Raw genomic sequence first — 46,406 nt, 5'->3', positions numbered from 1 at the left:
CCAACGCCAAAGCCCTTGGGTGTGACGTTGGTAAACCACCCACAGGATGACCAGCAGCGCGATATGCAACGACGGCGCCTGGTTGAACGGCTTGTCAAAACCCGCCAGCACCGCAAACAGCCAGCCAAATACGCCGTCCAGCTCGGGCCGCTCGAAAGTGAAACGCAGCGGCCAGATCAGGAAACAGCTCACGGCGATTAGTTGAGCGCTCAGCAGGCGCAGCGCGTGTTGTTTCAGCGCATGGCGGCTGTTGGGCAGCAGCAGGGAGAAGCCGTAGAGCAAATCGATGGACCAGTAGGGCACGATGGTCCAGGCCAGGAACGGCATATGGCTTTCCCAGCCGAACACCAGCGCACCCACGTCGCTGCGCTGGCTGGTCACCCAAGTGGCAAACCCATAGGTGCTGAAAAACAGCGGCGCCAATAGCAGCAGCCACAGGACAACGGGTTTTAATAAACCGGGTTCGCGCATGCTCAGATCTTCTGTGCCAGGGACACAGTGAAAATGCCCCACTCATCCACGCGCTGGGTGATCTTGCGAAAGCCTGCGGCTTCGACCAGTTGATCCATTTCCGCCTGGCTGCGACGGCGCATCACCCAGGCTTGGCCCTGACGATGGCTGGTCAACGCACGGGCGATCAATTCCAACTGGGGGTGCCACGGCTGGCCGGTGTAGACCAGGTAACCGCCGGGCTCCACTGCGTCAGCCAAGCCGGCCAGGGAGCCGCCAACCATGCCGTTATCGGCGAACAATTCATACAGCCCGGACACCACCGCCAGGCTCGGTTTGGGGTTGAGTGCCGCCAGGTCCGCGCGATCAAACGCGTCGCCTTTGGAGAACTCTGCGACGTCCCCCAGGCCTTTCTCGCGGATCAGCGCGCTGCCATCGCGTACGTTGATGTCGCTGTAGTCGCGCAGCAGGATCGATTCCGGCAGCGGCGACACGCCCTGCAACGCTTCAAGAATGTAGCGCCCGTGGCCCGCGGCGATATCCAAAATGCGCACGTCGCGGTCGTCCGCGCGCAACCGCGTCATGGCCAGGCGCAGCAGTTCTTCGACGTTCAGCTTGCGCTGGCGGATGCCACGCCAGCCGATGGAATTGAGGTAGTTGGCGTCGATCATTCGCCCCAGCCCGCCCTTGCCGGTGGGTATGTTGCGGTACACGTAATCGAGGGTGCTGCCGGAGTCGAAGCCGGTGTCGAAGCCCAGCTTCACCCCGGCCGAGAGGCTTTTGCCCAGGCCCATGCTGGCGCGGGTCATACGCCAGTACAGGTCGCGCAGCGAATTGCGCGGCAGCGGCGCGGCCAGTGATTCTGACTCGGCGCAGGTGGCGCCCAATTTGTCGGCGTCGAGCAACGAGGCGCGGTCCAGCGGCTGTGCGAAGTTTTGCAGGATAAAACGCCTGGCGCTGGTCACGGCCACCGCGCGGTCGCGTTCGCCGAGGGTGTCGTGGAAGAACCCCGGCAGGATGTGCAGCTCTTTTTTCAGGCTGCCGAGGCGGTCGAAAAACTGCTGTTGGGGTTTGCGGTGCACCACAAAGTCGGAGCCGGAGACCAGCAGTTGCGTTGGCACCTGAATCGCCTGCGCGTCGGCTACCACCCGATCGGCCGCTTCGTACAAGCCGAGCAGCACATTCACCGAGATGGCTTTGGTTATCAGCGGGTCGTTGTCGTAGGACGCCACGCGCTGCGGGTCATGGCTGAGGAACTTGGCCTTGACGTAACTGTTGACGAAAAAATTGCCGCGAAACCTGCGCATCAGCGCCAGGCCAGGGCGGGCGAACGGCACGTAAAGTTTGACCTTGAACGCGGGGGAGGCGAGCACCAGCGCGCGAATTTTCGGTGCGTAGTCGTGCACCCAGGTGGCCGCGATGACCGCGCCGACGCTTTGGGCGATGACGGCGCAATTGGCTTCTTCGATGCCGTAGGCGGCGCCGATGTGATCGCGAAAGGTTTGCACGTCACGCACGCTGGTGGCGAAGCTTGGGCTGTCACCGCGCGCGCCGGGGGATTGGCCGTGGCCACGCGCGTCCCAGGCGAAGAAGTCGAATTGCGCAAGGTCGAGTTCATCGACCATGTGAGCAATGCGGCCTGAGTGTTCGTGACCTCGATGGAACAGCAGGATCGCCTTGCGCGGCGCATCGCCAAGTGCAGCGGTGGCCGGCCAGTGCCGGTAGAAAAGCTCGACGCCATCATGGGTACTGAAGGTGTGCTCTTGCTGTTCGCGCATCGCAAAGTCCTTATGCAGAAGGGGAGGTTTTTTGTTCTTCTTTGAGGCCTTGGCGCACGCGATTGACCACGGTGTAGGCGAGCAGGGCGGCGACCAGCCACATCACCGTGTCCACCCAAACCGCGCCGAGCCAGCCCAGCGCCACGCCGGTGGCCAGCACGCCGAATACAAACGCGCGATCACTTTTGCCCATCGGCCCGTCATAGCGGCGTGACGCGCCAACCATCGGCCCAAGCACGCCGGCGTATTCACTGAATACGGCGAGCAGCGTCACCAGCAGCACCGGCGCCAGGCTCACGCCGGGGATGAATGCAAACGGCAGGATCAGCGCGCTGTCGGCGATCACGTCACACAGTTCATTCAGGTAGGCGCCCAGACGCGACTGTTGGCCGAACTCGCGCGCGAGCATGCCGTCGACGGCGTTGAGGGCCATGCGCAGGACCATCCACAGCGGGATTAGCGCGAACAGCCAGAGGTGTTGGGCAAAGCTGGCTATCAGCAGGCCGACCAGCAGCGAAATAACCCCGGCCAGCACGGTGATCTGGTTGGCGGTGGTGCCGTTTTCGTAGAGGCGCTGCACGAGCGGGCGCAGCAGGTTTTGAAAGCGTGGTTTGAGTTGATAGATCGAAATCATGGGAGGTGACGCTTCCTTGTCCGTGGACCCGCGAAATACTCCTCGGAGTGTGCCGACTAATCCGTGCCTGCACCAGTGATGGCTCGTGTTTCTGGGGGTGTCGTCACGCTCATGGAAGCGCAGCCGATTAAATGCGGGCGATCTGTGCAGTACTCAAACGGTTGCTATCGAACAAAAATTTCACGCTGCGTGTTATATCGTAACCAATTGTTTGCAAGCGGGCGTTGAGTGGATGCAAGTGGATTTAGAAGCTGACGGCGCCTCAATTGAAGGCCTGCCGCGTTTTCAGCAAGGAGTGTTCCATGCCCGTCGATTGCGGCAAGCCGGCATCAGCCTGACTGCCCTGGCCGTTAGCGGCTGGGTGTTGGCCTTGTTTGTCGCGCTGTTTGCGCCATTGTCGATCTGGCCGGTGGTGCTGATCAATTGTGCCTCGGCCTTGTTGGTGTTGGTGGCCGGGTTGCAGTCCGCGTGGTGGGTCGCCGATTGGCGCGCTCAGGCGCTGGAAGGGCCTGCGCCTGAATTGATCGAACAGCCACTTGAAGACACGGGCGGTTACGCGCGTTTTGCCGGACGTTTCGGCAGCCGTGTGTTGGCACAGATTGGCGCGCCGGTGCTGTGGCTCGGCGGTTGGTCGTTGCTCGCGTTGGTCAGCATTATCGAGTTCTGGAACCTGGCCTTGCCGGCGGCGGCGGTTGGCCAGTCTGCAAGCATCGGCGCCGCGCTGGCCCTGGCCTTGGCGTTTGGCTTGCTGGTATTTGAGCGCCGTCTGGCTCAGGAAACCGCCGCCCAATGGCCGGAAGCCTCGCCGTTGGCGCAACTGAGCCGAGTGGCGATTGTGTGCCTGGTGGTCAGCGCGGTCTGCTTGCTGTTTGCCGGTGAGCAATCCGTTTGGCCGCTGCGCTTGGCAACACTGATCGGGTTATTGCCCGCGCTGGTGGCGCTGGAGTTCCTGTTAAGGGCCGCGCTGTCACTGTTCAGCCCGCGCCAGCCGCGCCTTGAACCACGCTTGATGGCGCAAAGCTTTATCGCCGGGCTGCTGCGCTGGCCGCCACAACCGTTGCTGGCGCTGCAGCATGAATTGCATAACCGCTTCGGCATCGATTTGCGGCAGATATGGGCGTTCACCTACATGCGCCGGGCATTCCTGCCGGTGCTGTTGGTGGTGCTGGCCGTAGGCTGGGCGCTGACCGGCGTGCACGAAGTGCCCCTGCAAGGCCGTGGGATTTATGAGCGTTTTGGCAAGCCGGTGGAAGTCTTCGGCCCTGGCCTGCATGCCGGGCTGCCATGGCCTTTGGGTCGCGTGTTAAACGTGGAAAACGGCGTGGTGCATGAACTCGCTACCAGTGTCAGCGAGGCTGCCGCGACGGAGCTGGCGACTGCTGAAGGCCCGGCGCCGCTGATCGCCAATCGGTTGTGGGACGCCAGCCATGTGAACGAAAAATCCCAAGTAATTGCCAGTAGCAGTGGCGACAAGCAGAGCTTCCAAATCGTCAATATGGACGTGCGTTTCGTCTACCGCATCGGCCTCACCGACCAGGCCGCGCTCGCCGCCACGTACAACAGCGCGGATGTACCGACGCTGATTCGCAGCACCGCCAGCCGCATTCTGGTGCACGACTTTGCGTCGCGCACCCTTGACCAATTGCTCGGCGAACAACGCACGCGCTTGGCTGACGAGGTTGGCCGAGCGGTGCAGGCGGACCTGCAAAAACTCGACAGCGGTGTAGAAATTCTGGCCACGGTGGTGGAAGCCATTCACCCACCGGCCGGCGCCGCCAACGCTTATCACGCCGTGCAGGCTGCGCAGATTGGCGCCCAGGCGCTGATCTCGCGTGAGCGCGGTGCCGCCAGTGAGCAAACCAACCAAGCCTTATTGCAAGCCAGCACCGCGCGCGACCAGGCGCTGGCCGGCGCACGCGAAGTGAATGCTGGCGCGCAAGCGGCTGACCTGCGTTTTAGCGCCGAACAAAAGGCCTACGCCGCGGCTGGCCAAGCCTTTTTGCTGGAACAGTATTTCGGCCAACTGAGCCAAGGCTTGGCCCACGCCAAACTGCTTATTCTGGATCACCGTTTGGGCGCCGATGGCGCGCCGACGATTGATCTGCGTTCTTTTACCTTGCCGGCCGATCCCATGGCGCCGCCTAAAGCCGTTCAATAAGGAGTCTGTCTGTTGAGCGCTCATTCTCACGACCATCATCACGCGCATCACCATCATCACGGCCACCACCACCCTGGTGATGAGCACGTCGCCGCTCCATTCCCTTGGCGGCGCATGGCCTGGGCGCTGTTGCTGGTGCTGTTTGCAGTGGCGGCGGCGAGCTTGGTGCAGGTACGTTCCGGTGAGGCCACGGTGATTACCCGCTTCGGCAACCCGTCGCGGGTGCTGCTGGCGCCAGGCCTGGGCTGGCGTTGGCCGGCGCCGTTCGAAGCGGCGATCCCGGTGGACCTGCGCCTGCGCACCACGTCCAGCGGCTTGCAGGATGTGGGCACACGTGACGGCCTGCGGATCATCGTGCAGGCCTACGTGGCGTGGCAGGTGCAGGGCGACGCCGACAATGTGCAGCGTTTTATGCGCGCGGTGCAGAACCAGCCGGATGAAGCTGCGCGGCAGATTCGCACCTTCGTTGGCTCGGCGCTGGAAACCACAGCCGCCAGCTTCGACCTGTCCAGCCTGATCAACACCGACGCCAGCCAAGTGCGCATCGCCGATTTTGAGGCGCAGTTGCGTCAGCAAATTGATCAACAATTGCTCACCACCTATGGCGTACGTGTGGCGCAAGTGGGCGTTGAGCGGCTGACCTTGCCGTCGGTGACCCTCACCGCCACCGTCGACCGCATGCGTGCCGAGCGCGAAACCATCGCCACCGAACGCACTGCCGTGGGCAAGCGCGAAGCGGCGCAGATCCGCTCGGCCGCCGAGCGGGATGCGCGCATTGTGCAAGCCGATGCCACGGTGAAAGCCGCCGCAATCGAAGCGCAATCGCGGGTTGAAGCGGCGCAAATTTATGGGCGCGCCTACGCGGGCAATCCTCAGCTGTACAACCTGCTGCGCTCGCTCGACACCTTGGGCACGGTGGTCACGCCGGGGACCAAGATCATCCTGCGCACTGACGCCGCGCCATTTCGCGCGTTGGTGGACGGGCCGAAGGACGTTCAGCCATGACCACGCGTGACGACCCGGACAGCCCATGGATTCAGGCCGGGCGCCTGACCTTCCTGGCGCTGTATGCGGTGACGGTGTTGGCGGCCTTGGCTTGGGCGTTTTCCAATGTGCGCCAGATCGACCCGCAAAACCGCGCGGTGGTGTTGCATTTCGGGGCCTTGGACCGCATTCAAAACGCCGGGTTGTTGCTGGCGTGGCCGCAGCCGTTCGAGCAAGTCGTGCTGTTGCCGGCGGCGGACCGCGTGATCGAGCGCCGGGTGCAGAACCTGCTGCGTTCCGACGCGGCGACGCAGGCCGACCGTGTCGCCAGTTTTGCCGCGCCATTGAGCGATGCGCTGGCCGGTTCCGGTTACCTGCTGACGGGCGATGCCGGTGTGGTGCAACTGGATGTGCGGGTGTTCTATAAGGTCACCGAGCCCTACGCATTTGTGCTGCAGGGCGAGCATGTACTGCCGGCGTTGGACCGACTGGTGACGCGCAGTGCCGTGGCCCTCACGCAGCGCGGGACCTGGACACGATTCTGGTGGCGCGCCCGGAATTGATCGGTACTGACAACCGCGCCGCCGAGCGCCGTGAGCGTTTGCGCGGTGATCTGGTGCAAGGCATTAACAAGCGCCTGGCCGAGTTGGCCTCCAGCGGTTTGGGGCTGGGCATCGAAGTCGACCGTGTCGACGTGCAATCGAGCCTGCCGGGCCCGGCGGTGAATGCCTTCAACGCCGTGCTGACCGCCAGCCAGCAAGCCGATAAAGCGGTGGCGAATGCTCGTACCGAAGCAGAAAAACTCACTCAAACCGCGAACCAGCAGGCCGACCGCCTGGTGCAAGTCGCCCACGCCCAGGCCAGCGAACGTCTGGCCAATGCCCAAGCGCAAACCGCCACGGTTGCCAGCCTGGCGCAGGTCAAAGACCCGGGTTTGCTGCAACGTCTGTACCGCGAGCGCTTGCCGAAAATTCTCGGCCAGGCCGGTTCCGTTACCACGTCGACCCTAAAGACGACTCCCGCTTGATCATTCAGGGAGCCGAACAATGAGCGCGCCCATGCTGACATCAGCCGAACAGCGCAGTGCTGCCCGGCAATTGACCTTGGCCATGCTGGCCTTGGGTTTATTGGTATTGGGCCTGGTGTGGCGCTGGCTGGCGCCGGACCAGAGCGGGGTCAGCCAGTTGCTGCTGGGCGTGGCGTCGTTGCTGGTGGCGGTGCCGGTGATGCGCTCGGCCTGGTACAGCCTGCGCTACCCGAGCCTGCACGGCATCACCGACCAATTGATCGCCCTGGCGATGATTGGCGCGTGGGCCACGGGCGACCTGCTGACCGCCGCGTTGCTGCCGATCATCATGATTTTTGGCCACGTGCTGGAAGAGCGCAGCGTGATCGGCTCGCAGGAAGCGATCCATGCACTCGGCAAGCTGACACGCAGCCATGCGCGGCGGGTGCAGGCTGATGGCAGCATTGTGGAAGTGGATAACGGCACGCTGAGCACCGGCGACATCGTCGAAGTGCGTGCCGGTGACCGCGTGCCCGCCGATGGCGTGGTGCTGTCGGGCCAGGCCAGCCTGGACACGGCGCCGATTACCGGCGAGTCGGTGCCGCTGGAAGCCAGTGTGGGTGTGCAGGTATTCGGCGGGGCGATTAACCTCGACGGTGTGCTGCGCCTGCAGGTGACGCGCACGGGTGATGAGTCGACGCTGGGCAAAGTCATCGCGTTGATGCAGAACGCCGAACGCTCCAAGCCGCCCATCACGCGGCTGCTGGAGCGCTATGCCGGCAGCTATATGGTGCTGGTGTTGTTTCTGGCGGCGGTGACCTGGTTTGTGACCAATGACGCGCAGGCGATGCTCGCCGTGCTGGTGGCGGCGTGCCCGTGTGCATTGGTGCTGTCGGCACCGGCCACGGCGATTGCCGGGATTGCAGTGGCGGCGCGGCACGGGATTTTGATTCGCAGCTCGGCGTTTCTGGAGGAGCTGGCGGACCTGACGTCATTGGTGGTCGACAAGACCGGCACGCTGACGTTTGGCACCCTGCGTTTGCAGTCCATCGAAACCGCTTTGCCAGACCAACAGGCGTTGTTGAACCTGGCGGCAAGCCTTGGTTCGGCCAGCAGCCACCCGGTCAGCCGCGCACTGGCGGGCTTGGCGACGCAAGAACAACTGCTCGAGCTGACCGACATTCGCGAGCGCCAAGGCCTTGGCGTGGTGGCGCAGACCGAACAGGGCGAGGCAGCGCTGGGGCGCCCGGAGTTGTTCGAGCAGTTAGGCATCGTCAGCAGCGCTGTGCCTGAACACGACGGCCCGATTGCCGGGCTGGCGTTGAATGGGCAATTCCTTGCGTGGCTGTTGCTGGCTGACAGCGTCAAGCCGGAAGCGCGGCAGGCACTGCAAGAGCTGCGGGACTTGGGCCTGGGCCGGCAAGTGCTGCTCACCGGCGACCGCCAAAGTGTGGCCGACAGCCTGGCGCTGGACGTGGGCATCAGCGACGTCCAGGCGCAGGCCTTGCCGGAAGACAAGCTCAACCGCGTGCTGGGGGAAATCGGCAGCGGCTTCCGGCCGATGGTGGTGGGTGATGGCATCAACGACTCGCTGGCGCTCAAGGCGGGCGTGGTTGGCGTGGCGATGGGCGCGGGCGGTGCCGACATCGCGTTGGCCTCGGCGGACGTGGTGTTGATCGGCAGCGATTTGCGCCGCTTGGGCACGTGTGTGCGCTTGAGTCGCCAGTGCCGCCACACGTTGCAGGTCAATGTGATCATTGGTCTGGGCTGGACGTTGGCGATCGTCGTGTTTGCAGCGTTTGGCTGGTTGGGGGCGGCAGGTGCAATGATTGCGGCGGTACTGCATAACCTCAGCACCTTGTTGGTACTGGGTAATGCCGGGCGTTTGCTGCGCTTTCAGGAACCTCTTTTCAAGCTGGAGGAATAATTTTCATAAATAACCGCGCACGGCTGTAACGCCAATCGGGGGCCTCACTCTAGTGGTGTGTCGAGACTGAACAATCCGTTCATACCGGCTCCACTACTGATCATGAGGAATACAAAAATGACGATTAAATCCGCTGCTGCTGGTGCTGCTCTCGCAATGGCCGCCGCGACTATGTTTGCCGGTGTTGCCACCCAGGCTCAAGCAGCTGATACCGCTGTGCACTGTTATGGCATCACCGCGTGCAAAGGCCAGAACGACTGCAAAACCAAAGACCATGCGTGCAAAGGTCTGGGTGCTTGCAAAGGCCAGGGCTTCAAAATCCAGGCCAGTGCGGATGCCTGCACCAAGGCGGGCGGTACCGTCGGCGAGTAACCGGCAACCGAGTGCAACCGCAGCGGATGCCCCGCCGCTGCGGACACTTTGCCCTGGAGTGTCTGATGTCCGCTTGCCTTCCAAGTCTGGGTTACGGCCTGGGTTTACGCAGTGAGTATTACCCGCAGATCCTTGAACAATCGCCGGCCGTGGATTGGTTCGAAGTGATCTCCGAAAATTATCTGGTCCAAGGCGGCAAAGCCTTGTACTACCTGGACGCGATAGCCGAGCGTTATCCCTTGGTGATGCACGGCGTGTCCCTGTCTATCGGTGGGCCGCACGCCCTCGATACCGACTACCTTAAACACATCAAACAGCTCGCTGAACGCATTAAGCCCGCGTGGATTTCCGACCACCTGTGCTGGAGCCGTGGCAGTGCGCACCAGTTGCATGACTTGTTGCCGCTGCCTTACACCCAAGAGAGCCTCTACCACGTGGCCGCCCGCGTGCTTGAAGTACAGGACGTGTTGCAGCGCCCGTTGGTGCTCGAAAATGTCTCCAGCTATGTGCGCGCCAAGGCTGACGAGTTCACCGAGTGGGAATTCCTCAATGCGCTGGTCCACCTCACCGGGTGCCAGTTGTTGCTGGACGTTAACAACGTGTATGTCAGCGCGCGTAATCATGGCTTTGACGCCTGGACGTTCATTCGCAGCCTGCCGCGCGAAAGCATTCGCCAGCTGCATTTGGCCGGGCATATGGACTACGGCGATTACGTGGTCGACACGCATGACCACCCGGTGTGCGACCCGGTGTGGGCGCTTTATCAACAAACGCTTGAGCATGTGGGGCCGGTGTCGACGCTGCTGGAGCGTGACGACCGTTTTCCGCCGTTCGAAGAGCTGCTTGGCGAACTGGGCAAAGCCCGTGAGTTGGGTGCCACTGCGTTGGCCAGGCGTTCGTTATGCGCCTGACCGATTGGCAGTTGGCCTTTGAACAGCATGTGTTATCTGAACCCTCGGTGGTGAACAGCAGCTTTGCTGCCACTTTGCTGGGCGGCCCTACGTTGGATGTGGCCGCGGGGCTGGCGATTTATCACAACGCCTATGTATCGCGGCTGCGGGAAGTGCTGCAGCATGACTTCGGCGCCATTGTGTACTGGTTGGGCGACGATGAGTTCGCGTTACTGGCAGCAGCCTATGTGCGCCGCTACCCGTCTGCCCATTACAGCCTGCGTTGGTTCGGTGAGCAGTTCCCGGCGTTTATCGTTGAGCATTTGGTCGCAGAACAGAGCGCGCCGTTGGCCGAGTTGGCGCGGTTGGAGTGGGCGTTTACCCTGGCGTTCGATGCGCCGCAGGGGCAGCCTTTGAGTTTGGATGACATGGCGCAACTGCCGCCTGAAGACTGGCCGGGCCTGCAGGTCACGCTGGCGCCCTCGGTGCAGCAGACGCGTTGCCAGTTCAACAGCGTGGCGATCTGGCGCGCGAGCAAGGACGAGTCGGACTTCCCAAACAGCCATGCGCTGGAGCAGGCGCAAATCTGCCTGGTTTGGCGCCACCAGAACGTGTGCCACTACCGCAGCCTGGAACCGTTGGAAGCCTGCGCGCTTGCGGGAATGGTGACCACCGGCTGGACTTTTTCAGAACTGTGCGCGCAGTTGCTAGTCACTTATGGAGAGGGTGCACCGCTGCAAGCGGTTACATGGCTGAAACAGTGGGTGCAGGACGGTTTGCTCGAGCGCCGAGCCGTGTAGCGTAGCGCTATCAAAAATAGATAGCTTCCTACTTTGTCTATGGTCTACCCTCATTCCAGACGTCTGAAACAAGGGGGGATTACTCATGCTCGCGCAACTTCCACCGGCCTTACAGAATCTTCAGCTACCGCTGCGTCTGCGACTCTGGGACGGCCATGAATTCAACTTGGGCCCCGAGCCCAGTGTGACCATCGTGGTGAAGGACCCCACGGTTGTTTCCCAGCTGACCCATCCAACGCTCAACGCTTTGGGCGAAGCCTTTGTCGAGGGCAAACTGGAGCTGGAAGGCTCCATCACTGAGGTCATACGGGTGTGTGACGAGCTGAGTCATGCCCTGATTGACGATGACGACGATAATCTTCCGGTGCGCTCGATCCACGACAAAGCCACTGACGCAGCGGCCATTTCCTACCATTACGACCTGTCCAATGAGTTCTACCAGCTGTGGCTGGATCAGGACATGGCGTACTCCTGTGGGTATTTCGAAACCGGCAGCGAGTCCATCGACCAGGCTCAACAAGACAAATTTCGCCACCTGTGCCGCAAACTGCGCTTGCAGCCGGGCGAGTATCTGCTCGATGTAGGCTGTGGCTGGGGCGGGCTGGCGCGTTTTGCGGCGCGCGAGTTTGGGGTCAGGGTTTTTGGCATCACCTTGAGCAAAGAGCAACTGGCACTGGCGCGCGAACGGGTGAAAGCTGAAGGCCTGGAAGGCCAGGTGGACCTGCAATTGCTCGATTATCGCGACCTGCCGCAAGACGGCCGCTTCGACAAAGTGGTCAGCGTGGGTATGTTTGAACACGTCGGCCACGCCAACTTGGCGCAGTACTGTAAAACGCTGTTCGGTGCGGTGCGTGAAGGCGGCCTGGTGATGAACCATGGCATTACCGCCAAGCATACTGACGGTCGCCCTGTAGGCCGTGGCGCCGGGGAGTTTATCGAGCGTTATGTGTTCCCCAATGGCGAACTGCCGCACTTGGCGATGATGACCGCCGAGGTCAGTGAAGTGGGGCTTGAAGTGGTCGATGTCGAAAGCCTGCGCCTGCACTACGCACGCACCCTGGACCATTGGAGCGAGCGCCTGGAAGACAACCTGGAAGCGGCCGCGAAAATGGTGCCCGAGCAGGCGTTACGTATTTGGCGCCTGTACCTGGCGGGTTGCGCCTATGCGTTTGCACGCGGCTGGATCAACCTGCACCAGATACTCGCGGTAAAACCGCACGCCGATGGCAGCCATGAACTGCCGTGGACGCGGGAAGATATTTACCGTTGAGCCTCACAGTTTATTAGAGGATCGGTGAAATAAGCCGCGCGACGCGCATGCCCAGTTGTTGAAGGCGGCGGGTTTCGCGGCTTTCTTCTTGGCTGACTTCATGGGCCAGCGCGAAGTCGTCCAGCAGCATCCGCTCGACTTGGCCTGCAAACGCCTCATCCACCGTCAGCAACATCACTTCGAAATTCAGCCGGAATGATCGGTTGTCCATGTTCGCGCTGCCGATTGCGCTGATTTCACTGTCCACCAGCACCACTTTTTGATGCAGAAAACCCGGCGTATAGCGGAACACCCGCACGCCTGCGCGCACCGCTTCAATCGCGTACAGGCTGGAGGCGGCGTAGACGATGCGGTGGTCGGGGCGTGATGGCAGCAACAGGCGCACGTCGACGCCGCGCAACACGGCCAGGCGCAGGGCTGCGAACACGGCTTCATCGGGGACAAAATACGGGCTGGTGATCCACACGCGTTCGGTGGCTGCGTGTATCGCCTCGACAAAAAACAGCGAGCAGGTTTCGTACGGGTCGGCCGGGCCGCTGGCGAGCAATTGGCAGAGCACGCCGTGTTCGGGGTAGGCGTCGGGCAGGATCAGCGGCGGCAGTTCACGCGCGGCCCAGAACCAGTCTTCGGCAAACGATTCCTGCAGGCACGCCACCACCGGGCCGGTGACCTGCACGTGGGTGTCGCGCCACGGCGCCAATGGCGGTTTTTTGCCGAGGTACTCATCGCCGACGTTATGCCCGCCGACAAACCCGGTAATGCCGTCGACCACCACGATTTTGCGGTGGTTGCGAAAGTTGACCTGGAAACGGTTGAGCCAGCCGCTGCGGGTGGCGAATGCTTTCACTTTTACCCCGGCGTCGCGCAGCGATTGCACATAACGGTGCGGCAGCGCGTGGCTGCCGATGCGGTCGTAGAGTACGTGAATGTCGACGCCTTCAGCCGCCTTCTGCTTGAGCAAGGTGTGCAGTTGGCGGCCGAGTTCGTCGTCATGAATGATGAAAAATTGAAACAACACAGCGGTTTTGGCGCTGCGAATCGCGTCAAAGATCGCACTGAACGTGGCGTCGCCATTGATCAGCAAGCGTACCTGGTTGTTGGCCAGGCACGGCATTCGGCCCAGCTTGGGCATGGCGCGCAGCGAGGCGTAGGCGCTGGAGTTGCGCGCGGCGAGGGCTTCTTCCACCCACGGGCGCCAGTTCAGTTCGGTAATCGCTGTGTGCATTTCCTGGTTGGCCTGGCGACGCGCCTGGATATACGCGTCGAAGGTGCTGCGGCCGAAGATCAGGTAGGGAATCAGCGTGAGGTAAGGCATGAACATCAGCGACAAGGCCCAGGCAATCGAGCCTTGGGCGGTTCTGACGGTCAGCACTGCGTGGAGCGCGGCCAGCGTGCCGAGAAAGTGCAGGGTGGCGATGAAGTAGGCGAGCAGGTGCGGCCCAAAAAAATCCATGAACGACGTAACTCCAGGCAATCCATTGCCTAACAGACCATGAACGGCTGTGAATGTCGCTATTTTATTTGCCGTGCAACACTGGCACCCTTGCGGCGTCTAACGCCCACAATTACCCAGGAGTTACCCGATGAATGCTCGTCTGCTTGGTTTGGCAATGGTTGTTGGACTGTCGCTGCCCGTGGCGGCTCAGGCGCAGATGCTGGCGCCGGGTTTGTGGGAATTGACCACCAGCAACATGAAAGTCGATAACCAGGACTTGCCCGACCTGTCGCTGATTCTCGGTCAGCTCAAGCAACAGATGACGCCTGAACAGCGTGCCATGCTCGAAAAACAGGGCATCACCATGGCGGGTAAAGGCGTGCAGGTATGCCTCACCCCAGCTCAGGTCGCCTCTGACTCGATCCCGCTGACCGACCCGCAATCGGGTTGCAAGCAGCAAGTCACCGACAAGACCGGCAACCAGTGGAAATTCCGTTTCAGTTGCCCGAAAGCGCAAGGCACCGGCGTTGCGACGTTCCAGAGTCAGAAGGAATTCACCACCACCGTCATCGGCACATTCAATGCCACCGGCATTCAGCAAAAGGGCAGCCTGGACAGCCACGCCCAGTGGTTGGGCAACGATTGCGGTACGGTCAAACCCCGCGCTTAACGCAGAAAATACAACGGCAAACCCTGGCAACTCTCCACCACCTCGCCGTTGTGCCACGCCAGGTGGCCGGACACCAGCGTGGTGCTGACGCTGTGGCGAAAGCTGCGCTCGGCGAAGGGTGTCCAGCCGCAGCGCGCCAGGATCGGTTGGCTACTGACGGGTTTGCCTTCTGCTTCAGGCTTGATCAGCACCAGGTCGGCCCAATAACCTTCGCGCACATAGCCGCGATCCGGGATGGCGAACAGGTCGGCCACGCGGTGGCTGGTTTTCGCCACCAGCGTGGTCAGCGGTAAGTGCCCGTCGGCTACCAATTCCAGCAACGCCGGCAGCGCGTGTTGCACCAGTGGTAACCCGGACGGCGCCTGGTCATAGCCCAACTGTTTTTGCGCCCAGGTATGCGGCGCGTGGTCACTGCCGATCACATCCAGACGATCACTCAACAAGGCCAGGCGCAGCGCGTCGCGGTCGGCGCGGGTCTTGATCGACGGGTTGCATTTGATCTGGTTACCGAGGCGATGATAGTCGCGGTCATCGAACAGCAGGTGGTGCAGGCACACCTCGGCGGTGATGCGTTTTTCGGCCAGTGGTTTGTCTTCGAACAAGTCCAGCTCGCGGGCGCTGGTCAGGTGCAGCACGTGCAGGCGCGTGCCGTGACGCTTGGCCAGTTCCACCGCAAACGATGACGAGCGATAACACGCTTCAGCGTCGCGAATCAGCGAGTGCGCGACGGCGGGGATGTGCTCGCCGAAGCGTTCGCGCAGGCGCTGCGTGTTGGCCAGGATGCTCGGCGTGTGTTCGCAGTGAGCCAGCAGAATGGTCGGCACTTCGGCAAACAGCCGTTCCAGAATCCGTGGGTCGTCCACCAGCATATTGCCGGTGGACGCGCCCATGAACACTTTGACCCCGGCCACCTCTCGCGGGTCGAGGGCGGCGATGGTGTCGAGGTTGTCGTTGCTCACGCCAAAGTGAAAGCCGTAATTGGCCACCGAGTGCAGCGCGGCGCGGCGCTTTTTATCCGCCAGGGCTTGCAGGTTCAACGTGGCGGGTTGGGTGTTGGGCATGTCCATAAAGCTGGTGATGCCACCCGCCACCGCAGCGCGAGACTCGCTGTAGAAGCTGCCTTTGTCGGGCGCGCCGGGGTCGCGAAAGTGCACTTGGTCATCAATCATCCCCGGCAGCAACCACTGGCCTTGGGCGTCGATTTCCACCGGTTCGTTGTGGCCTTCAATGCTGCGGGCAATCTTCTCGATGCGGCCGTTGGCGACCAATACATCAGCATCGAACTCCTGGCCTTCATTGACCAGACGGGCATTGCGGATCAGCAGGCGGCTCATGGTTCAGAACTCGTTTTGCAGGGCTTTGTAGCCGCGTACCAAGTCGACGTTGGTGCGCGCCACGTCTTCGGAAAACTCTGAGGCACTGACGCTCACCGGCGGGAACTGCGAGAGGTCGGTGTTCGGCCCGATGCGCGTGGTGGAGGGCACGTAGAACGCAGCGGGCAGGTCGCGGCCGTCGACCACCGAGTTGTGGCGCACCACGCACCCATCGCCCACGGCGCAGTTGAACAACACGCTGTTGAAGCCGATGAACACGCGGTCACCAACGCTGCACGGGCCGTGGACGATGGAGCGGTGAGCGATTGAGGTGAATTCGCCGATGGTCACCGCCGCGCCGGACTTGGAGTGAATCACTACGCCGTCCTGAATATTCGAGTTGGCGCCGATGGTGATGGGGTCCATGTCACCGGTGGCGTCGACTTCGTCGGCGCGGATCACGGCGTACGGGCCGACAAACACGTTCTCGCCGATGATCACCTTGCCGCAGATGATCGCGGTCTTGTCGACGTAGGCGGATTCAGCAATCACCGGCAGGTCGCCGGAAGGGTTTTTACGGATCATGCTGCGGGTTCCTTGAGAGGCGCGGTAATGATGTAAACGTGGTCGCCGTCGATGGCGTTGTAGAAGCAAGTGGGCCGGCCGGTGTGGCAAGCCGGGCCTTGCTGGTCGACGATCAGCAGCACGGCGTCGCCGTCGCAATCCAGGCGGGCCTCGACCAACTGTTGCCAGTGGCCGGAGCTTTCGCCTTTGCGCCACAGGTGCTGGCGCGAGCGCGACCAGTAGCAGACTTGCCCGGTGGCCAGGGTTTCTTTCAGGGCCTGGCGGTTCATCCAGGCCAGCATCAACACCTCGCCGCTGCCGTGTTGCTGGGCGATGGCGGCAATCAGGCCATCGCTGTTCCACGGCAGTGCGTCGAGCACGGGTTCGAGTGGAAAGCGGCTGCCGACGGCAGCCCCTTCCAAGTCGAGCATGCTCACTGTCATGGCTTGCTCAGCGCCGCGCACAGAGTATTGAGGTTGTATTCGAACAGCCCGGTAAAGGTGCTGGCCGGGCCTTCTGCGGCGAGGGCATCGGAGTACAGCGTGCCGCCGATCTGCGCGCCGCTTTCGTCAGCGATTTGCTTGAGCAGGCGCGAGTCCTTGATGTTTTCCATGAACACCGCCTTGACCTTGTCTTTGCGGATCTGGGTGATCAGCGCAGCAACTTCGGCGGCCGAGGGCTCACGTTCCGTCGACAGGCCTTGCGGCGCCAGGAACTGGATGCCGTAGGCTTGGCCCAGGTAACCGAAGGCGTCATGCGAGGTGACGATGCGACGATTGCCCGGTGGCAGTGCGCCGAACTTGGCCTTGGCTTCGGCGAGCAGGCGGTAGATTTCTTTCAGGTACGCCTGGCTGTTGCGCAGGTAGTCAGCCTTGTTGGCCGGGTCGGCAGCCACCAGCGCCTTGGTGATGTTGTTCACATAGATTTCGGCGTTGGCCAGGTTGTGCCAGGCGTGCGGGTCGGGAATGGTTTCGCCGTCTTCTTCCATGGTGTGCGAGATCACGCCCTTGCTGGCGGTGACCACGGTGGCTTTGGTTTCGGTGCTGGTGACCAAACGGTCCAGCCACGGCTCGAAGCCGAGACCGTTCTTGATGATCAGCTTGGCCTTGAGCAGCGCCTTGGCGTCGTCCGGCGTCGGCTCATAGGTATGGGCATCGGCGTCGGGGCCGACCATGTTGCTGATCTGGATGTGATCGCCACCGATCTGGTGAGTGATGTCATCGAGAATGCTGAAGCTGGTAACCACTTGAAGTTTGTCTGCGGCCTGAGCCATCGACAGTGGCAGCAGAATGCTGAACAGCACGAGTAGAGCGCGCATCGGGAAACACCTCATTGGGATGTAAGCAAAGGCGGGCGGCGCAGCAAACCGTGCACCGGACCGAAGACCACGGACAGCAAATACCCACCACCAGCCACCAGCACGATGGCCGGGCCGCTGGGGAGCGAGTAGTAGAACGACAGCAATAAACCCAACCACACCGACAGGCATCCCAGCACCGCCGATACCGCGATCAACACCGGCAGGCGCCGGCTCCAGAAGCGTGAAGCGATGGCCGGCAGCATCATCAAACCCACTACCATCAAGGCGCCGATGGCCTGGAACCCAATCACCAGGTTCAGCACCACCAGGGTCAGGAACAACCCGTGCGCGAGCGGGCCAAGGCGGCTGACGGTTTGCAGGAACAGCGGGTCGAGGGTGTCCAGCAGCAGCGGCTTATAGATCAGCGCCATGGCGATCAGGCTGAAACTCGAGACCCAGAGCATGCCGGTGAGGGTAGTTTCGTCGACGGCCAGCGCTGAGCCGAACAGCAGGTGCAAGAGGTCCAGGCGCTTGCCGGCGATACCCAGGATCAGCACGCCGGCCGCCAGCGAGATCGGGTAGATGGCGGCGAGGCTGGCGTCTTCGCGCAGGCCGGTGCGGCGGGTGATCCATGCCGACAACCCGGCCATGCTCAGGCCGGCGCCGAGGCCGCCGATAGTCAGGGCGGGCAGGCTGAGCCCGGCGAACCAGAAACCCAGCGCGGCGCCGGGCAGAATGCCGTGGGCCACGGCATCGCCGATCAGGCTCATGCGGCGCAGGATCAAAAACACCCCCAGCGGGGCGGTGCTGCACGCGAGCACCAACCCGCCGATAAGGGCGCGGCGCATAAATACGAAGTCGAAGAAGGGCATCCACAAATGCGCGGCAAAGTGCATCAGGCCACCTGCATGTGCGGTTGCGGGCGGATCAGTTCTTTGCTGGGGCCGAATACGCAGCCGCTGCTTTTGATCAGCAGCACGTGCTGTGTGTGATGGCGTACCGACGCCAAGTCATGGCAGACGACGATGATCGTGCGGCCGTCTTCATGCCACGCGTGGATGTGTTTCCAGCACAAGGCCTGGCCTTCTTCGTCGAGCGCGGCGTGGGGTTCGTCGAGCAACAGCACCGGCGCTTCGGCCAGGCTCATGCGGGCGAGCAGGGCGCGTTGCAGTTCGCCGCCGGACAACGCCATTAACGGTCGGTGTTCCAGGCCGGTCAGACACCAGTCTTCGAGTACCGCTTGCAGGCGTTGGCTGCGCTGTTCTGCGGTGAGCTTATTGCCCCAGAAACCTGCCGCGACCAGTTCTTGCAGGCTGATCGGGAACTGGCGATCGAGGTGTTGTTGCTGCGGCAGAAACGACAGGCCGCCACGGCGTGGAACCTCCACGCTGACGGTTCCGGCCAGCGGCTTTTGCAAACCGGCGATGACTTTGAGCAGGCTGCTCTTGCCTGTGCCGTTGGCGCCGATGATACCGGTGAGGCTGCCTTTTTCCAGTTTCAAATCTACCGCCGGGGTCAGCGGTTGGCCGGGGGCACCCCAGCGCAATGCGTTACAGATGATCATGCAGGGTCTCTTGTCCAGCGGCTTTCAGCCACGGCATCGTGCGCGTGCAGGCTTTCGGCGTGGATCACTTTCAGGTGGAAGGCTTTGACGGCATCCGAGCGTTTCAAGGCGAGGTTCAGGCGGCGGGCGGCGTCTTCGCAGAACATCAGGTTCTGCCCGTTGGCCAAGGCGAAGGCTTGTTCGTCCGCACGTTTCACAGCGGTTTGCACGGCGGTGCCAAGCGCCGCTTCAACAGCGTCGATCAGGTGTGTGATCGGCAACGTGGTGAGGTTGGCGTCGAGTTGAATGGATAACTGCGCGCTGCTGCGCTGGCTATGAGGGGTTGCGACGATGCCGTTGGCGCTGCCGAGCCAGGTCAATACGTCTTCATGCTGTAACGGCGTGGTGCCGAAATCGTCGCGAAATTGCTGCTGAATCAATTGCCTGGCGAGAGCAGCGGAGCAAGGGCAGGTTGAGGAGTACGTCACGTCAATTTTTAGTTCCACGTGGAACATCTGGTTTTCCAGACGCGCTTCGATGCTCACCGGGTAGCCTTTCCAACCCGCGAGCGGGCTGACCAACGCCGGCCGTTTGATCAGCAGATCGGTGTGAACACGCAAGTAGGCGTTCTTAGATAAACCTTCATGACTCTCTAGAAAGCGCTCAAGTACATTACGCAGAAGTGCAGGTGTAAGAAGCTGCTGGTCGAGCATTTCCAGCGCCAGGTACAGGCGTGACATGTGAATGCCACGGGCGTTGCCATCGTCCAGGCTGACACCCGCATCGGCAGTCGCGGTCAGGCGTTGGCCGTCGATGAGCACCGGCAAGGTGATGCCGCACATGCCCACCCAGTCGAGCGGCAAGGCTTGGCGTGAAGCCTGCGCGGCAATATCCGGCAAAGTCAGCGCATTCATGAGCGGGTCCATCTTGGAAATAAAAAGACATGTTATATTATAACTATTGAGTCGACGATGATTTTTCTGCGCCCGTCTTTCTTCAGTCATGTCGAGCAGGGACGCTCCTTTATTCGCGGTATCTGTCATGCATAGACGTCAGCTCCTTAACCTGCTGCTGGTCAGCCCTCTGTTCACCTTGCCTTTGGGCGCTTACGCGACGCAGGTTCGCAATGCCCGCTTGTGGCGCTCCGACGACAAATTGCGGCTGGTGTTCGACCTCAGCGGCCCGGTGCAGTACAAGACTTTTTCGCTGACCTCACCGGATCGCTTGATCATCGACCTCAGCGGCGCCGGGCTCAGTGGTGACTTCTCGCAGTTGGCGTTGAAGAACAGTGGGATTACCTCGATTCGGTCGGGGCATTTCGGCAAGGCCGATACGCGCATCGTGCTGGACCTGGCCACGCCGATGCAGCTCAACAGCTTCTTGTTGCCGCCGCAGGATGGCCAGGGTCATCGCCTGGTACTCGACCTGACCGGCGCCACCCAGGCGCCGCGTCAAATCGCTGCGCAAATGGCGCCCGTGGTTGCGCCGGCGGCGGCGGTGGACAGGGCGCACCCCAAGCGCGACATCATCGTCGTGGTCGACCCCGGCCATGGCGGCAAAGACCCGGGCGCTATTGGTTCGAAGGGCCAGCGTGAGAAAGATGTGGTGTTGTCCATCGCCCAGTTGTTGGCCAAACGCTTGAAGCGCGAGAAGGGCTTTGACGTGAAACTGGTGCGCAATGACGACTTTTTTGTGCCGCTGCGCAAACGCGTAGACATCGCCCGCCAGCACAAGGCGGATATGTTTATCTCGGTGCACGCCGATGCGGCGCCACGCCTCACGGCCTCCGGGGCGTCGGTGTTTGCGCTGTCGGAAGGCGGCGCAACCTCTGCCACCGCGCGTTTTATGGCGCAGCGTGAAAACGGCGCCGACCTGCTGGGCGCCACCACTTTGCTCAATCTGAAAGACAAGGACCCGATGCTGGCCGGGGTGATTCTCGACATGTCGATGAACGCGACAATCGCCTCCAGCCTACAACTGGGCAGCTCGGTATTGGGCAGCCTGCAAAGCATCACCACGCTGCACCAGAAACGCGTGGAGCAGGCAGGTTTTGCGGTACTCAAATCACCGGACGTGCCGTCGATTCTGGTGGAGACCGGGTTTATCTCCAATACCCAGGACGCTCAGCGGCTGGTGACCGCGCGTCATCAACAAGCGGTGGCGGATGGCCTTTTCGAAGGCTTGAAAAACTACTTCCAGAAGAACCCGCCGATGAACAGCTACATGGCCTGGGTTCAGGAGCAGAAGAACGGCCAGGTCTAACAGCCGGTCACGCGGCTGCAGGTGAATTTGGCGCTGGCACCACCGGAGCTGGAAAACCGGTTAATGGTGGTCCAGCCCACCCGGCGCGTGTAGCCGACCCACGCCTCACCATCCGACGCCAACCCGGTAAAGAACGTCAGTTGCCCGTAGCGGCTGTTGGTCTGCGCCCAGTAGCGTTTGCCGAGTACCTCGAAACCGCGCAAGTACGTGGTGCTGCCGACAGTTGCCACGCTGTAGGCATTGCCCAATGGGTCGACACACGCCAGCAGGTTGGCGCTGCGCGTGCAGTTAGCCAACAGGCTTGGGGCTTGGGCGCAGGCCGGTCCTGCTACTGCCAATAGCAGCGCGCACAACAGGTATTTCATAAGGCTTCTCGGGGCCGGAAAGTCTTCCAGCATTGCGCCCTTCGTCGTGACGAGCAAGGGGGATTGGCTTATTTGTATTGTTATACTATAACATTAAAAAAACAGCCTGACCCGTGACCGCCGCCATGACCGAACAAGACCTGCTGGCCCAACCCGCCGCCGACTACATGAATGAAGCCCAGCAAGGCTTCTTCCGCAGGTTGCTGCTGGCCCAGCGCTATGCGCTGCAAGCGCGCATCGAGTCCGAATTTCTGGTGCTGCGTGAACAGGAAACCAACAGCGACCTGGCCGATGTGGGCAGCGCCGAAGAACAGCGCCAATGGCAACTGCGCTTGCTGGAGCGGGAAAAGAAGCTGTTGGACAAGATCGACGATGCGCTGGAGTTGCTGGCGCGCGGTGAGTACGGCTGGTGCCGTGAAACCGGCGAGCCGATTGGCCTGCCACGCCTGCTGCTACGGCCCACCGCGACCCTGTGTATTGAAGCCAAAGAACGTGAAGAGCTGCGCGAACGCCACCGACGGGCGATTTGACCGGCCACCCCTGATGAGGAATACCTGATGCCCAACCGTCTCCCCGTTACCGTGTTGTCCGGCTTTCTCGGCGCCGGCAAAAGCACGCTGCTCAACTACGTCCTGCGCAACCGCGAGAACCTGCGCGTGGCGGTGATCGTCAACGACATGAGCGAAATCAACATCGACGGCAGCGAAGTGCAGCGCGACGTCACGCTCAACCGCGCCGAAGAAAAACTGGTGGAGATGAGCAACGGCTGCATCTGCTGCACCTTGCGTGAAGACTTGCTGGAAGAGGTCGGAAAACTCGCCAGGGAAGGTCGGTTCGATTACCTGTTGATCGAATCCACCGGCATATCCGAACCGTTGCCAGTCGCCGAAACCTTTACCTTTCGCGATGAAAACGAGCAAAGCCTGGCGGACGTCGCGCGCCTCGACACCATGGTTACCGTGGTCGACGGCATGAATTTCTTGCTCGACTACCAGGCCGCCGAAAGCCTGGCCTCACGCGGTGAAACCCTGGGCGAAGAAGATGAGCGCTCGATCACCGACTTGCTGATCGAGCAGATCGAATTTGCCGACGTGATCCTGATCAGCAAGATCGACCTGATCAGCAGCCATGAGCGCGAAGAACTGATGGCGATCCTCAAGCGCCTTAATGCCCGTGCGCAAATCATCCCGATGGTCATGGGTGAAGTGCCGTTGAACAAGATCCTAAATACTGGCCTTTTCGACTTCGAACGCGCGGCCGAGGCGCCGGGCTGGTTGCAGGAGCTGCGTGGCGAGCATGTGCCGGAAACCGAAGAATACGGCATCGCCTCCACGGCTTACCGCGCGCGCCGCCCGTTTCATCCACAACGCTTCTACGACTTTATCGACCGCCCGTGGGTTAACGGCAAATTGCTGCGCTCCAAGGGTTTTTTCTGGCTGGCCAGCAAGCACCAGGACGCGGGCAGTTGGTCGCAGGCCGGTGGCCTGATGCGCCACGGCTTTGCCGGGCGCTGGTGGCGTTTTGTGCCAAAAAGCCAATGGCCCCAAGACGAAGAAAGCGTGGCGGCGATCATGGGCAACTGGCAACTGAGCACCGGCGATTGCCGCCAGGAACTGGTGTTTATTGGGCAAAACATCGATTTTGAGAAGATGCGGGCCGAGCTGGAAGCCTGCTTGCTTAACGATGAAGAAATGGCCTTGGGCGTCGAGGGTTGGCGCTTGCTGGCTGACCCTTTCGGCCCGTGGCATGACGAGGTGGCCGCCTGATGCTCGCACCGGTCATCCCCCTGCGCCCAGTGATACGCCAGGCCCGCGGTGAAACCCCGCTGGCGCTGTCGGGTATCCTCGAAGACGGCGTGAACCTGGCGCTGTGGCAGCGCCAATTGCCGCTGCACATCGCCGAATTCGGCGCCTTACTCATAGCGCTGAATGAGCCGGTCGCCGAATCCTTGGTGATTGAGCTGGCTAACGAGAACGCGGTGCCTGACTTGCAAGGTTTTGCAGCCAGTTGCCGCGACCTTGAAGGCTACGAAGGCTTTATCGCCGATGTGGCATGGCTGATCAGCGCGTTTGCGTGTTTACTCGGCGCACAGCGTATTGGCGTGCGTCTGCGCCTGCTGGACAAGGCCATGTGCCCGCGTTTTCACGTCGACCATGTGCCGGTGCGGCTGATCACCACCTATGCCGGTATCGGTAGCCAGTGGCTGCGCGAAGGCGTGATGGACCGCCGCCAGCTTGGCCAGCCGGACGCTGAACCCAGCGAGCGCATCGAGCAAATTCACTGCGGCGAAGTGGCCTTGCTCAAAGGCACCCAGTGGCATGGCAACGAAGGCCACGGCCTGATCCATCGCTCGCCAGCGCTTAAGGTCGACGAGCGACGGTTGATCCTGACGCTGGATTGGCTCGCATAACCTTGTAGGATCAAGCCATCTACACGGTCTGAATGATGCCCCTCATGCTGCAGAATATTCCCACTCATGTGATTGCCGGGCCTTTGGGTGCCGGCAAGACCAGCCTGATCAAACACCTGCTCGCACAACGCCCGGCCAACGAGCGCTGGGCGGTACTGATCAATGAGTTCGGGCAGATCGGCCTGGACGCGGCCTTGCTCACCCAGGACGACGACGGTATTGCCTTGGGCGAAGTGGCCGGTGGCTGCTTGTGCTGTGTGAATGGTGCACCGTTCCAGGTCGGTTTGGGCCGCCTGCTGCGTAAGGCCAAGCCAGACAGGCTGTTTATCGAGCCCTCGGGCCTGGGCCACCCGGCGCAGTTGCTCAAGCAATTGCGCGAGGCGCCGTGGCAAAACGTGCTGGCGGTGCAACCGTGCGTGCTGGTGTTGGATGCGCAGGCGCTGGCGGCGGGCAAACCGCTGCCGGAGGCACAACGCGAGACGCTGGCCAGCGCCGGGTTGCTGGTTTTGAACAAGGATGAAGCGCTGGATACCGCGCAGCGCCACGCGGTCGAACGGCAATTACCCAATTGCCCGCGTTACTGGACCCGCCAGGCGCATTTACCATTGGCGCGGTTACCGGGTTTGAATGCCAAAGCTGGCGCGGCTGTGGATAACTTCACACTACCCGACTCGATAGCCCAAATGCCCGCCCTTTGGCGTGATCCCACACTGCCCATCTGCCTCAGCCAGGCTCAAGAGGGCGGTTGGAGCGTGGGTTGGCGCTGGCACCCGAGCCAGCAATTCGACACTCAACGCTTGCATGATTGGCTGACAAGCCTTGCGTGGCGCCGCGCCAAACTGGTTATCCACAGCCGCGACGGCTGGGTTTCTGCCAACGCTGTGGATAACAGTTCACTCGTCTGGCAACCCAGCGAGTGGCGCCGCGACTCACGCATCGAACTGATTTTCAGCCAGCCGCACGACGCAGGTGCACTGCAGAGCGCGCTCGCAGCGTGCCGTCAGTGACGCGTTTTGCTGGCGTGGTCCTGGCGCCACTGGCTTAGCTCGATCACTTCGGCACTGGGCAGCGGCGTTTTGATTTCGAACGGGTAGGGCGCCAGTTCGATCTGCGCGCTGTGGGCGCCAAATTGGGTGATGGTGCCCGGGTGCCGGGTTTCCCCGGTCACGGTGAACTCAAAGTTATAGATGCGCGCCAGGCGCCGCCGACCATTGGCATCCTTCACCACGCCGATACGCTTCAACGCCACCGCGCCGTCGAGCAATTCGATGTCGAGCTTGGCGCAATGCTGCTTGACCCGCTCCAGCGCCCGTTCGCGCAGGCCGTGGTTGTGCCACACCCAGGCGGCGGCGGTCGCCAGCAGCATCAACACAAAGATGTTTCCCAGGGTCAGCATGCGATGAACTCCAACAAAGTGAGAGCAGCTTAACTGTGTCGCCGGTCTGTCGTACAGGCTGCGTTTAGTCGCATACTGCGCGGCCAGAATTTCAACGGCTTTACGGAAATATCCAGCATGAAACGCACACCTCACCTGCTTGCGATCCAGTCTCATGTGGTTTTTGGCCACGCCGGAAACAGTGCCGCCGTGTTCCCCATGCAACGGGTTGGGGTGAACGTCTGGCCACTGAACACGGTGCAGTTCTCCAATCACACACAGTATGGTCAGTGGGCGGGAGAAGTGTTGGCGCCGCAGCAAATTCCGGCGTTGGTAGAAGGGATTGCCGCGATTGGCGAGCTGGGCAACTGCGATGCGGTGCTGTCCGGTTACCTCGGCAGTGCGGCCCAAGGCCGTGCGATCCTCAGCGGCGTGGCGCGAATCAAAGCGATCAACCCCAAAGCCCTGTACCTGTGCGACCCAGTGATGGGCCATGCGGAAAAAGGCTGCAGCGTGCCGCAGGAAGTCAGCGACTTTCTGCTGGACGAAGCGGCGGCGATGGCGGATTTTCTTTGCCCCAACCAGCTGGAGCTGGACAGCTTTGCCGGGCGCAAGCCGCAATCGCTGTTCGATTGCCTGGCCATGGCCAAAGCCTTGCTGGCGCGCGGGCCGAAAGCCGTGCTGGTCAAGCACCTGGATTATCCGGGCAAGTTGCCGGACGGTTTCGAGATGCTGCTGGTGACGGCCGATGGCAGTTGGCACTTGCGTCGGCCGCTGCTGGCGTTTCCGCGTCAGCCGGTGGGCGTGGGCGACCTTACGTCGGGTTTGTTCCTGGCGCGGGTGTTGCTGGGCGATAGCCTGTTGGCGGCGTTCGAGTTCGCGGCCGCCGCGGTGCATGAAGTGCTGCTGGAAACCCAAGCCTGCGCCAGTTACGAACTGGAACTGGTGCGCGCGCAGGATCGTATCGCCCATCCGCGCGTAAGGTTCGAAGCCACGCCGATCGATTTGTAGCTACGCAGATCTTGTGGGAGCGGGCTTGCTCGCGATGCAGGCACCTCGGTCCATCAGGCTGACCGAGTTGATGCTATCGCGAGCAAGCCCGATCCCACACGCCTTTTCAGCCTGGACTTTACGGCGCCTCGTCTTTGATTTCCTGGTAGCGCTTCTCCAACTCTTGGCGAATCTGCCGACGCTGCTGGGCTTGCACGAACCGGCGCTTGTCTTCGCTGTTCTGTGGCTGCAGCGGCGGTACGGCGGCGGGTTTGCGCTGATCGTCTACGGCCACCATGGTGAAAAAGCAGCTGTTGGTGTGGCGAACCGAGCGCTCGCGGATGTTTTCGGTCACCACCTTGATGCCCACTTCCATCGAGGTGTTGCCGGTGTAGTTGACCGAGGCGAGGAAGGTCACCAACTCACCGACATGGATCGGCTCGCGAAAAATCACTTGGTCTACCGACAATGTGACTACATAACGACCGGCATAACGGCTTGCGCAGGCGTAGGCGACTTCGTCGAGGTATTTGAGCAGCGTGCCGCCGTGAACATTGCCTGAGAAGTTGGCCATGTCAGGGGTCATCAATACCGTCATCGACAGCTGGGCGTTTCCGGGTTCCATAGCACACTCACGGGTTGTAGGCATCGTTTGGGGAGGGCACCTCTGCGGGTGCTGGAATCTTTACAGCGCTATCCCTAACGGGACGCCGGTGGGCGGCTTGCCGTCACGCGTGCACCGATCTGTTTCCATATATTGCACCGGCTTTCTGCCGGAAGTCGCGGTGTTAACCTTCAAAAGCCCAACTCAGGGCGTTTCTTACGATCAAGGCAGACTTTTCCTTCCGCTTCTTGCGCCCTTTCGGCACTGCGGCGGAAGTGGGAAAAGCGCCGGTACCCTCAAGGAGTCTGTCGCCATGCACGCCATCAGCTTTATCCAGGACTTGGCCGTGATCATGCTGGTGGCAGGGGTTGTCACCATCCTGTTTCACCGCCTCAAACAGCCGGTGGTGCTGGGGTATATCGTCGCCGGGTTCATCATCGGCCCTCACACGCCGCCGTTTGGCCTGATTCACGACGAAGACACGATCAAGACCCTCGCCGAGCTGGGGGTGATCTTCCTGATGTTCTGCCTCGGCCTGGAGTTCAGCCTGCGCAAGCTGTTCAAGGTCGGCGCCACCGCGTTCATCGCGGCGTTCCTGGAAATTATCCTGATGATCTGGATCGGCTACGAAATCGGCCGCTGGTTCGACTGGAACACCATGGACTCGCTGTTCCTCGGCGCGATTTTGGCGATCTCCTCGACCACCATCATCGTAAAAGCGCTGAATGACCTGAAGATGAAAAACCAGCGTTTCGCCCAGTTGATTTTCGGCGTGCTGATTGTTGAAGACATCCTCGGTATCGGCATCATCGCCTTGTTGTCGAGCATTGCGGTCAGCGGTACGGTCAGCTCTGGCGAGGTGTTCTCCACCGTCGGCAAACTTTCACTGTTCATGATCGTCGCGCTGGTCATCGGTATTTTGCTGGTGCCGCGCCTGCTGGCGTACGTGGCCAAGTTCGAAAGCAACGAGATGCTGCTGATCACCGTATTGGGCCTGTGTTTCGGCTTTTGCCTGTTGGTGGTGAAGCTGGAATACAGCATGGTGCTGGGGGCGTTCCTGATCGGCGCGATCATGGCCGAATCTCGCCAGTTGGTGAAGATCGAGCGCCTGATCGAGCCCGTTCGCGACATGTTCAGTGCGATATTTTTTGTCGCCATCGGCCTGATGATCGATCCGCAAATCCTGCTGCAATACGCTTGGCCGATCGCGGTGATCACCGTCGCCGTGGTGCTGGGCAAGATGCTGTCCTGCGGCCTTGGCGCGTTTATCGCCGGCAATGATGGCCGTACCTCGCTGCGCGTGGGCATGGGGCTGTCACAGATTGGCGAGTTTTCCTTCATCATCGCCGCGCTGGGCGTGACCCTGCAGGTGACCAGCGACTTCCTGTACCCGGTGGCAGTGGCGGTCTCGGTGATCACCACATTGCTGACGCCCTACCTGATCCGCGCGGCTGACCCGTTGTCGTTAAAGATTGCGGCAGTGATGCCCAAGCGCATGAGTCGCGTGTTTGGCATGTACGGCGAATGGCTACGCAACATTCAGCCGCAAGGCGAGGGCGTGATGCTGGCGTCGCTGATTCGCAAGATCATCCTGCAAGTCGGGGTAAACCTGGCGTTAGTGGTGGCGATTTTCTTCACCGGCAGCTTTTTCGCGGCGCGCATCGGCGGGTATTTGCAGGGTTGGATCAGTGATCCAAGCTGGCAAAAAGCGTTGATCTGGGGCGCTGCGTTGCTGTTGTCGTTGCCGTTTCTGATTGCGGCGTACCGCAAGCTCAAGGCGCTGTCGATGTTGCTGGCGGAGATGAGCGTGAAGCCGGAGATGGCCGGGCGGCATACCCAGCGGGTGCGACGGGTCATCGCGGACTGATCCCCATCCTTTCGCTGTTGGTGATTTTCCTGCTATTGGCAGCCTTGTCGGCGAGTATTTTGCCGACCAACAAGTTGCTGGTGCTGATCGCGGTGGTCACGGCGGCGGTGGCGGCCGTGCTCTGGCGGTGGTTCATCCGCGTCCACACGCGGATGCAGGTCGCCTTGCTGGAGACGCTCGATAACCACAAAGACACGCCGGAGCATTAAGGCCGCTGGGCTTGTTGTCAGCACAAGCCCAGTCACCCAAACAGATGGGCCTGGGCTATCAGCTTTCCAGCCAGACGTCCCGCGCCCAGTGCCATACCGACTCCCAGGTTTCTTCGGTGACGAGTTCTTCTTCGCCGGACCACAACACCACAGTGCCGTCCTCCTCGACGCAGTAGTAGTCATCGCCGTCCTGGCAGATCGGGATCATGCTGCGGTCAACACCGGCATCCCAGGCGTTGGCGGCAACGTCCGGCAGGTAGGTGTGGGACTGCGGGTCGGTGACGGTCACCGGCTCCAGGCTGCCGTACACCACGTCGCTGACGGTGAGCAGGAATTCGCGGAAGACAAAGGGGATGTCGATGAACAGTTGTTCTTCGATTTCCACCAGTTGGTCTTCGTCAGGCAGTTCCAGAGGAACCGGGACCGGTTCGTTGGCTTCACGCAATTGTTCGATAATTTCTTCCACGGCCGGGATCCTCTTGCTAAATGGCGCGGTGATAGGGGCGCTTTATACAGTAGCTTGCTATAAGTGCAACCGTGAAATAGAAAACCCCGGGCTATGCCCAGGGTTTTATTAGCAGGTGCTCAAACGCGCAGCTATCAGCCGTTTTGGCGGATACCGGCAACCAGCCACGGCTGGTTGTCGCCTTGGGCGCGTTCCATGTTCCAGCTTTCGCTGAACACTTCGCCCTGGTCGAAGCGCGAAGTCTTCGACACACCGCTGAACGTCAGGGTGGCGATGGTCTTGTCGGCGCGATCGTCCACACCTTCCAACTGCACGCGCAGGTCGTCGATGTAGGTCGACTGGAAACCGTCGCCCAGGTCGGCACGTTCGCGTTTGAGGAACTCCAGCAGTTGTGGGGTCACGAACTCGGAGATCTTATCCATCTCGTTGGCGTCCCAGTGTTGCTGCAGGGCCTGGAAGTGGCTGCGGGCCGCTTCGATGAAACGCTCTTCGTTGAACCAGGCCGGTGCGTTGATGACCGGGCGCGCCGCAGGTGCTGCCGAACCACCGAAGATCGAACCTGTGGCTGGCTTTTGCTCGAACACTTCACGCTGCATCGGCGCGCCGGCTGGAGCCATGTGCTCCTGCTGCTTGCGTCGACGGGCGGCGATAAAGCGGAAGATCACAAAGCCGATGACGGCCAGAATCAGGATGTCGAAGATCTGCATGCCCTGGAAGCCGCCGCCCATAAACATGGAAGCGAGCAGGCCACCGGCGGCGATACCGGCCAACGGGCCTAACCAGCGCGAAGCACCGCCAGCCTTGGCAGCGGCGCCAGCAGCACCGGCTGCGCCTGCAGTCGCCGCTGCACCGCCCGCGCCACCGGCGGATGGCGCCATTTGGCTGGTCTGATGGGTCGGTGCCGAGCCCATGCTTTTACCGCCGCCGAAGCGTTTGGCGTTGGCGTCGATGCTCATCGTCAGGCCGATGCACAACGCCATGGCGATGCTAAGAAAACGTTTCATAAAGGGAATTCCCATTTGTGGATTGCACGCGCGCCATGTTGCACAGGTGCAGAGACACTGGCTAGCGGCAGAGTGTTTCGGATTTTTGCGTAGGACCTATTCCGAATGATCTGTAGGACTAATTACAGATATTGGCCCGTACTGCTGAAATACAAGGCCGCGGCCGCGGATCATTCCCACGCGCCGCGCAGGAACGATCCGTTGGAAGGGGTCAGACTGCTTCGAGTTTCGCGTAGCCCATCATCAGCCACTTGCTGCCTTCGGCGAAATTCACCTGCACCCGCGCTTGGGCACCGGCGCCTTCGAAGTTGAGGATCACGCCCTCGCCGAAGATCGAATGTTTGACCAATTGGCCAAGGCTGAAGGGTGTTTCCGGAATTTCGGAACCGGCAAACATGCTGCTGGAGTTTTGCTGCTGGCCGCCGCCGAACGGGCGGCTCACGCTATTCGACAGGCGCACTTCCTGAATCAGCCCCTTCGGCACTTCACGTACGAAGCGCGAGACTTTGTTGTAGGTCTCAGTGCCGTACAGGCGTCGGGTTTCGGCGTAGGTCATCACCAGGTTCTGCATGGCCCGGGTGATGCCCACGTAGGCCAGGCGCCTTTCTTCTTCAAGGCGGCCGGGTTCTTCCAGGCTCATCTTGTGCGGGAACAGGCCTTCTTCCATGCCCACCAGGAACACGTACGGAAACTCCAGGCCCTTGGCACTGTGCAAGGTCATCAGTTGGATGCTGTCTTCATGCTCATCGGCTTGCGTATCACCGGCTTCCAGCGATGCATGGCCAAGGAAGGCGGCGAGCGGGGTCAGCTCTTCATCGTCCTCGGTGTTTTCGAACGCGCGGGCGGCGCTAACCAGTTCCTCAAGGTTTTCTACCCGGGCCTGGCCTTTCTCGCCTTTTTCCGCTTCGTGATAGGCAATCAGCCCCGACTGCTCGATCACGGTTTGGGTCATCAGGTGCAGGGGCATTTCCATGCACTTGGCGGCCAAATTCTCGATCAGCTCGACAAACACACCCAGTGCACCGGCGGCGCGGCCGGTCAGGCCTTTATTGGCGATCAGCAAGCGCATCGCTTCCCACATCGACACATCGGCGTGGCGGGCGTGGTCGCGAATAGCCTCAACGGTTTTTTCGCCGATGCCACGCGTCGGTATATTGATCACACGTTCCAGCGCCGCATCGTTGCCACGGCCTTCCAGCAAGCGTAGGTAAGCCATGGCGTTTTTGATTTCGGCACGCTCGAAGAAGCGCTGGCCGCCATAGATGCGGTACGGGATGCGTTCGCGCAGCAAGGCTTCTTCCAAGACCCGCGATTGGGCGTTGGAACGGTACAAAATCGCGATATCGCTACGCGCGAGGCCGGTTTTCAGCGCGCTTTCGATGGTTTCCACTACGTAGCGCGCTTCATCGTGTTCGTTGAAAGCGGCGTACAGGTTGATCGCTTCGCCTTCGCCGCCGTCGGTCCACAGCTCTTTGCCGAGGCGCCCGGTGTTGTTGGCGATCAAGGCGTTGGCGGCCTTGAGGATACCGGCGGTGGAGCGATAGTTTTGCTCCAGGCGGATGGTCACCGCGTCCGGGAAGTCTTCGGAATACTGGTAGATGTTCTCGATTTTCGCGCCACGCCAGCCGTAGATCGACTGGTCGTCATCGCCCACCACCATCAGGCTGTCGCCACCTTTGGCGAGCAAGCGCAGCCATGCGTACTGCACGGCGTTGGTGTCCTGGAACTCGTCCACCAGCACATGCCGGAAGCGCTTTTGGTAGTGGGCCAACAAGCCTGGGTTGTCGCGCCACAGGTCGAGGGCGCGCAGCAACAGCTCGGAGAAGTCGATAACGCCGGCGCGCGCGCAGGCAGCTTCGTACGCTTCATAAATGCTGCGCATGGTGGCCAGGAACAAATCGCCGCTGGCCTGAATGTGCTGCGGGCGCAGGCCTTCGTCTTTCTGACCGTTGATAAACCACTGCGCCTGGCGGACGGGCCAGCGCTGTTCGTCGAGGCCCAGTTCGCGCATCACGCGCTTGACCAGGCGTTGCTGGTCGTCGCTGTCGAGAATCTGGAAGGTTTGGCTCAAGCCCGCTTCCTGCCAATGCGCCCGCAACAGGCGGTGCGCCAGGCCGTGGAAAGTGCCGACCCACATGCCGGCCGGGCTGATGCCCATCAACTGCTCGATGCGGTGGCGCATCTCGGCAGCAGCCTTGTTGGTGAAGGTCACCGACAGGATGGAATGTGGGGACGCGTTTTCGACCTGGATCAACCAGGCGATACGGTGCACCAACACTCGGGTTTTACCGGAGCCAGCACCGGCCAGGACCAACTGACGGCCAACGGGGGCCGCGACGGCCTGGCGTTGGGCATCGTTGAGAGAGTTCAGCAAAAGGGAGAGGTCATCGCGCATCAGCGCATTCTATGGCCCTCGGCGGAGTGGGGCAAATCCCAATGCTGGGTGGTCGATGCAAAACAGCAGCAGCGCACCGGGCCGGTGAAACATTATAGTGCGGGTGATGACCGGTCGGTCATGCCCCACAGCCCGCGCAGGGGCTTGCTCAAGGCCTCTGGCCCGGAGGTTTGCGTTGGTTTGTCAGGCAGTTTTTATGACGTGGAGCAGTTTGGCCCACGCGCTTGCTTGTGTATGCTCCGTCGACGTTTCGGGCTCACCATTATAAGAACACTGCCTATGACCCTCAGTCCTGACCTGTTCGGCCCCACGCTGGCACCGGCGCAGGTTATCCGTAAACACTTCGCAACCGAAATGGCGGTCGAACGCACGCGCCTGCTGTATCAGGGTTCATTGCTGCCGACCTTGTTAATGTTGGTGAACGGCCTGGTCTGCGCCTGGATGCTCTGGAGCCCCCGACAGATCCTGTTGGACAGCATCTGGTTGGTCTGGCTGCTCGCTTTGGTCGCCATGCGCGTGATTCAGGTGGCGGCGTTTGATTCGGCGATGCCCAGCCGACAGGCTCAACCGATCTGGCGGCGGATGTTCATGCTCGGCTCGGCGGTCAGCGGCTTGACCCTGGCCACGGCGGCCATTGCGCTTGTACCGGTGGACAGTTTTACGCAACAGGCTTGGGTGTTCGGGCTGATCGGCGCGGCAACGCTCTCGGCCAGCGTGGCCTACGCCGTGAGCCTGCCCGCATTCCTGTCATTTGCCCTGCCGTGCCTGGTGCCGGCCATCGTTTACCTGTTTTGGAATGGCGCCCCGCAGCAGCAAGGCTGGGGCGTGCTCGGCTTGATTTTGCTGGGGTCCCTGAGCTTGGTGGCGTGGCAGGTCAACCGGCTGATCCAGCGCGGCTTGTTGCGACGTTTTCAGAACCAGGCATTGATCGAGCATTTACAGCAGGCGCACCAGCGCAGCGAGCAGTTGAATCAGGAGCTGGTGCGTGAGGTCGAGCAGCGTCGCCAAGTCGAACAGGAACTGCGCGAGGCGCAAATCGGCCTGCAAGACCGCGTGGCGCAACGCAGCCAAGAGCTGGACGCCGCCAGCCTCGCCTTGAGCGAAAGCGAGGCGCGCCTGGCCATGGCCTTGCAGGCCAGCGAGTTGGGGCTGTGGGACTGGAACCTGCAAACCGACGCGGTGCACCACACCCAAATTAAAGAACTGTTTGGCCTGGAACCCGAATACGTCACGGGGATGCTCAGCGACCTTAAGCCGCGCTTGCACCCCGACGACGTGCCGCTGCTCAAGCGCGCGCTGGTGGCGCATTTAAAAGGCCACAGCGAGGACTATCTGGTGGAGTACCGCGTGCGCCACGGCGACGGCCATTGGGTATGGGTCGAAGACCGTGGCCGCGCTGTGGAACGTGAAACCGGCGGCCGCGTGACGCGCATGCTCGGTACGCGCCGTGACATCAGCGCCGGCAAGGCCTTGGAGGAACAGCAGCGCCTGGCCTCGACGGTGTTCGAGGCCGCCAGCGAAGGCATCGTGATTCTCGACCCGAACTACGCGCTGATCGCCGTCAACCAAGCCTTCAGCCGCGTTACCGGTTTTAACATCGACGACATGCTCGGGCGCAATGTCGTGGAATTGCCCAGCAGCCGTGATGCTCGCCGCCATTTCCCGGTGATTCGCCAAGCGTTGCTCAGCCACGGCACCTGGCAGGGCGAACTGGTAGAAACGCGCAAAAACGGCGAGTTGTACCCGCAATGGCTGCAGCTGAATGTAGTGCGCGATGTGCGCGGAAATGTCAGCCATATCGTGGGCTTCTTCGCCGATCTGTCGGCGCGGCGCGAATCTGAAGAACGCATGCGCTACCTCACCCACTATGACGAACTGACCGGCCTGGCCAACCGCTCGTTGTTTCGCGAACGCCTGCGCGAAGCCCATCAACGCGTGCGCCAGGGCGGCCGCAGCCTGGCGCTGCTGCATATCAACCTCGACCGCTTCAAGCTGCTTAACGACAGCTTGGGCCATGAAGTCGCCGACCAACTGTTGCAGAAAATGGCGCGCCGTTTGATCAACGCCTTGCCCGAAGCCGACACCATCGCGCGGCTGTCCGGCGACGAGTTTGCCGTGCTGTTCGACGCCTACGGCAACTTGTCGAGCCTGGCGCGCGTGGCCACACGGCTGCTGGCCAAGCTGCGGGTGCCGGTGACGGTGGAAGGGCATGAATTAGTGGTCAGCGCCTCCATGGGCGTCAGCCTGTTGCCGGATAACGCGCGGGAAATTTCTGCGCTGGTCAGCCAGTCGAACATGGCCATGCAACACGCCAAGCACCTGGGCGGGAATAACTTCCAGTTCTACACCGACAGCCTGCAAGCCAGCACGCTGGAGCGTTTGCAGCTGGAAAACCACCTGCGCAAAGCTATCGAAGAGCGCCAGCTAACCGTGTTCTACCAGCCGAAACTGTGCCTGGCCACCGGCAAGCTGAACGCCGCCGAGGCATTGGTCCGCTGGGAGCATCCACAGTGGGGCGTGGTGCCACCGGGGGACTTTATCGGCCTGGCCGAAGAAACCGGCCTGATCGTCCCGCTGGGCGAACTTGTGCTGCGCCAGGCCTGCTGGCAGGCGTGCGAGTGGCAGCGCCAGGGGCTGGCGCCGATTCGGGTGTCGGTGAACCTGTCGGTGCATCAGTTGCGCCAGGGCAAGCTGGTCAGCCTGGTGCGCCAAGTGCTCGAAGAAACCGGCCTGGCCCCGCAATACCTGGAGCTTGAGCTGACTGAAAGCCAACTGCTCGACAGCGTTGAGCACATCATCGCGACCTTCCAGCAATTGCGCGATTTGGGCGTGAAACTGGCGATTGACGATTTTGGTACCGGCTATTCGTCGCTCAGCTACCTCAAGCGCATCCCGGTGGACTACGTGAAGATCGACCAGACCTTTATTCGCGGCCTGGGCCAGGGTCGCGAGGACGCGGCCATCACCCGCGCGATCATCGCCATGGCCCATGGGCTGGCGCTCAAAGTGGTGGCTGAGGGCGTGGAAGATCAGCAGCAGTTGGATTTTCTGCGGGGCGAGCACTGCGATGAAGTGCAGGGCTACCTGATCAGTCGGCCGGTGGAGGCCGATGCGCTGGCAGAGTTGTTACGCACAAATGCAGATTTTCCTTAGATACGCCGGGGCAGCGCAGGTGGCTACAAAGCCTTCGCCCTTTGAATCAGAGGGCAGCAGGGCGATTTAGTGATGCATCGGGCGGGCAAAAGGCTAATTCTTGTAGTATAACTACAAGCTTGCTACATCCCTGGCGCCTGCCAATAACAAGAGTCCTGCCCTTTGAACCTGTTGCAACATATCGCCCAGTCACGCCACCTGTTACGTAAATCGGAACTCAAGGTTGCCGACCACGTGCTGCTTGACCCTGCGGCCGTGATGCACAGTTCCATGGCGGACCTGGCCCACAGCGTGGGCATCAGTGAGCCGACCATCGTGCGCTTCTGCCGCGCCATCGGTTGCTCCGGGTTCCAGGATTTGAAACTCAAGCTGGCGCAAAGCCTGGCCGCGGGTGCGAGCTTCGGGCAGTTTGCGATCCATGAAGATGATTCCGTCGCTGATTACAGCCTGAAAATCTTCGACACCACCTTGCACACCCTCATGGAAGTGCGCGAAAAACTCGACCCGGTCGAGCTGCAAAAGGCCGTGACGGCCATGTCCCAAGCCCAGCGCGTCGAGTTTTACGGCTTCGGTGCTTCCGGTGCCGTCGCCGCCGATGCCCAGCACAAATTCTTCCGCCTGCTGCTCACGGCAGCGGCCTACAGTGACCCGCACATGCAGGCGATGTCGGCCGTTACCTTGAAGCCGACCGACGTGGCCATCTGTATTTCCCAGTCGGGCCGCTCCAAAGACCTGCTGATCACCGCCAACCTGGTGCGTGAAAGTGGCGCGACGTTGATTACCCTGTGCCCGAGCCAGACGCCATTGGCGGAATTGTCCACGGTCAACCTGGCAATCGATGTGCACGAAGACACCGAAATCTACACGCCGCTGACCTCGCGTATCGCGCATCTGGTGGTAATTGACGTGCTGGCGATGGGCGTGGCCATGGCGCGCGGGCCGAGCCTGGTCAACCACCTCAAGAGCGTGAAACGCAGCTTGCGCAGCCTGCGCTTGTCGCCCAAGTCGGTCAAAGCCCTCGACGACTGATTCAGGATCAATGGTGGGAGGGGGCTTGCTCCCGATAGCAGTGTGCCAGTCACTAAATGATTTGACTGAAGCACCGCCCTCGGGAGCAAGCCCCTCCCACAGTTGAATTTTCTGCCTATCCAGAAGATTCATCGTCCTGTAACCCGCGCGCCGCCAAACCGTCATCCAGCGCGCCCATTCTGTACTCCCCGTACTCGCATTGGGAGACTCAAAATGGCCCGTCAATACGAAGACAGCAGCACCGTCAAAACCCGTCGTCAGCAGGAAGACCAGCGCCGCATGGCGTTCCGTCGCGCAATCGAAGACCGCTGCGACCAGCGCCAATTGCTCCAGAGCATTACCGACTACCCGGAACTCCACTGGCAGGCACCCGTGGCTGCCCAGCGAAGCGCTCAGCCAGCGCGCTGATCTGCACCCGCTCGCTGCGGATAAAGCCCAGGAAGGCATGGGCCACCGGTGACAGGCGTTTGGCCTTGGCCTGCACCAGGCACCAGCTGCGATACAGCGGCAGTTCTTCCACCGGCAACTCCTTGAGCCCGCCGGTGGCCAGCTCCAGGTTGACGGCGTGGCGCGTCAGCAAGGCCACGCCCAACCCCGCATTCACACATTCACGCTGTGCCTCGGCCGAGGCCACTTCAACCGTCTGGGTGAAGTGCACGCGTTTCTCCTTGAAGTACTCCTCACAGGCCAGCCGCGTGCCGGACCCCGGTTCGCGTATCAGCAGCGTGTAAGGTTCCAGGTCCTGCAAACGCAGCGGCCCTTGCAGGCTCAGCGGATGGTCGAGTGGCGCCACGGCGACAATCGGGTTGTTAAGAAACGGCAGGAATTCGAGGCCCATGTCTTGGGGCACCATGGACATGATCACCAAGTCATCGCGGTTGTCCGAAAGCCTGCGAATCACTTGCGCGCGATTAACCACCGTGAGGTGCAATTGCACCTCGGGGTGCTGGCGCTTGAACGCGGCGAACAGGTGCGGCACGAAGTATTTGGCGCTGGATTCCACCGCCAGTTTCAGCTGGCCCTGCAACGAGCCTTGCATGTCCGACAGCTGCATATCGAGGTTTTCCAGGCGCCCGAAAATATCGCGGCTGGCGCGTTGCAGCGCTTCGGCGGCCTCGGTCATGTAGAGCTTTTTGCCGACGTAATCGAACAGCGGCTGGCCGATCAGCTCTTCCAACTGACGAATTTGTAGGCTAACGGCGGGTTGGGTGAGGGACATTTCCTCGGCTGCGCGGCTGTACGAGCGTAAATCACACACTTCATGGAATATCTGCAATTGACGTAATGTCAGTCGCATCAATGACTTACGCATATTTTTAAGCTCTCGCCTCAGGCTGTCCGGCCAACTATAAGTCTTTACTTATGCATGACCCAATTATTATTGATTTTTGTTAATTCTCAAGTGCGCATAGTGTGTGTCTTGCGACTGTCATGAAACATTTGGTCACGCGCCGACCCGGCTGCAACGGGTCGAAGAACGCAGCAATCGGCTCAAGGGAAATTCCAAGTGATAAAAAAGATCCTGATCGCCAACCGGGGTGAAATTGCCGTACGAATCGTGCGTGCCTGCGCCGAGATGGGCATTCGCTCGGTCGCGGTTTACTCGGACGCCGACCGCCACGCGTTGCACGTTAAACGTGCCGATGAAGCCCACAGCATTGGCGCCGAGCCCCTGGCCGGTTACCTGAACCCGCGCAAGCTGGTGAACCTCGCGGTAGAGACGGGTTGTGATGCGCTGCACCCCGGCTACGGTTTTCTCTCGGAAAACGCCGAACTGGCGGATATTTGCGCCGAACGCGGGATCAAGTTCATCGGCCCGTCAGCCGAAGTGATTCGCCGCATGGGCGACAAAACCGAAGCGCGCCGCAGCATGATCAAGGCCGGCGTGCCGGTAACGCCGGGCACCGAAGGCAACGTCGCCGACATCGCCGAAGCCCTCACCGAAGGCGAGCGCATTGGTTACCCGGTGATGCTCAAGGCCACTTCCGGTGGTGGCGGTCGCGGTATCCGCCGTTGCAACAGCCGCGAAGAACTTGAACAAGCCTTCCCGCGGGTTATCTCCGAAGCCACCAAGGCGTTCGGTTCGGCGGAAGTGTTCCTCGAAAAATGCATCGTTAACCCCAAGCACATCGAGGCGCAGATCCTCGGTGACAGCTTTGGCAACGTGGTGCACTTGTTCGAGCGCGATTGCTCGATTCAACGGCGTAACCAAAAGCTCATCGAAATCGCCCCCAGCCCGCAACTGACCCCGGAACAACGCGCCTATATCGGCGACCTGTCGGTGCGCGCGGCCAAGGCCGTGGGCTACGAGAATGCCGGCACCGTGGAGTTCCTGCTCGCCGAGGGCGAGGTGTACTTCATGGAGATGAACACGCGGGTGCAGGTGGAACACACCATCACCGAAGAAATCACCGGTATCGATATTGTCCGCGAGCAGATCCGCATCGCCTCGGGCCTGCCGCTGTCGGTGAAACAGGAAGACATCCAGCACCGTGGTTTCGCGTTGCAGTTCCGTATCAACGCGGAAGACCCGAAGAACAACTTCCTGCCGAGCTTCGGCAAGATCACCCGTTACTACGCGCCCGGCGGCCCCGGCGTGCGCACCGACACGGCGATCTACACCGGCTACACCATCCCGCCGTACTACGACTCGATGTGCCTGAAACTGGTGGTGTGGGCGTTGACCTGGGAAGAAGCCATGGACCGTGGTCTGCGTGCCTTGGACGACATGCGTTTGCAAGGCGTGAAGACCACCGCCGCCTATTACCAGGAAATCCTGCGCAACCCGGAATTCCGCAGCGGCCAGTTCAATACCAGCTTTGTGGAAAGCCACCCTGAGCTGACCAACTACTCGATCAAGCGCAAACCCGAAGAGCTGGCCCTGGCCATCGCCGCCGCCATCGCCGCCCACGCGGGCCTATAAATATGCAGCTGCAAGTTGCAAGCGGCAAGCAACAAGTTAAAGCGGATCAGCTTTTACTTGCAGCTTGTAGCTTGAAACTTGCCGCTATGAGGAGATCCGAATATGACTAAGAAGATCTACGTAACTGACACGATCCTGCGCGACGCTCACCAATCGTTGCTGGCCACGCGCATGCGCACCGACGACATGCTGCCGATCTGCGACAAGCTCGACAAGGTTGGCTACTGGTCGCTGGAAGTCTGGGGCGGCGCGACCTTCGACGCCTGCGTGCGCTTCCTCAAGGAAGACCCGTGGGAGCGCCTGCGCCAACTGCGCGCCGCGCTGCCTAACACGCGCCTGCAAATGCTGCTGCGCGGCCAGAACCTGCTGGGCTACCGCCACTACAGCGACGACGTGGTCAAAGCCTTCGTCGCCAAGGCCGCCGTAAATGGTATCGACGTGTTCCGCATCTTCGATGCGATGAACGATGTGCGTAACCTGCGCGTGGCCATCGAAGCGGTCAAAGCGGCGGGCAAACATGCTCAGGGCACGATCGCTTATACGACCAGCCCGGTGCACACCGTCGAGGCGTTCGTGGCCCAGGCCAAGCAGTTGGAAGCCATGGGTTGCGACTCGGTCGCCATCAAGGACATGGCTGGTCTGTTGACGCCGTACGCGACCGGCGAACTGGTCAAGGCACTCAAGGCCGAGCAGAGCCTGCCGATTTTTATTCACTCGCACGACACCGCCGGCTTGGCTGCGATGTGCCAACTCAAGGCCATCGAAAACGGCGCCGACCACATCGACACGGCCATCTCCAGCTTCGCCTGGGGCACCAGCCACCCTGGCACCGAATCGATGGTCGCGGCGCTCAAAGGCAGCGAGTTCGACACCGGCCTCGACCTGCAACTGTTGCAAGAGATCGGCCTGTACTTCTACGCCGTGCGCAAGAAGTACCATCAGTTCGAAAGCGAATTCACCGCCGTCGATACCCGTGTGCAAGTTAACCAAGTGCCGGGCGGGATGATTTCCAACCTGGCCAACCAGCTCAAAGAGCAGGGCGCACTGAACCGCATGAGCGAAGTGTTGGCGGAAATTCCGCGGGTGCGTGAAGACCTCGGCTTCCCGCCGCTGGTCACGCCGACGTCGCAAATCGTCGGCACTCAGGCGTTTTTCAACGTGCTGGCCGGCGAGCGCTACAAGACCATCACCAACGAAGTGAAGCTTTACCTGCAAGGCGGCTACGGCAAGGCACCGGGCACCGTGAACGAGAAGCTGCGGCGCCAGGCCATCGGCAGCGAAGAGGTGATCGACGTACGCCCGGCCGACTTGCTCAAGCCGGAAATGACCAAGCTGCGCGGCGAAATCGGCGCGTTGGCCAAGTCCGAAGAAGACGTGCTGACCTACGCGATGTTCCCGGACATCGGCCGCAAGTTCCTGGAAGAACGCGATGCAGGCACCCTGACGCCTGAAGTGCTGTTGCCGATCCCTGAGGCGGGCGGCGTGGCGAGTGCCGGTGGCGAAGGTGTGCCCACCGAATTCGTCATCGACGTGCACGGTGAAAGCTACCGCGTCGACATCACCGGTGTGGGCGTGAAGGCTGAAGGCAAGCGTCACTTTTACCTGTCCATCGATGGCATGCCGGAAGAAGTGGTGTTCGAACCGCTTAACCAGTTTGTCAGCAGCGGTGGCAGCAAACGCAAGCACGCCACCGAGCCTGGGCATGTCAGCACGGCGATGCCGGGCAATATCGTCGATGTGCTGGTCAAGCCAGGCGACGTGGTCAAGGCCGGCCAGGCGGTGCTGATCACCGAAGCGATGAAGATGGAAACCGAAGTGCAGGCAGCCATTGCCGGCAAGGTTGCCGTGGTGCATGTGGCCAAGGGCGATCGGGTGAACCCTGGCGAAATCCTGATTGAAATCGAAGGCTGATTCAGCCTTCGAAACTACCGCTTAATCCTCGGGGGGGCAGGTGCCCCCCTTTTTTTGCCTGCAATTCAGGCGACAGCGGCGGCTTATACACCTTGGGCAGTGCGAACCTTTCCCTCAGCCGTTCAGTTAAAAGCTCATCCGCCACTGCCCCATCAGGCCCTGGCTTTGGTTCTGGCTGCCGGCTTGTGCACTGTAGGTCAGGCCGACCGTGTGTTGCGCCGACACTGCGAGGTCCAGGCCGGCTTGAACGTCCAGGCTGTTGCGGTCCAGCGAGGTGCCCTGTGTGGTGAAGCCGTCGATGAGGCCCGGCGCATAGCGAAACGATTGACGCACCTGGCTGCCAACTTCGCCGTAAAGGTGTTTCCAGCTCGTGCTCACGTGAGGTGTGAGGCTCATCTGGTCGTCGAACCGATACACCGTGGCCAGCCGCAGGCCAAGGGTGCTGTTCAGGTTTTGTTGGGTTTGTGAGCCGACATTCAGCGCGGCCAGGCCGCCGGTTTCCTTGAAACTGTCGCGGTGATAGCGCTGATAGCCGAGGCCGGCGAAGGGCTCTACGTGCACGTCCTCGTTGCCCAGTTGATAGCCCAGTTCAGAAAACAGGGTTTGGCTTTGGGCGGCGTAACTGCTCTTGAGCTGCTGGTTGTGGTCGAGCAGGTTGATGCTGCGTTTGTTCTGCCCGGCATGGCGGCTATAAATCGCGCCCAGGCGCACGGCCAGCGGGCCGTCTTGACGCACGGCATAGCCGCCCAAGTGCCAGCTTTCCAACGCGGCGGCGAAGCGTTGAGCATCCAGCTGGCTGGTGGATTTTGCGCCCATCACGCCCAGACGCCAGTCGTGATCCAGCGACCAGTCGCACCCAGCAGCAGGCCTTGGGTGCCATATTTCAGACCGGTGCTGCCGCGTTGTTTGTCCAGGCTACCTTTGTTGCCCAGGCCTTGCACCCAGAAGCGGCCAGCGTCGTCGGTGGGCAATGTGCGCAGGGTCGAGAGCAGTTGAGTGCCGAGTTGCTGGGTTGTGGTTTGGGTCACGGCAGCCAGGTTGGCATGTTGGCTGCCAGCTAATTGTTCGAGGGCGGCGCCGATACCGCCGGGTTGCGCTTCCAGCGTTTCAGCGAATGTTTCGAGGGCTTTGTCCTCTTCCGAATCCAGCTCGCCGGACTCAAGCAGGCGAATCACTGCCGGTTCCAGAACCTTGGCGACTTGCAAGCCGTTATGGGTAGTGGCCCGTTGAGTGAGGTAGCCCTCAATACTCGAGGCAGGCTCCGGCGCGGTGTGATTCCAATAGTCGTCGAGCAGGTTCAGTTCAAACTGAAAGGGCGAGCCTCCTTGCGCCTGTGCCAGTTGAACGTTGGCAGCGCCAACGATGAGGGTAATGGTGAGCGCGAGTTTTTTGGCCGTAAAGGGCATGTAATCCCAACCTCTGATAATTGAGGCCGGGAATTTAGCGAAGTGGCGGGGCGTTAACTGTCAGGCTAACGACCCCTGATCTGCAGGAGTTGTCTCTAGTGCCGAGCGAATTAAAACTCACCCGCGCCGTGCATAGCCTTTGCCGTAATGGCGCTCCATGCGGGCCTGGATCAGCTCCAGGCCCAGCGACATTACCCAGTAAATGATCGCCGCCGTGGTCAGCATCTCGATATAGCGATAGCTCGAACGCCCATACGATTGCGCCAGGAACATCACCTCCCACACGCCCATCACCGAGATCAGCGACGAGTCTTTGAGCATCGAGATGAACTGGTTAGTGGCGGGCGGGATGATGGTGCGCATGGCTTGGGGCAGGGTGACGTGCCAGAAAATCGCGCCGTCGCGCATGCCGAGTGCCAGCGCCGCTTCGCGTTGGCCGTGAGGCACACCGAGGATACCGGCGCGGAAGATCTCGCTCAGGTAAGCGCCGTAGTTCAGCGACAGCGCAATGATCCCGGCGACGATAGCGCCCGGTACCAGGCCCAGTTGCGGCAGGCCGAGGTAAATCAGCAGGATCTGGATCAGCAGCGGCGTGCCACGAAAGAATGACGCGTAAAAACTGGCAATGCCAAAGGCCACGGCGCTTTTCGACACGCGCCCCAACGCGGTGATAAACCCGAGTACCGACGACACCACAATCGAGCACAAGCACACAAACACGGTGAGTGCCGCGCCTTGCAAAAAGCCATTGGGCGCCAAGTGCACACCCACAAGGTTCGGTAGCTTGTCGAGGATGATCGAAAACTTCAGGTCAAAGCTCAGGAAAAAGCTGGCGAACAGGCAGAACAACGCGGCCCAAGTGAGATAGAGCCGCGTGCGAAAGCCGAACAGTCGCTTCACACGGGAATCGCTGACGGCAGGCTTTGGAGGGGTTGGGAACGCTGTCATTGGCTGATGTCGGCGCCGATCCATTTTTGCGAGAGCAGGCTTAGGGTGCCGTCCTGTTTGAGCTGGGCAAACACTTCACGCACTTTGGCGTCCCACTGCGGGTCGCCTTTTTCGATGGCCACCGAGTTGGGTTCGGAGTACAGCGGCTCGCCGGCAAGCTTGAAGCGCTGGTCTTGAGTCAGGCGCGGTTGCGCGGTCACCAGGTTGGTCAAAATCGCGTCCAGGCGCACGCCGCGCCGAGCCCGAGGTCCTGGAAGGCGACGTTATCGGTGTCATACGGGGCGATTTGCACGTCTTCGAACGGGTACTCCAGGTGCGTGTCTTCGGCGCCTTCGATCACCAGGTTTTTGTTCAGGTAGCTTTCATAGCTGGATGCGCTGGTGAGCCCGACTTTTTTGCCGCTCAGGTCCTTGGCGCTGTGGATGCGGTCATCCTTGGCATTGACCACGATCACCGCAGGCGAGGCGTAGTACTCCACCGGGAAATCAAACACCTCGGCGCGCGCTTTGCTCGGCGTCATCGAGCAGATGCAAATGTCGTAGCGCCCGCTCCAGCGGCCGGCGGCGATCACGTCCCACGACGGTGTTTCCAGGCGCAGTTTCACCCCCAGTTTTTGTGCGACCGCCTTGGCCACGTCGACGTCAAAGCCGTCGAGCTGGTTCTGCTCGTTAAGGAACGAGAACGGCGGGTAGCTTTCCATCAGCACGCCAACCAACTCTTTCTTTTGCTCAACCCGGTCGAGTGTTGCGCCGCCGAAGGCTTGGGTGGAAGCAGCCAGTAACGTCAGGCCCAAGGCCAGCAGCGGTTTAAGTTTCACAGGTGACACCTTTATAAAAAACAGTTGATATGAGCGGAATTGAACGTATTAAATAGTTATAAGAACGACTCTCATAGTGAGTTATTTTCATAAGCTTATGAGTAAACAGCATATGGCCGCAGCAACCACAGTAATTCTCGATGGCGGCATGGGCCGTGAACTGCAACGTCGTGGCGCGCCATTCCGCCAGCCGGAGTGGTCAGCATTGGCCTTGAGTGAAGCGCCACAGGCGGTAGAAGCGGTGCACGCGGCGTATATTCAGAGCGGCGCCACGGTGATCACCAGCAACAGCTATGCCGTCGTGCCGTTTCATATTGGCGAAGCGCGGTTTGCCGCCGAGGGCCAGGCGTTGGCCGCACTGGCCGGTGAATTGGCGCGGCGTGCGGTGCAGGCTTCAGGCAAAGCGGTGCGCATAGCCGGTTCGTTGCCGCCGCTGTTTGGCTCTTACCGGCCCGACTTGTTTGTGGCTGGGCGGGTGACTGAACTGCTGACGCCATTGGTACAAGGCCTGGCCCCGCATGTGGACCTTTGGCTGGCGGAAACGCAGAGTTCAATCGTCGAGGCGCGAGCCATCCATGCGGGCTTGCCACAAGACGGCAAACCGTTCTGGCTGTCATTTACCTTGAAGGATGAAGACACCGACGAGGTGCCGCGCCTGCGCTCCGGCGAGCCGGTGGCCGATGCGGCCGAAGCGGCTGCGCAGATGGGCGTGCAAGTGTTGTTGTTCAACTGCAGCCAACCCGAAGTGATTGGCAGCGCCATCGATGCGGCCCGCCAAACCTTCGAACGCCTGGGCGTTACGATTCACATCGGCGCCTACGCGAATGCGTTCCCGCCGCAACCTGAAGAGGCCACTGCCAACGACGGCCTCGACCCTTTGCGCGACGACCTCGACCCGCCAGGCTACCTGCACTGGGCCGCTGATTGGCAGGCACGCGGTGCCAGCCATCTGGGCGGTTGCTGCGGAATCGGGCCGGAGCACATTGCAGTGCTGGCGCAAAAGCTGGGGGGTTGAGCCAATCCTGAGAGCGCCTGCCATCGTGGTTTAACGGGCGCTTCTCAGATCAAGATCACAAAGATCAAAAGCATGTTTTGGATACACAGCAGATTTGCTTTCTGTGGGAGCGGGCTTGCTCGCGATACGGTGTGTAGTTGAAAAAAACTTATCTGACACACCG

39 protein-coding genes and 4 pseudogenes are annotated in these 46,406 nt (G+C 61.1%); 22 read left to right on the top strand and 21 right to left on the bottom strand.

Annotated elements, in window-relative coordinates; genetic code table 11:
* The 3 genes from F0169_RS15385 to F0169_RS15375 all read right to left on the bottom strand — a co-directional run.
* Positions 1–471, bottom strand: a 471-nt coding sequence (locus tag F0169_RS15385; RefSeq protein ID WP_482822452.1) for a phosphatase PAP2 family protein, incomplete at its 3' end; no start/stop codon positions are given.
* Positions 472–473: 2 nt separating this feature from the next.
* Entirely contained in the window at positions 474–2,228 is a 1,755-nt protein-coding gene (locus F0169_RS15380; RefSeq protein WP_152746988.1) for a bifunctional alpha/beta hydrolase/class I SAM-dependent methyltransferase, read from the bottom strand.
* A gap of 10 nt (positions 2,229–2,238) precedes the next feature.
* Positions 2,239–2,862, bottom strand: coding sequence for a CDP-alcohol phosphatidyltransferase family protein (locus F0169_RS15375; protein WP_152746987.1), 624 nt, complete (start codon positions 2,860–2,862; stop codon positions 2,239–2,241).
* 232 nt (positions 2,863–3,094) lie between these two features.
* On the opposite strand from F0169_RS15375, the gene hflK (F0169_RS15370) reads away from it, so the two are divergent.
* The 8 genes and pseudogenes from hflK (F0169_RS15370) to cfaB all read left to right on the top strand — a co-directional run bounded on the left by hflK (F0169_RS15370) (position 3,095) and on the right by cfaB (position 12,269).
* Positions 3,095–5,020: a protease modulator HflK gene (gene hflK / locus F0169_RS15370; protein ID WP_152746986.1), complete on the top strand. Its 1,926-nt coding sequence runs from the start codon at positions 3,095–3,097 to the stop codon at positions 5,018–5,020.
* A 9-nt stretch (positions 5,021–5,029) separates the two neighbouring features.
* Positions 5,030–6,025 carry a protease modulator HflC gene (hflC, locus tag F0169_RS15365; RefSeq protein ID WP_172979452.1) on the top strand — a complete coding sequence of 332 codons (996 nt, stop codon included), beginning with the start codon at positions 5,030–5,032 and terminating at the stop codon, positions 6,023–6,025.
* A pseudogene (gene hflK / locus F0169_RS15360) lies at positions 6,022–7,054 on the top strand (protease modulator HflK). The gene hflC and the pseudogene hflK (F0169_RS15360) overlap by 4 nt, the downstream one beginning before the upstream one ends.
* Positions 7,051–8,937, top strand: a complete 1,887-nt coding sequence (locus F0169_RS15355) for a cation-translocating P-type ATPase (RefSeq protein WP_152746984.1) — start codon at positions 7,051–7,053, stop codon at positions 8,935–8,937. Before hflK (F0169_RS15360) ends, F0169_RS15355 begins: the two are co-directional and overlap by 4 nt.
* A gap of 117 nt (positions 8,938–9,054) precedes the next feature.
* A complete protein-coding gene (bufA2, locus tag F0169_RS15350; protein ID WP_152746983.1) occupies positions 9,055–9,309 on the top strand; it encodes a BufA2 family periplasmic bufferin-type metallophore in 255 nt (84 codons plus the stop codon).
* Positions 9,310–9,374: 65 nt separating this feature from the next.
* Positions 9,375–10,220 carry an MNIO family bufferin maturase gene (bufB, locus tag F0169_RS15345; RefSeq protein WP_058415792.1) on the top strand — a complete coding sequence of 282 codons (846 nt, stop codon included), beginning with the start codon at positions 9,375–9,377 and terminating at the stop codon, positions 10,218–10,220.
* Positions 10,211–10,999: an HvfC/BufC N-terminal domain-containing protein gene (locus F0169_RS15340; RefSeq protein ID WP_152746982.1), complete on the top strand. Its 789-nt coding sequence runs from the start codon at positions 10,211–10,213 to the stop codon at positions 10,997–10,999. The genes bufB and F0169_RS15340 overlap by 10 nt, the downstream gene beginning before the upstream one ends.
* 85 nt (positions 11,000–11,084) lie before the next feature.
* Entirely contained in the window at positions 11,085–12,269 is a 1,185-nt protein-coding gene (cfaB, locus tag F0169_RS15335; protein WP_058415790.1) for a C17 cyclopropane fatty acid synthase CfaB, read from the top strand.
* 13 nt (positions 12,270–12,282) lie between these two features.
* On the opposite strand, the gene cls is transcribed toward cfaB, so the two are convergent.
* Entirely contained in the window at positions 12,283–13,722 is a 1,440-nt protein-coding gene (gene cls, locus F0169_RS15330) for a cardiolipin synthase (protein WP_058415789.1), read from the bottom strand.
* 130 nt (positions 13,723–13,852) lie between these two features.
* On the opposite strand from cls, the gene F0169_RS15325 reads away from it, so the two are divergent.
* Positions 13,853–14,374 (top strand): DUF3617 domain-containing protein, encoded by a 522-nt coding sequence (locus F0169_RS15325; RefSeq protein ID WP_152746981.1) that lies wholly within the window; start codon positions 13,853–13,855, stop codon positions 14,372–14,374.
* On the opposite strand, the gene F0169_RS15320 is transcribed toward F0169_RS15325, so the two are convergent.
* The 7 genes from F0169_RS15320 to folE2 are packed head-to-tail and all read right to left on the bottom strand — an operon-like array spanning position 14,371 to position 20,008.
* Positions 14,371–15,708, bottom strand: a complete 1,338-nt coding sequence (locus F0169_RS15320; RefSeq protein ID WP_152746980.1) for a dihydroorotase — start codon at positions 15,706–15,708, stop codon at positions 14,371–14,373. The two genes, F0169_RS15325 and F0169_RS15320, sit on opposite strands and share 4 nt — an antisense overlap.
* A 3-nt stretch (positions 15,709–15,711) precedes the next feature.
* Entirely contained in the window at positions 15,712–16,272 is a 561-nt protein-coding gene (locus tag F0169_RS15315) for a gamma carbonic anhydrase family protein (protein WP_058415786.1), read from the bottom strand.
* Positions 16,269–16,694, bottom strand: coding sequence for a phosphoribosyl-AMP cyclohydrolase (gene hisI, locus F0169_RS15310; protein WP_099236609.1), 426 nt, complete (start codon positions 16,692–16,694; stop codon positions 16,269–16,271). Before hisI ends, F0169_RS15315 begins: the two co-directional genes overlap by 4 nt.
* The gene (locus F0169_RS15305) at positions 16,691–17,569 is read right to left on the bottom strand and encodes a metal ABC transporter substrate-binding protein (protein ID WP_058415784.1); all 879 of its coding nucleotides are present in this window, start codon (positions 17,567–17,569) and stop codon (positions 16,691–16,693) included. Before F0169_RS15305 ends, hisI begins: the two co-directional genes overlap by 4 nt.
* Positions 17,570–17,580: 11 nt before the next feature.
* The gene (locus F0169_RS15300; RefSeq protein ID WP_122249660.1) at positions 17,581–18,447 is read right to left on the bottom strand and encodes a metal ABC transporter permease; all 867 of its coding nucleotides are present in this window, start codon (positions 18,445–18,447) and stop codon (positions 17,581–17,583) included.
* Positions 18,447–19,115 (bottom strand): metal ABC transporter ATP-binding protein, encoded by a 669-nt coding sequence (locus F0169_RS15295; protein ID WP_058415782.1) that lies wholly within the window; start codon positions 19,113–19,115, stop codon positions 18,447–18,449. Before F0169_RS15295 ends, F0169_RS15300 begins: the two co-directional genes overlap by 1 nt.
* The gene (gene folE2, locus F0169_RS15290) at positions 19,112–20,008 is read right to left on the bottom strand and encodes a GTP cyclohydrolase FolE2 (protein ID WP_152746979.1); all 897 of its coding nucleotides are present in this window, start codon (positions 20,006–20,008) and stop codon (positions 19,112–19,114) included. Before folE2 ends, F0169_RS15295 begins: the two co-directional genes overlap by 4 nt.
* 127 nt (positions 20,009–20,135) lie before the next feature.
* On the opposite strand from folE2, the gene F0169_RS15285 reads away from it, so the two are divergent.
* Positions 20,136–21,356 (top strand): N-acetylmuramoyl-L-alanine amidase, encoded by a 1,221-nt coding sequence (locus F0169_RS15285; RefSeq protein ID WP_058415780.1) that lies wholly within the window; start codon positions 20,136–20,138, stop codon positions 21,354–21,356.
* Here F0169_RS15285 and F0169_RS15280 read toward each other — a convergent pair.
* The gene (locus F0169_RS15280) at positions 21,353–21,721 is read right to left on the bottom strand and encodes a glutamine synthetase (protein ID WP_099236613.1); all 369 of its coding nucleotides are present in this window, start codon (positions 21,719–21,721) and stop codon (positions 21,353–21,355) included. The genes F0169_RS15285 and F0169_RS15280 overlap by 4 nt on opposite strands.
* Before the next feature lie 125 nt (positions 21,722–21,846).
* On the opposite strand from F0169_RS15280, the gene dksA reads away from it, so the two are divergent.
* The 4 genes from dksA to F0169_RS15260 are packed head-to-tail and all read left to right on the top strand — an operon-like array spanning position 21,847 to position 25,138.
* The gene (gene dksA / locus F0169_RS15275; protein WP_152746978.1) at positions 21,847–22,251 is read left to right on the top strand and encodes an RNA polymerase-binding protein DksA; all 405 of its coding nucleotides are present in this window, start codon (positions 21,847–21,849) and stop codon (positions 22,249–22,251) included.
* 27 nt (positions 22,252–22,278) lie between these two features.
* A complete protein-coding gene (zigA, locus tag F0169_RS15270) occupies positions 22,279–23,487 on the top strand; it encodes a zinc metallochaperone GTPase ZigA (protein ID WP_152746977.1) in 1,209 nt (402 codons plus the stop codon).
* Positions 23,487–24,131 (top strand): DUF1826 domain-containing protein, encoded by a 645-nt coding sequence (locus F0169_RS15265; protein ID WP_152746976.1) that lies wholly within the window; start codon positions 23,487–23,489, stop codon positions 24,129–24,131. The genes zigA and F0169_RS15265 overlap by 1 nt, the downstream gene beginning before the upstream one ends.
* Positions 24,132–24,175: 44 nt before the next feature.
* Positions 24,176–25,138 (top strand): CobW family GTP-binding protein, encoded by a 963-nt coding sequence (locus F0169_RS15260; protein ID WP_152746975.1) that lies wholly within the window; start codon positions 24,176–24,178, stop codon positions 25,136–25,138.
* Here F0169_RS15260 and F0169_RS15255 read toward each other — a convergent pair.
* A complete protein-coding gene (locus tag F0169_RS15255) occupies positions 25,132–25,527 on the bottom strand; it encodes a DUF3301 domain-containing protein (protein ID WP_058415774.1) in 396 nt (131 codons plus the stop codon). The genes F0169_RS15260 and F0169_RS15255 overlap by 7 nt on opposite strands.
* A gap of 117 nt (positions 25,528–25,644) precedes the next feature.
* Between F0169_RS15255 and pdxY the strand changes: the two genes are divergently transcribed.
* Positions 25,645–26,517, top strand: a complete 873-nt coding sequence (pdxY, locus tag F0169_RS15250) for a pyridoxal kinase PdxY (protein ID WP_152746974.1) — start codon at positions 25,645–25,647, stop codon at positions 26,515–26,517.
* Positions 26,518–26,635: 118 nt separating this feature from the next.
* Here pdxY and F0169_RS15245 read toward each other — a convergent pair whose 3' ends face one another.
* A complete protein-coding gene (locus F0169_RS15245; RefSeq protein WP_043048172.1) occupies positions 26,636–27,121 on the bottom strand; it encodes an acyl-CoA thioesterase in 486 nt (161 codons plus the stop codon).
* A gap of 292 nt (positions 27,122–27,413) precedes the next feature.
* On the opposite strand from F0169_RS15245, the pseudogene F0169_RS15240 reads away from it, so the two are divergent.
* Positions 27,414–29,176: pseudogene (locus F0169_RS15240) on the top strand (cation:proton antiporter).
* Positions 29,177–29,234: 58 nt separating this feature from the next.
* Here F0169_RS15240 and F0169_RS15235 read toward each other — a convergent pair.
* From F0169_RS15235 to uvrD, 3 genes are all read right to left on the bottom strand, one after another.
* A complete protein-coding gene (locus tag F0169_RS15235) occupies positions 29,235–29,642 on the bottom strand; it encodes an SMI1/KNR4 family protein (RefSeq protein ID WP_017739032.1) in 408 nt (135 codons plus the stop codon).
* 134 nt (positions 29,643–29,776) lie between these two features.
* Complete coding sequence (locus F0169_RS15230) at positions 29,777–30,646, bottom strand: Tim44 domain-containing protein (protein ID WP_058415771.1); 870 nt, start codon at positions 30,644–30,646, stop codon at positions 29,777–29,779.
* Positions 30,647–30,857: 211 nt separating this feature from the next.
* On the bottom strand, positions 30,858–33,041 hold the full coding sequence (gene uvrD / locus F0169_RS15225; RefSeq protein ID WP_058415770.1) for a DNA helicase II: 2,184 nt from the start codon (positions 33,039–33,041) through the stop codon (positions 30,858–30,860).
* A 279-nt stretch (positions 33,042–33,320) separates the two neighbouring features.
* Here uvrD and F0169_RS15220 point away from each other — a divergent pair, with 279 nt between their 5' ends.
* The 3 genes from F0169_RS15220 to F0169_RS15210 all read left to right on the top strand — a co-directional run bounded on the left by F0169_RS15220 (position 33,321) and on the right by F0169_RS15210 (position 37,631).
* The gene (locus F0169_RS15220) at positions 33,321–36,194 is read left to right on the top strand and encodes a putative bifunctional diguanylate cyclase/phosphodiesterase (protein WP_152746973.1); all 2,874 of its coding nucleotides are present in this window, start codon (positions 33,321–33,323) and stop codon (positions 36,192–36,194) included.
* A gap of 162 nt (positions 36,195–36,356) precedes the next feature.
* Positions 36,357–37,223 carry a transcriptional regulator HexR gene (hexR, locus tag F0169_RS15215; RefSeq protein ID WP_010168370.1) on the top strand — a complete coding sequence of 289 codons (867 nt, stop codon included), beginning with the start codon at positions 36,357–36,359 and terminating at the stop codon, positions 37,221–37,223.
* Positions 37,224–37,436: 213 nt separating this feature from the next.
* Entirely contained in the window at positions 37,437–37,631 is a 195-nt protein-coding gene (locus F0169_RS15210) for a PA3496 family putative envelope integrity protein (protein ID WP_082649111.1), read from the top strand.
* Here F0169_RS15210 and F0169_RS15205 read toward each other — a convergent pair.
* A complete protein-coding gene (locus F0169_RS15205; RefSeq protein ID WP_058415768.1) occupies positions 37,561–38,535 on the bottom strand; it encodes a LysR family transcriptional regulator in 975 nt (324 codons plus the stop codon). The genes F0169_RS15210 and F0169_RS15205 overlap by 71 nt on opposite strands.
* Before the next feature lie 195 nt (positions 38,536–38,730).
* On the opposite strand from F0169_RS15205, the gene F0169_RS15200 reads away from it, so the two are divergent.
* Together F0169_RS15200 and oadA are read left to right on the top strand one after the other, a co-directional pair.
* Complete coding sequence (locus F0169_RS15200; protein WP_058415767.1) at positions 38,731–40,146, top strand: acetyl-CoA carboxylase biotin carboxylase subunit; 1,416 nt, start codon at positions 38,731–38,733, stop codon at positions 40,144–40,146.
* 102 nt (positions 40,147–40,248) lie between these two features.
* Positions 40,249–42,057: a sodium-extruding oxaloacetate decarboxylase subunit alpha gene (gene oadA / locus F0169_RS15195; RefSeq protein ID WP_058415766.1), complete on the top strand. Its 1,809-nt coding sequence runs from the start codon at positions 40,249–40,251 to the stop codon at positions 42,055–42,057.
* A 126-nt stretch (positions 42,058–42,183) separates the two neighbouring features.
* Here the strand turns inward: oadA and F0169_RS15190 are convergent.
* The 3 genes and pseudogenes from F0169_RS15190 to F0169_RS15180 form a co-directional block, all read right to left on the bottom strand.
* A pseudogene (locus F0169_RS15190) lies at positions 42,184–43,463 on the bottom strand (autotransporter outer membrane beta-barrel domain-containing protein).
* 117 nt (positions 43,464–43,580) lie between these two features.
* The gene (locus F0169_RS15185; protein WP_058415764.1) at positions 43,581–44,411 is read right to left on the bottom strand and encodes an amino acid ABC transporter permease; all 831 of its coding nucleotides are present in this window, start codon (positions 44,409–44,411) and stop codon (positions 43,581–43,583) included.
* Positions 44,408–45,228: pseudogene (locus F0169_RS15180) on the bottom strand (ABC transporter substrate-binding protein). The gene F0169_RS15185 and the pseudogene F0169_RS15180 overlap by 4 nt, the downstream one beginning before the upstream one ends.
* Positions 45,229–45,340: 112 nt before the next feature.
* Between F0169_RS15180 and F0169_RS15175 the strand changes: the two are divergent.
* Entirely contained in the window at positions 45,341–46,243 is a 903-nt protein-coding gene (locus F0169_RS15175; RefSeq protein WP_152746972.1) for a homocysteine S-methyltransferase family protein, read from the top strand.
* Positions 46,244–46,406 lie beyond the last annotated feature (163 nt).

This window comes from Pseudomonas kitaguniensis (genome assembly GCF_009296165.1).
Taxonomy (GTDB): domain Bacteria; phylum Pseudomonadota; class Gammaproteobacteria; order Pseudomonadales; family Pseudomonadaceae; genus Aquipseudomonas; species Aquipseudomonas kitaguniensis.
Note: the sequence above shows the minus strand (reverse complement) of the source record. Positions and strands in the feature narration are given on the sequence as shown.

Coding starts and splice junctions, on each gene's coding strand:
- F0169_RS15380 (WP_152746988.1), bottom strand. CDS start 2,228: ATGCGCGAACAGCAAGAGCACACCTTCAGTACCCATGATGGCGTCGAG.
- F0169_RS15375 (WP_152746987.1), bottom strand. CDS start 2,862: ATGATTTCGATCTATCAACTCAAACCACGCTTTCAAAACCTGCTGCGC.
- hflK (WP_152746986.1), top strand. CDS start 3,095: ATGCAAGTGGATTTAGAAGCTGACGGCGCCTCAATTGAAGGCCTGCCG.
- F0169_RS15355 (WP_152746984.1), top strand. CDS start 7,051: ATGAGCGCGCCCATGCTGACATCAGCCGAACAGCGCAGTGCTGCCCGG.
- bufA2 (WP_152746983.1), top strand. CDS start 9,055: ATGACGATTAAATCCGCTGCTGCTGGTGCTGCTCTCGCAATGGCCGCC.
- bufB (WP_058415792.1), top strand. CDS start 9,375: ATGTCCGCTTGCCTTCCAAGTCTGGGTTACGGCCTGGGTTTACGCAGT.
- F0169_RS15340 (WP_152746982.1), top strand. CDS start 10,211: ATGCGCCTGACCGATTGGCAGTTGGCCTTTGAACAGCATGTGTTATCT.
- cfaB (WP_058415790.1), top strand. CDS start 11,085: ATGCTCGCGCAACTTCCACCGGCCTTACAGAATCTTCAGCTACCGCTG.
- cls (WP_058415789.1), bottom strand. CDS start 13,722: ATGGATTTTTTTGGGCCGCACCTGCTCGCCTACTTCATCGCCACCCTG.
- F0169_RS15325 (WP_152746981.1), top strand. CDS start 13,853: ATGAATGCTCGTCTGCTTGGTTTGGCAATGGTTGTTGGACTGTCGCTG.
- F0169_RS15320 (WP_152746980.1), bottom strand. CDS start 15,708: ATGAGCCGCCTGCTGATCCGCAATGCCCGTCTGGTCAATGAAGGCCAG.
- F0169_RS15315 (WP_058415786.1), bottom strand. CDS start 16,272: ATGATCCGTAAAAACCCTTCCGGCGACCTGCCGGTGATTGCTGAATCC.
- hisI (WP_099236609.1), bottom strand. CDS start 16,694: ATGACAGTGAGCATGCTCGACTTGGAAGGGGCTGCCGTCGGCAGCCGC.
- F0169_RS15305 (WP_058415784.1), bottom strand. CDS start 17,569: ATGCGCGCTCTACTCGTGCTGTTCAGCATTCTGCTGCCACTGTCGATG.
- F0169_RS15300 (WP_122249660.1), bottom strand. CDS start 18,447: ATGCACTTTGCCGCGCATTTGTGGATGCCCTTCTTCGACTTCGTATTT.
- F0169_RS15295 (WP_058415782.1), bottom strand. CDS start 19,115: ATGATCATCTGTAACGCATTGCGCTGGGGTGCCCCCGGCCAACCGCTG.
- folE2 (WP_152746979.1), bottom strand. CDS start 20,008: ATGAATGCGCTGACTTTGCCGGATATTGCCGCGCAGGCTTCACGCCAA.
- F0169_RS15285 (WP_058415780.1), top strand. CDS start 20,136: ATGCATAGACGTCAGCTCCTTAACCTGCTGCTGGTCAGCCCTCTGTTC.
- F0169_RS15280 (WP_099236613.1), bottom strand. CDS start 21,721: ATGAAATACCTGTTGTGCGCGCTGCTATTGGCAGTAGCAGGACCGGCC.
- dksA (WP_152746978.1), top strand. CDS start 21,847: ATGACCGAACAAGACCTGCTGGCCCAACCCGCCGCCGACTACATGAAT.
- zigA (WP_152746977.1), top strand. CDS start 22,279: ATGCCCAACCGTCTCCCCGTTACCGTGTTGTCCGGCTTTCTCGGCGCC.
- F0169_RS15265 (WP_152746976.1), top strand. CDS start 23,487: ATGCTCGCACCGGTCATCCCCCTGCGCCCAGTGATACGCCAGGCCCGC.
- F0169_RS15260 (WP_152746975.1), top strand. CDS start 24,176: ATGCTGCAGAATATTCCCACTCATGTGATTGCCGGGCCTTTGGGTGCC.
- F0169_RS15255 (WP_058415774.1), bottom strand. CDS start 25,527: ATGCTGACCCTGGGAAACATCTTTGTGTTGATGCTGCTGGCGACCGCC.
- pdxY (WP_152746974.1), top strand. CDS start 25,645: ATGAAACGCACACCTCACCTGCTTGCGATCCAGTCTCATGTGGTTTTT.
- F0169_RS15245 (WP_043048172.1), bottom strand. CDS start 27,121: ATGGAACCCGGAAACGCCCAGCTGTCGATGACGGTATTGATGACCCCT.
- F0169_RS15230 (WP_058415771.1), bottom strand. CDS start 30,646: ATGAAACGTTTTCTTAGCATCGCCATGGCGTTGTGCATCGGCCTGACG.
- uvrD (WP_058415770.1), bottom strand. CDS start 33,041: ATGCGCGATGACCTCTCCCTTTTGCTGAACTCTCTCAACGATGCCCAA.
- F0169_RS15220 (WP_152746973.1), top strand. CDS start 33,321: ATGACCCTCAGTCCTGACCTGTTCGGCCCCACGCTGGCACCGGCGCAG.
- F0169_RS15210 (WP_082649111.1), top strand. CDS start 37,437: ATGGCCCGTCAATACGAAGACAGCAGCACCGTCAAAACCCGTCGTCAG.
- F0169_RS15205 (WP_058415768.1), bottom strand. CDS start 38,535: ATGCGTAAGTCATTGATGCGACTGACATTACGTCAATTGCAGATATTC.
- oadA (WP_058415766.1), top strand. CDS start 40,249: ATGACTAAGAAGATCTACGTAACTGACACGATCCTGCGCGACGCTCAC.
- F0169_RS15185 (WP_058415764.1), bottom strand. CDS start 44,411: ATGACAGCGTTCCCAACCCCTCCAAAGCCTGCCGTCAGCGATTCCCGT.
- F0169_RS15175 (WP_152746972.1), top strand. CDS start 45,341: ATGGCCGCAGCAACCACAGTAATTCTCGATGGCGGCATGGGCCGTGAA.